We start from the raw sequence: 57,671 nt of genomic DNA, 5'->3' as shown, positions 1-57,671 counted from the left end.
GAGCTTCCCGTGCGAATGCCGGATCCATGTGCCTACCTCCGCGCTCCCGCCCGATCTCCCCTTTCAAGCTAGCAAACACTTGCCAGAGTGGAAACCGTCAATGCTCGAACGGGTCCTACGGGATGTGTCCCTGACGCTGCGCCTCAGACGACAGGACAAGAGGCCTTCCTCGCAGAGGTCTCAGAGGTTCGGTCCATACGCGAGCGCGTCGGGAAGTGCGCCGGCCCCGTCCGCCGTCCGCTGATCTGGTCGCAACCCCGACCTTGAACCGGGCTGTCCACGCCGCCATTCCAACGGATGAAAACCCACTTCAGCACCGGTCCCGCGGCTAACTCACCTGGTTTTTCACCGGGTTAGTCGAGGTTCCCCGTTTGCGGACCGATCAGTGATCGTAGGCACACAACCCGCGACATACCGGTGTCGTGGTGACCCGCCGACGTACCGGGACAGCCCATCCCGGGAGTGCGGCCGGTCCGCCGTCGAGGAGGATTGATGATGCCGCCGCATGCCGACGCGGTCCTGTCCGGGCTGGGGTCCTCGCCGCTGTTTGCCCTCGTACTTGAGGTATATCGCCGCCATCGCGCTGACGTCGGCGGACGCTGCACTTCCTGTGGCGTCTGCCCATGCCGGGTACGGGGTTACGCCGAGCGGGTGATGGCAGCGGCTGGCATCCAGCCTGCCGAAGCCTCCAAACGAGCGTCGTGCGGCGCTCGGCCGGAACAGCTGAACGTGACGCGGGCATTCCCCCGGTCACGGCAGTGTGCCCGAGGCTCCATCCGGACCCGTGGCCGTGAGCCGCAGGGTGGGGCAAACCGCACCGGGCCCGCCGCGCGTATTCGCAATCGACGACCGCGTACGGCGCCGGCGGTCCCGGCAACCCGCCCTGCGCGCCCCTGAGCCGCGCCCGCCGTCACTGCCGACCCGAAAGGCGTGGCGGCGGGTTGCGCACCAACTCGCCCAAAGGACTGTCCCCCCGGCGTGGCTGGGCTCGAGCTGGCCGCCGCGCTGCTCGGCGAAGCTGCCGGCCTTGGCCGAGGCACCCTCGGTTCTTCCCCTTTGCACCGCTCGGATCGGCACCCCATCGGAGGAATCCCGTGCGACCCGCGACCCACCCCTCGTTGGCACCTCTAACCGCAGGCAATCCAGATCCGCTCACCCAGTTCGGCTACCAGCCGACCCTGCCGCGCACCCTGCGGACCCGTGACCTGGCGTTCTACGGGCTGATCTTCATGGTGCCCATCGCGCCATTCGGCATCCTCGGCAGCGTGTTCAGCGCGTCCGGCGGAATGGTCGCACTGGCCTACGCGGTGGGCATGGTGGCGATGCTGTTCACGGCCTCCTCGTACGCGCAGATGGTGAAGGCGTTCCCGATGGCCGGCTCGGTGTATTCCTACGCGGGCCGTGCGATCGCCGCGGCGGTCGGGTTCCTGGCCGGGTGGACCATCCTGCTCGACTACTTCCTTGTGCCGGGCCTGCTCGCGCTGGTCGCGGCGGTGGCCATGAACGCTGTTACACCGGCGGTGCCGGTGTGGGCGTGGATCGCCGTGTTCGTGCTGGGCACCACCGCCGTCAACATGCGCGGGATGAGGTTGACCGCGGCGATGGTCCGAATCTTCCTGATCGGGGAGCTGGTGGTGCTGGCCCTGTTCCTGATGGTCGGCGTGGCCGCGATCGTCGCGGGCAAGGGCAACGGCCTGCCGGCGAACGCGGCGTGGTTCGACAGCGCCACGTTCTCCTGGCCGGTCGTGGCCGCCGCGGTGTCGGTGGCGATGTTGTCCTTCCTGGGCTTTGATGCGATCTCGTTGTTGGCGGAGGACAACAAGGGCGCTCCGAACCAGATCAGCCGGGCCATGATCGCTGCGCTGGTCCTGGCTGGTGCCCTGTTCATCGTCCAGACCTGGGTGGCCGCCCTGCTGATCCCCCATCCGGGCGCGCTGGTGGCCGACGGCGACCCGGCGGGAACGGCGTTCTACGACGCGGCCCGCGTAGCAGCGCCCTGGCTGGGCGCGCTGACCGCCGTGGCGACCGCGCTGGCCTGGGGAGTGGCCAACACCCTGGTCGCGCAGGTCGCCACGACCCGGCTGCTGTTCGCGATGGGCCGGGACAGGCAGCTACCTGCGTTCCTGGCCAAGGTGTCGCTTCGCAGAGCGGTGCCGGTCAATGCCTACCTCGTCGTCGCCGCCTTGTCGCTCGGCCTGGGCCTGTACATGGCCTCCCGGGACGACGGCATCGGCTTGCTTGCCTCGATGGTGAACTTCGGTGCGCTGGTCGCGTTCATTACCCTGCACGTCTCGGTGATCTGGCACTACCTTGTCCGGGGTCGTGACCGCAGCCGCGACCGAAGCCTGTGGTTCCACCTTTTCGTTCCCCTCGTCGGCATCGGCCTGCTGGTGCTGGTAGCGATCAACGCGAACGTCATGGCGCAGCGGGTCGCGTTGATCTGGATGGGCGTCGGCGTGGTGATCCTGGTCGGCCTGTACGCGACGGGCCGCAGGCCCCGCCTGGCCGGGCAGGGCCGCTGACATGGCCGACGTCGTGGAGTACGCGCCGCAGGCCCACCAGCTGGCCTACACGTTCGGCGGCCGTCAGCCGGTGCTGCGGGTGGAGCCTGGCACGGTCATGCGGATCCACACCGAGGACTGCTTCGGCGGCGCCGTCCGAACCATGGGCGACCTGCCCAGCCAGGTGTGCCGGTTCCCTGAGCTCAACCCGGTGTCCGGACCGTTCTACGTGGCAGGGGCGGAACCCGGCGACACCCTGGCCCTGCATCTGGTGTCGCTGACCCCGGCCCGCGACTGGGGCGTCAGCTCCACGTTCCCGCACTTCGGCGCGCTGACCAGCACGGCCCAGACCGCGACGTTGCAGCCGCCGCTGGAGGAACGGGTGTGGCGCTACGACATCGACACCGCGGCGGGTACCGTCCGGTACACGGCCCGCCGCTCGGACTACACGGTGGACCTGCCCCTCGCGCCGATGCTCGGCACCATCGGGGTGGCCCCAGCCGCCGGCGAGACCCGGATGACCATCGTCCCCGATCTGCACGGCGGGAACATGGACACCCCCGAGCTGCGGGCGGGCACCACCCTGTACCTGCCGGTGAACGTGCCTGGGGCGCTGTTCGCGGTCGGTGACGGCCACGCCCGCCAAGGCGACGGCGAGGCGTGCGGCGTCGCGGTGGAGACAGCGATGACCGTGGTGCTGATTCCCGAGGTCATCAAGGGCATAGCCACCCCCGCTCCGCGGCTGGAGTCCGACACGGCGCTGATGTGTGTCGGCTCCGCACGCCCGCTGGAGGACGCCTACCGGACGAGTCACACCGGCCTGGTGCGGTGGACGACCGAACTGACGGGGCTAGAGACCCTGGACGCCTACCAGCTTGTCTCCCAAGCCGGCCGGTCCCCGGTCGGCAACGTCTGCGACCCGAACTACACGATCCTCGCAGTGATCGACAAGGCGTACCTGCACGGTGCTGCCGCGTATGGCGGCGCCCACGACCGGCTGCGGGCGCTCGCCGCCCACCACGATCCGGGCAGGGGGTGAGCAGGGTGCAACGGTTACCGCTACGCGCTGAGTTGTATCTGCTTGCCCACGACGAAGACCGCACCGATCTGCGGCCTTGGACTAACCTGCCGGCGCTCGGAATCGCGCTGGTCGGCGCCTGCCTGATCGACCTGGTCATCACCGGCTGGATCGACGTAGCCGACGACCATGTAAGCCCGCGCACCGCAAGCAACCAGTGGACCGGCGACTACGCCAGTGATCTGGTCCTGCACACCGTGCGGGTTCCGCCGCCAGGGCCGACGGTTGCGGATGTGCTGCACCGGCACAGCCCTGACATGTACCAGCAGACCACGAACCTGCTCCTCCACAGCGGGATCCTGCGCCGTACCCGTCGCCGTCTGCGCGGCTCCCGCTACCAACTGGTCGAACCGATGGTCGTACCCCGTGCACGCGGCGCGCCACGGCAAGCCGTCGAGTATCCCGAGCGCAGCGACCTGCACACCGACGCGCTGTGCGCGCTGATCCGCAGCACCGGCCTGGAGTCGATCCTGTACCTCAGCCTGCCGGCCAGCCAGCTGCGGGCGCGGCTGGATGCCATCACCAACGGCATCCGTACCCGTTTCGGCGACCCACGCCTGCACGCCATCCCCGACATCACCGCCGCCGTGGACACCGCCATCGGCGCCTTGTCCGTGGCGGTCTACCGCTGACCCCCTAACCGCTGGCCGCGCCGCCGTCCCCGTCGGCGGTGCGGCCAGCCCCCAGAAAATGCATCGCCTGCGGGGTCATGACCCCGCAGGCGATGCATCCCGTCGATCGGAAGGAAGGCCGGTGCCACCTCTACCCGCGACATCCCCACCACCGATGCGGATCGGATACAGCTGCTGGGGGTTCCTCGCCAACGGCGTCCTCGACACCCCCGACGGTGGCCGCAGCTACCGCCGGCCGTTCCTGGACGCTCTCCGGCAGTACGGGCACCAGGTGGTGTTGTTGCAGGCCAACCGGGACCTGATCGAGGCGGGCACCGATCTGACCGGCGCCTACTGTTTCGACGACGGGCTGCCCGAGCTGGACGCGGTCGTCTACGAGTGGCGGTGGCCGCTGCCCGGGCGTAACACCACCGAGTGCGCGACGCCGGGGCATACCTGTGACCTGCACCGCCAGCAGCAGTTGTTGGATCACTACACCGACGCGCTCGCCCTGCCCACGATCATCTGGGACCAGGACCGGTGGCTGCCAGCCGACGATCCGCTGCGCAGCAGGCCGAACATGCGGGTGGCCGAGTACGCGCTACACCCCACGCCGGGGGCGGTCACGGTGGCCTGCCCCGTCCCTGACCAGTTGCTCGACGCCGCCGACCCGGACCGGCTCGCCGCGCGTCCTCGCGGCCTGCCGCTGGCGTACGTGGGCAACCAGTACGGCCGCGACGACGCGTTCGCGCGCTACTTCGCGCCGGCCGCCGCGCACCTGGCCCACCAGGTCGCCGGGAAGTGGCACGACACCGAGGCGTGGCCACACGTGCGGTTCACCGGGCGGGCCCGGTTCGACGAGGTCGCCGCCCTGCACGACCGGTCCCTGGCCACGGTCCTGCTGCTGCCCGAGCGGTACCGCACCGTCGGCCACCAGACCTCGCGGCTGTTCGAGGCGGTCACCTCCGGATGCCTGCCGCTGACCCCGGCCGACACGGTCTGCGCCGACCGGTTCACCCCGCAAATCCTGCACGTGCGCGACAGCGGCGAGGTGCTCGACAAGGTCCGCTGGCTTACGCGGATCGCCGGTACCGCCGAGCACGCCGACCTGATCCGGGCGTGCCTGGAGCACCTCGACCCGTTCCGGGCCAGCACCCAGGCCGCCGTCCTGCTGACCGCCGTAACCACCCTCGCCGGCGCCGGCCGGCCCGTCCCTCACTGGAGCCGCTGATGCTCACGCCGGCCGAGTTCGCCACGTTCACCGAGGCCTACACCGCGGTGCTGCGCCACCTCCTGGACCACCCCGAGTACAAGACGGCCGGCCGCGGCAAGGACGCGCTCGAGGTCCCGAACATCAGCTTCCGGCTCACCAACGCCATCCAGCGCACCCCGTACCTGGCCGCGCGCCGGGCGAACATCGCGTTCAACTACGCCGAGCTGCTGTGGTACGTCGCCGGCCGCGACGACATCACCATGATCAGCTACTACGCGCCGCGGCTGGCGAAGCTGTCCACTGACGGCCTGACCCTGACCGGCACGGCGTACGGGCCGCGGCTGTTCCGTCCGGACGGGCCTGATGGGCTGTCGCAGTTCGACCGGTGCGTCAAGGCGCTGGAGCAGGACCGCGACAGCAAACGCGCCGCGATGATCATCATGCGTCCGCACGAGGCGATCGGGCCCGACAATCCCGATGTCGCCTGCACCCTCGGCCTTCAGTTCATGCTGCGCGGTGGCCGGCTGCACGCCACCGGCTACATGCGCGGCAACGACGCGGTGATCGGCCTGCTCTGCGACACGTTCTCGTTCACCATGATCCAGGAGCTGGCGGCGCGCAGGCTTGGTGTCCCGGTCGGCAGCTACACCCACCACGTCGGATCGATGCACATCAACGTCCTCGACCGGGAGAAGGTGGCGGCGATCCTCGCCGAGGCCGACGCCGGTCCGGCGCCGCGGTTCCCGGCGCCGCAGATGCCGGGGCTCAGCTCCGCCGAGCTCGAGCTGCTGTTGCAGTGGGAGGCCGTGCTGCGTGCCGGCGCGGGCGAACTGACCGGCGACACCGTGACCGCCCTGCCGCTGCCGCACTACTGGCAGCAGGCGCTGCTGGTCTTCCAGGCGTACCAGCAAGTCCAGGCCGGTCATCCGGTCACGACGGACATCGCCGCGGCGTTGACGCCCGCGCACCGCTGGCTCCTGGCCGCCCGCTGGCCCGACCGGATCACCGCCGACTACCCGCCCACCACACCGTCATGAGCACGCTGCGCCGTGTCGATTGGCGGTTCTGGACCGTCATCCTGATCAAGCCCGACTGCCTGGCCAGGGACCTGCTCGACCCCGTGCTGGCCATGGTCGAGCAGCACCTGCGGGTGCTGCACGTGACGAAGGTGTACCCGACGCAGGCGCAGATCTTCACCCACTACGCCGACATGCTGCCCCGCTCCGCCGAACTCCGCCGCGACGTGCCGGCCGAGCTGACCCGCATCTACGTCGGCCGGCAGGCCGCCGTCGCGCTCGGCTACGGCCCGGACGCGGCCCGGCGCCTGCGGGCACTGCTCGGGCCGACCGACCCGGCCGCGGCCGGCCCCGACACGATCCGCGGCCGGTACGCCGCCGACAGCCTCGCCAAAGCCACAGCCGAGGGCCGGCTGATCGACAACCTGATCCACAGCTCCGACACCAGCGACGACGCCGCCGCGGACTTCGCCACCTGGTTCGGCCCCGGCAACGAGCACCTGCTCCTCACCCCCACGCCCATCCTCGCGAACGGAGACCCTCAATGACCGAGACCGGAACCGCAGCCCCGCCGCTGCTGCAGATCTCTCCCGGCCCGCGCGAGCTGAGGCTGATGCCCCCGGCCGAGCAGACCGACCTGGACCCCTACATCGCGCAGATCATCGGCAACCGCAAAAGCGGCCTGTCGCTCAACCACATCGTCGGCTGCACCCTCAACTGCGGCTACTGCGTTCGACACTTCTGGGGCAACTTCGACATGAAGATCCCGCAGCTGCTCGTCTCGACCGACGAGGCGATCGAGCTGCTGATCAACCATCCGATGTTCACCCCGCACACCACGCCGCTGCAGATCTTCAACAAGGCCACCGACCCGTTCCTGCCCGGCGTCAAACCGCACCTGTTCCACGTCCTGGCCGCCCTCGACGCACGCGGCTTCACCAACCACATGCTGGTCATCACCCGGTTCAAGGTCACCGCCGACGACATGGCCTTCCTGGAGAGCCTGACGCATCTGCGGGTCACGCTCCTGTTCACCTACTCCGGGATCACCGACGCCCGGATCGAGCCGATCTCCAAGAGCGGCATGACCGTCACGTCGATCCGGACTGCGGCCGAGCACCGCCGCCGGACCGGGGTGATCCTGTACTGGCGGCCGATCACCCCTGGCTGGAACGACACCCCTGAGACTATGGCGCACGTCCTGGACGTCGGCCGCGACGTCGACGCGCTGGTGTTCACCGGCCTGTACCACAAGCAGGAGAACGCCGCCTACCTGGAAAACCTCGGGGTAACCGTCCCGTACAGCGAGCAGGAGTATCACCGCCGCAAGACGATGGCCGCCGACCTTGACCAGCGCGTCGTGGCCGCGTGGCGGGCCTCGGGCATCACCACCCCGCTGTTCCGCAAGACCTCCTGCGGGGTCGCGTGGGCGCACCGCACGTTCGACTACAACGGCCATTGGGGTGTCCGGGAACTGTGCGACATCTGCCCGCTGGAACAGCAGCAGCGGTGCGCGGACGCGCTACGCCGGCCAACCGACAACGACATGCAGCAGGTCTTGGACCACTTCGGGTTCGACACCCCGTGGATCCTGGACGACGGGCACGTGTGGACCAGCGGCCTCGGCGAACAACGCCGCTACGCGATCCAGCACACCGTCAATTACCAGATCTGGGACATCGAGACCCCACACGTGCTCGGCGGTCACGGCCGGTCCAGGACCGGCCACGCCCTGGACCCCACCCAGTCCGCGGACTTCCAACGGGTGAGGCGCACTTTCGCGCTGGCCGCACGCACCGAAGACGACTGACCCGGCCGGTACGGTGATGGCGGTGAGCTCCGGAACCCGGCCCTGGCACACGGCGAACCTCGTGGCGCTCGACCTGGAAGGCAGCGGCGCGCAGGAACGCGACGACGAACAGATCCTCGAGATCGCCGCGATCCGCCTGATCGACGGCCGCCCGGACCTGCCCACCGCCTACACCACCTGCATCGACCCGGGACGGGCCATCCCGGCCCGACCGTGGATCTCGCCCGGCCTGGCCGGGCTCGCCCTGCAAGGCGAGCCGACCCTGGACGACGTCCGCGGTGACCTGATCGCGCGGTTGAGCGGCGTCTGGCTGGTGGGGCACAACATCGGGGTGGACTGGCGGCTGCTGCATCGGCACCTGCCGACCCTGACCGTCGCCGGGCTGATCGACACCCGTCGCCTGGCGAAAGCCGCGGCCGTGGCCGGCAAGCTCGGCCTGTCCAACTTGCTCACCCACCTCGATCTGACCGGCGACGTCGCCGCGGCCGCGCCAGGCAGCCGACCGCACCGCGCGCTGTGGGACACCACCGCCGCGGCGCTGCTGCTCGGCGCACTCATCCGCCGACACTTCACCGCCGAACCCACGCTGCAGCAGCTCGTCGACGTCGCCGGCATTCCCACGGAGACAGCCGCTGCTGCCCGCGCTGCCATCGCGGCGCCGCCACAGCAGAGCCTGTTCGACTAGACGAGTAAGTCCTAACTGAGGTCAGTGGTCGTACGCGATCAAGGACCTGGTGAGCTGCTGGCCGGTTGCGCGGTTGTGCCAGATGGCGGCGGTCATGGCCAGTAGGCGTTGAGCGATGCGGGCGCCGACGCCTTCGATGCTGCGGCCGCCGTGGAGTTCGAGGTCGAGCTGGCCTTTGAGCGTGTCGTTGACCGATTCGATGAGCTGTCGGATCGGTTTGAGTAGGTGTTCGCCTACGCGTGGGGTGCGGTTGCGGTACGACGGTCGCAGCAGCCGCACCCCGCGTTCGGCCAGCCACCGGTCGAGTTCGGCGGAGACGTATCCCTTGTCGCCGATGATGACCAGGCCGCTGCGGCCGGACAGCAGGCTCGGGTCATCCTCCAGGACCGCGGTCAGGACCTGCCGTTCGTCGATGTTCGGGGTGGCCAGGGCCCAGGCGATCGGCAGACCGGCAGGAGTACAGATCAGATGCAGCCGCAGCCCCCAGAACCAGCGCGAATGCGACGGGCAGTAGCCGTATCCGGCCCACCCGGCCAACGCGGAGCGGCGTGCGGTGGGCCGGGACCGGCCGCACTCGACCGGGGTGGAATCGACCACCCACGCCGAGTCGGCCCACAGGTCGGTGTCCGCGGCGACCGCGCGGATCGCCCGTTTCAACAGCGGTAACGCCGCCCGGAGCCGCTTGTTGTAGCCCGACTGGCCGGGCAGGTACGGAAACGCCCCGGGTAGCGCTCGCGGCACGAACCGCAGCCACCGCGCTTCTGAGCGCACCCCCAGCAGTACCTGCGCGACGGCAAGGGTCAGCAGTTCCGCCTCGGACAGCTTCGGTGGCCGCCCCGTCCTGCGGGGCTGTCCCAGCCAGTCATCGATCTTCACGTACAGTGCGGTCAGAAGGGTGTTGATGTCTGTCGTCACAAACGGATCATCGACACCCTTCGTCATGACCGCCACTCAGGGGTACTTCGGACTTACTCGTCTAGGCCCAGCGGCAGCGCCGGCCACCATAGGAGAGGCCACCCCCTGCCATGACCACTGCACCCGCCACCGCCGACACCCTCACCATCGGCGGTGCCCTGCCCGTCCGCCGGCTCGGCTACGGAACGATGCAACTGACCGGGCCCGGCCACTGGGACCTTCCCGCCGATCCGGCCGCCGCCGTCACCGTGCTGCGCACTGCCGTGCACGGCCTCGGCATCAACCACCTCGACACCGCCGACGCGTACGGCCCGCACACCGTGGAGTCCCTGATCCGCGAAGCGTTGCACCCCTACCCAGACTCGCTAGTGATCGCGTCCAAGGGCGGGCTGACCCGGCCCGGACCGAACATCTGGCGGCCCTGCGGCCGACCGGAATACCTGACCCAGAGCGCGGAACTGAGCCTGCGCCGCCTCGGCCTCGACTGCCTCGACCTGTACTACCTGCACCGCGTCGACGCCAACGTGCCACTCGCCGATCAGCTCGGCGCGCTGGTCGAGCTGCGCCAGGCCGGCAAGATCCGGCACATTGGCCTGTCGAAGGTCACCGTCGACCAGGTCGAGCAGGCCCGCACCATCACCGACATCGCCGCCGTGCAGAACCAGCACGGGCTGACCACCACCGACCCCGTCCTCGACTACTGCGAACGCAACGGCCTCGCCTACGTCGCCCACAAACCGTTCGACGCTGGCGCGGACCTTGCCCGGACCGGCGCTGGCGCCGCGGACACGCCCGCGCCAGGGACAATCCTGCGGACGCTGCTGCAGCGCTCGCCGGTGATGCTGGTCATCCCCGGTACTGCTTCCCTTGAGCATCTGCGCAGCAACTGCACCGTCGACGCCAGGACCACCTCGAACGGCGCTACCACGATCGTGATGCCGGAAATTCCCGGTCGGTGAGGCGGGTTAGCCATGGCCGGTCGCGGCCTTCGGCCCCTCGGCGCGGCCGGCAGTTGCAGGTCGCCGGGTGCCCTCAACGGCCGGCCGCAGCCTCACCCTGTTGGCCCCACCCGGGGGTCTCGCCGGGATGTAGCTATGGACTCTCGTCGAGCCGGTGTCCGTTCAACCAACCCCGAACCCAGCCGATTGACTGTGGACGGTCGCCGGTCCCGGTGCGGCAGAACTCCTCCAGAGCCTGACGGACATCGGGTGCCGGGAGAGTGCTTCGCCGGTCGTGGAATCTTGGTTCGCAGGGGTCTGCCAGGACTCGGGGGTCGAGGTTCGGCGGCTGCGGGTTGTCGGACACCCAGATGTGGTCGTAGATGTCGCCGCTCTTGGGGAAGTTCTTCGTTGCGTGCCAGATGAGGGCGCCGTAGCCGGTGGAGCGGTTGACGGCGACGCGTAGGTGGTTGGCCGGCAGGTCATCGTCGGTGAGACGCCGGTCAGCGACCATGAACTGTGCGTCCTCGCCGGGGTCTTGGAACTGCAGCGAGTCGACGGTCACGGCGCCCTCGGAAGCAAGGTTCTCGGTTACCTCGGTGATCAGTGCGTCCATTTGCGGCCAGGTCTCCGCGTATTGCCACTTGTTGTGGATCACCACGTTGAGAATCATGTGTTGCTCCAGAACGTTCGGGCGCCGCGACGCCCGTGATTGTCACGAGCTCTTGGATTCGGTGTCCTTTCGGGAGGATTGCGGCGGTGGCCTGTCCCCAGTGCCAGCGGCGGCGTCGTCTACTTGGCGTCCAGGGTTGCGCCGAGGTAGGTGATGGCGGCGGAGAGATCGGATTCTGTCACGTGCAGGGGGTCGGTTCCCGCGGTGATCAGGACCCCTCCACCGTTGGTCTGCTCAGCTCGGATGCCTGGCGGTGGGGATAGTGCAGGAGCCTGGCTGAGGTAGGTCTGCCATCCGGCGAAGGGGCGGCCAGCCTCGGCCTTCTGATGATCGCGCATGGTGAAACTGGCGAAGGTCGCCCAGTCCGGCTGCCAAAACTCGATCACCGACGCGAGAATCCGGTTCGCGCTCCGGGCGTCGTAGAGATCAGTCGTCGCGTCGGATACCTCCGGCAATTCCAGAAAGAAGTGGTTCATGATCCCTTCGACCGTCGGCGCAGCGCCGCACTTCGTGCTAAATGACGCCGACAAGGAGTTGTTGTTCCACGCGCTGACTCTGAACCCGAGGTCCGCGATGACCTCACCGCCGACGTCAGTGCGGTTGCGGCCGGCCAACAGCAGCGCATCCAGACTCTGCACGTCGGTGTCAATCGGCTGGCGGGCAGCTGCTCGGCTCGATCCCTTGCGATACCAGCGCGACAGGAGCTCGTGAGTATTGCCGAGGCTCGTCAGGCAGGCTTCGAGCCGGGCCGCGCACTGCCCCGACGTCTCGGCACGGGCACCCCAATAGGCACCCACGAAAAACCGGTCTGCCATCCCGACCCCCTACGGCACAACGACGATCTTGATTCCAGAGATCCCCTGGTCGGTGAAGAGGTTAGCAATGGCGGTCGCGGCGTCCGGCTCCGCGACATGCCACTCGATCTTGGCGCCGTGAGCGGCCCTGAGTTGCCTTTCTGCCTGATCGACGAGGGCGTCTGCGCCCTTGTACCAGCCGACGAAACGTCCGTCCTTGACGAAGGTCGCGTAGCCCGGTCCCTTGGCGTCGATGAGTACGCCGGCGCGGAAGCCGTCGAACTTGACGCCGTTGAGGCTGTAGCCGATGCCGTGGGGAACCCCGGTGATTCGTCCCTGGTACGCGGCGGCCCGCGCGGACATGCTCTCGTAGACGCGGCTCCAGGTACCTGGACCGCTGAGGTCGACCCAGCAGCCGGCATTGGCGGCCATGGCCTTCCTGGACGTGGCCGCCGCAGCCTTCGCGGCGGCGGTCAGCCGCGCCGGGGCGGCCGTTCCGAAGCAGCTCGACTGGAGCCCGTGGTAGATGTCGTCTTCAAGCTTGGTGAGGGTGGCCGTGGAAATGTCGGTCGCCCGCATCGCCTCGTAGGCTTCACCGACCCCGGCGCCGGTGCGGGCCGCGATCCGCATGGCCTTGATCCCGCGGGCGGCGCCGCCGACCGCGGCAGGCAGGACAATGTCAGCGGAGACCCAGGCGCAGGAGACAGCCCAGTCCTTGGCCTGGCCGGTATCGAGTCGCCCGTCGGTGATGGTGACGCCCTTGGCACAGGTGACGTAGTCGCTGATCATCGCGTCGACCAGGTGCTGGGCAATGTTCAGCACGTCGCTGCGGTCGAGCTGCGCGGTCTGCTCGTGGTACGTGTCGACCGGCACGGTGGCGATCTGGTCGGTGACGGCACTGCCCGGACAGGTCGTGTCGTTCAGGTCGGGGCAGGTGACCAGGACGAAGTCGATGGTGCCGGTGATGTGGTGCTTGACGGTCGTCTCGCAGTACCGCGATCCACTCAGTGGCGGACACACGATCGGTGTCTGGCTGACGATCTGGTCGGTGACGTGCGGCAGCGCCTGGACACTGCCCTCACCGGTCGGCGAGTTCACCGCCATCGCGGCGCGAGCCTGGTTGTCGGCGTTACGTTCGGCCTGCTCCGCAGCCTGCTGGGCCTGCTGGGCGTCTTCGAGAGCACGGGCCGCGGCGGCCTCGGCGGCCTCGGCGTCGCGTTCGGCGCGGTCGGCGGCGTCGCGGGCGTCGGCGGCGGCCGCTTCTGCGCTGTCGGCGGCGGCGCGCGCGGCGGCGGCGTCGCGTTCGGCCTCGTCGGCGGCGGCCCAGGCGGCACTGGCCTCGTTGGCCGCCTCGGTCGCGTACTGCGCGGCGGCCGCGGCGTCCTGTTGGGCCTGGGCGTTGTACTGGGTGGTCCGGGCATCGGCCGAGGCCGCCGCTGCGGCTTCCCGCGCGGCCTGGGCAGCGGACTTGGCGGCATCCTTGACGCTCTGCCAGGCGGCTTTCGCGTCGTCGGCGGCCTTGGCAGCCGCCTCGGCCGCTGCCTTCGCGTCGGCGGACGCCCGGCCGGCCGCGTCGTGGGCGGCCTGCGCAGCGCGGGTCGCTTCCGCCGACTTGGCGTCGGCGGCGGCGGACTGCTGCTCGGCGGCGGTCTTAGCGTCCTGGCCAACCAGCACGGCCATGCCGGCGGAGGTGTCGGTCTGGACGAACGGACGGCCCATCGCGACCGCGTTGTCGGCAGCCGCGTAGGTCTGCAGCGCGGCGTCGCGGGTCGCGGCGGCCTGGTCAGAAGCTGCGGTGGCCCGGCCCTGCGCCACCGCGGCGTCCTGCAGGGACAGGTTCGCCTGCGTCCGCGCGGCCTGGGCCTCGTCTCGTGCCCGCTGCGCGGCAGCGGCGGCCACCGCTGCTTGCTGCTTGGCCTGCTCGACCGCCTTGGCGGCGGCGTCGGACGCGGCAATCGCGTCGGCAGCAGCGAGGTGCGCCTTCAGCATCTGGGCGTTGGTGGCTGCGGCGTCGGCCTTGGCCTTATCGGCGTCGGCCTTGGCCCGGTCGGCGGCGGCCTGCGCCTCGGTGGCGGCCTTCCGTGCGGCGACCGCCGCCGCGGTGGCCTGGTCGGCGGCGGCACGGGCGTTGCGCGCGGCGGTTGTCGCGGCGTTCGCGGCGGCGCGGGACTCGGTCGCCGCCGCGCGCGCCTCCTGAGCGTCGTCGTCGGAGTCCGCGGCTGCGGCGTAGGACTCCGCCGCTGCGGCCCGTGCCTCGAGCGCGTTCGCGTCGATCGAGGCGTTGACCGCGGTGTTGCGCATGTCGCTGGCGTGCCGCTCGGCCTGCTCGGCGTCCTGCCGTTTACGGGACGCAATGTCGGCCTGGGACTGCGCCTGCTGGTTCTTGCTTGTCGCGACGTCGCGCTGCTGCTCGGCGCGGGTCTGCGCGGCGGCCGCCTTGTCCCGCTGGTTGTCGGCCTCGGCGCGCTTGCTGGCGGCGTTGTCGCGTTCGGTCTTGGCCGCGAGCATCTTGGCGTGCGCGTCCGCGGCCTTGGTCTTCGCGATGTCTTCGGCGGCCTCGGCCTTGACCCGGTCGTCGTGGGCCCGGACCGCCATGTCCGCGGCGATCTGCGCCTGCCCTGACGCGAGCGTCGACGCCTGGTGCGCCTCGTACTGGGCGTACTCGGCTGCCTGCCGGCGGAACTGGGCCTGCACGGCCCGCATCTCTGCCTGCGCCTGCGCCCACAGGGCGTCGCTGTCCGTCCCGGTCGTCTTCGACGCCCGCCACGCGGTGTTCGCCGCGCCCGCGGCGGCCGTGGCCGCGCCGGTCAGGGCTTTGGTGACCTGAACGGACTGGTGGGCGTAGGTCAGACCGCGGCCTGGTGGGACGCCCGCCGCGGCGGCCTTCGTGTTCGCGCTGGCTTGCGCCGCGTCGGCCTTGTTGCCCTCGGCCGTGGCGGCGGTGACGTTCTGATTGGCCTTGCCGACCTGGACGCCGATCCTGTTCTGCGCATCCTTGATCACATTGTTCAGTGCGGTCTGCTCACTGGGGGTGAGCGGGTGCCCCGACGACAGCTTGTTGCGCTGCCAGGCCAGAGCGCGTTCGGCGACCCAGGCCTGACCGATCGACTCGATCATGGCCTCGTTGGCCAGGCGCATCTGGTTCCAGGTGGCGATGTGCGCGTCCACAATCGTCTTGCGGTCGCCGGCCTGGGCACCGCGCTCCGCGTCCCATTCCGACTGTGCGGTCGCGACCACGTCGCTGAGCACGTGGTACGGGTCGGCGGGGTTGGTGATGTCGCACGACGCCCAGCGCGCCTTGATCGACTCCACCTCGACGCGGAATTCCGGGGTGCCGCGCTCGGGTGCTACTCGGGGAAAACCGCCGTACTGCAGGAAACGGCGAGCGTCATCGGCCGAAACGTCCTTCAGCGCCTCCGGGGTGTAGGCCTTGCCGCTTCCCGGCGGGGCGCCCATCAGAACGAACACATCATCGAAGTAGGCGGCGAGCGCCTGCAGGAACGGATCGCTGTTCAGCTTCGCGGCAATGAGGTCGTGGGTCTTGGTCGCCGTCTCCGCGCTGGCTATCGGGACGATGTCGTAGGCACGGTCGAAGTTGATGTGTTCCCAAAGGAACGTGTCCGACGGATAGCCCAGACCGGGTGGGATCACGTCTGCCCCAGGCAGCGGCGCCAACTGCGCCTTCCACGCGGTCTCCTGCGGAACACGCTTGTCCGTCAGCGGGTACTCGGCCACATCGGCGCGGCGCGCGGCGTCGAAGTCGCCGTCCAGGTCCTTCGGATCCCTGGCTGCCTGCAGCAACGACGACGCCGCGAGTGCCTGCGAACGCGGTCCGCCGTGGTGCAACTCCGCGCCCATCTGGCATTGCCACTGACGCTCTTGCTCGCCGCCCACCTCCCGCGGGATCAGCGACCAGTTCGTCATGGTGAACCGGCCCCGGTCGGGACGGTTATTCACGTCCCATTGCGGCCACAGCGACCAGTGCAGCTGTGGAAGCGCGTTACCGGACGTCCGCGTCATCGGTGGCGGCTGCGCCGCGGACACGGTCAACGCCATCACCAGCGTTCCGACCAGCAGCACCACCGACGCCAGCGGACGCCGGCCACCGTTCTTGCGCAGGACGAAGCGCCAGACCCTATGCACGTTGCTTACCCCCGTGAGGAACGCAGACAGCCACCGCGACGCCACCGGTCCATCCATGGACGTCGAATGAGTCCTGAGTAGATCACTCCGCGCCACGAGTCGTCAACGGATCGTCAGCCTTCATCCGCACATGCACGACATTGGACGACACCTACCAACCGGACGACAATGCCGACCGCCGACGCGCGCTACGGTTCGGCTCGTATCGCCAGCGTGCGTGGCAGCGCCGTGCCTGCGATCAAGCCAGCCACAATCACTTGGAGTCGCACCTTCCCCGTTTCGGCGCTCCTGAGCCGCCTCACCGCTGGTCATCCCAAGTTCGCCAGTTGTGCGCCCAGGCTTCCAGCACCAGCCAGGACGCCGATACCCGTCCCAGCCACGATCGCTGACAACGGCATCGGCGAACATCCTCCCCGATCGCGGCGGCAACATCGAGAAAAAGCCTGCTCCGCTCTGACTTGGCCGATGCCAGCACGTAATTGCCACCTTCCCGCGTCCAGGACGGACCGCGCCAGCTGTGGCAGCGGCTACCAATCCGGCCTGCCGGGCCATCGGCAGCCGCCGGGAGGGCGATGCGTCAGTCGGCGCCGGTGGCCCGCCGGGCGGTCTTCAAGCTCACGCGGTAGCTACAGGTGCCTGCTCGGCGCGGATCAGCGTGCCAAGATGTTCACCGGCCTCGGCGAGGTCGACGGGTGCCCCGGCGAGGTCGGCGGCGAGGACGTCGACCGGGTAGCGGGCCATGACGTGGTAGCGAGCAAGGTAGATCACGACCGCGGTGACGGGGTGTCCACTGGGCGGTGCCAGCAACGCATAGGTGAGGACCTGGTCGACGAGGTCGTGGAACTGTTTCGTGTCGTCGAGGTGTCCAGTCTTGAGTTCAACGACTGTCGTTCCGGCGATCAGGTCTGCGACCCGTAGGCCGTCGAGCAGCACGGGGGCGGCGACCACCGGGCCATAGCTGTTCAGCGCGTCCCGAAATCCGGCGAGGTAGCTGGTCCAGAATTCCTTGAACGCAGGTCGGGCGGCCCGCGTTGCGCCAGCCAGGATGGCGAGGGTCTCGCGGTGCCGCAGTGGGGCCCGCAGCTTCCGGTGGGCGTCGTCGGGCGAAGCCACCTGGAGTTGCCGCAGAACGTGGTCGAGGTCGGTGAGCAGGCTACCGACCGTGAACAGTCGGCCCGCCAGCACGCCACCGCAAGTTCTGATCCATGGCTGGTCCGCCTCCACCGGGTGAGGCCGGTATCCGGCGGTGGTCAACAGTATGCGGCGAGCATCTGCGGGAAGGCGGGCGAACAGGTCGGGGTACGGCGGCGTGACGCACAGGTCGAGGGCGAGAGTCCTTTCGACCGCAAGCCCGAAATGCCGTGGGTCGGGCGGGCTAGCGGTGATCGGATTCGGCGCGCGCTGGATGCGCTGGCGCAAGTCGGTAACCAGCTTGGTGCGGTGCGGGAATCGGTGGGCCAGCCACTGCCTCGACGCCGGGGGTTCGGGAGCCGAGCGGAACACGTACGAAACCATCGGGCGCTCCTCGCAGGTTCGGTGTCGTGCCCCTGCTGCCTCGGACTTGTACGCGGGGCAGCACCGGGCAACGCCCACCGGAGATAGGGACGGCGGGACGGACGGCCGACGTGCCGGGGCCACGGGAAATGAAGAAGGTGAGGAGTGCCGCTGGCGGGGTTTCAGCCTCTCGGCATCGATGGCCGACTCGTCAGGCTCCGCAGTCTCACGCGGCGAATCATTATCAGAGCGGTCGTTCGGGCAAGCCGACGTCCGTCTCCGACGCTACGCGGCCGGCGCACCTCCGGGCAAGCATCGACCTGCTTGATATCGCACTGGGGAGGGACGCGTCACGAGTCCGTTGCCCGGACGGCACGAGGACGACGTCGGCTTGTCGCGCAGATCCCGTGGATGGCGTACGGCCGCGCCGGGCGACAGTCAGACCCTAATGGGGCGAGGCCTCGGGCTGTCCCCATGGGTCACGCCGACCACATCTCGTCGCGAAACCGGATGAGAGCCCACCGAGTGGACGGTCCACCTCGAGCATCTTGATCACCGTCAGCCGCACGGATGAGCGCCGCAGCGAAGCCGTTTGACTCCGCTGACCGCGACCGTCCCAGGCATGTGCACCAATGAGGGCCTCACGTGGGAGACTGCCCATGTGGTAAGCGTCCTGGAACGTGAGGTTTTCTCGGAGTCGGAGGCGGCCCGACTGTTACGGGTGCCCCAGTCGACGCTGCACTACTGGCTGGAGGGCGGCGAGCGTCGGGGTCGCAGCTACAAGCCGGTGCTGCGGGCGGAGTCGCGTAGTGGCCGGTCGGTGACTTGGGCAGAGTTCGTCGAGGCGGGACTGCTGCGGGAGTATCGGCGTACGCACGGTGTGCCGATGGTGGAGCTGCGGGCCTTCATCGATCTTCTTCGGGAGAAATTCGACGTGCCGTATCCGCTGGCCGACCGCCGTCCCTACGTCGCGGGCCGCAAGCTGGTCCTGGAGGCTCAGGCCGTGGCCGGGCTCGATCCGGACTACTGTCTTGTCGCTGTCGTCGGTGACCAGTTGCTGTTGACGCCGCCGTCGGCGGCGTTCGTGGAGCGGGTCACCTGGGATGGTGACGTGGCGGCCGGGTGGCGGCCAGCGTCGGATCCGCAGTCCCCGGTGCGGATTCTGCCCGATGTGCGGTTCGGTAAGCCGTCGGTGAAGGGCATCAGTACAGAGGTGGTGTGGGAGCAGGACGACGCGGGCCTGGACGTCGAGGAGATCGCCGGGATGTACCAGCTCGACGTGCCCGACGTGCGGTGGGCGTTGGCGTACGAACTCTCCCAGCGCGCGAATGCCTCGCGCGCGGCGTGAGCAGGATCAAGCCCGCCGAGGTCCGGTTCTACGTTGACGCGGATCTTCTCGGTCTCGCCAGGGTGCTTGCCAATCTTCGTTCCGATGTCACATATCCGGGCGACCCTGGGGCTGTGATCCACAAGCGGTCCCGACCGGCCTGCCCGATCACCTCGCCGGCTGTCAAGGACACGCAGTGGATTCCGGAGGTAGCCGCCCGGGGTTGGCTGATCATCACCCGCGATCGGCATATCCAGGAGCACCGGTTGGAGATTGCCGCGGTCCGGGAACACCGGGCCAGGATGGTCGCGTTGACGGGCGCGGATGCGGGAAGCGTGTTCGCTCAGCTCGAGGTTGTCCTGTGCCGTTGGCGAGACATCGAGCGATGCTGGTCCGAAACACCGCCGTTCATCTACGCCGCGACCCGCACCACCATCAGGGCGATCCCGCTCACCTGATCAAGACAGCTGCGGGCCCAGCAGACTTCGAGGAAGAGCACAAACGTGCGCCTCCAGTTCGAAACCGCTTGCCGGGCCCGACCGAAATGGTCGCCTGCGCGTCGGATCGGAACTGCCCCTCAAGAGGTCTCTATCCGGGTGCACTCAAGCATCCAGACCTGCCACCTCCAAGCGTCCTAGCAGACGCTCCCCGGCATAGACCCTCATCATCCGCAGGCATAAGCCTTCGGTCGATGTCAAAGTGGTGCTGCGTACGCGAGTCACGCTTCGGGCTACTTTGGCGAGGGTCAGTCCGACAGCCTGAGAACCGCCTGTGACACGAACGCACGGCCGTCGCCGCCCTTTCCCGATCTGTGGACGTCGATCGGAAGGCACCTTCCACCGCAGCGGTTCCCGTCCGTTGTCAGCTGGAGGGCTTCGAAGGGGTAGGTGGCGCGCCCTAGCAGACCTCCACCATCCTGTCGCCGCCCCCGGTACGATCGTTCGGAACCACTCAACTGTTGCCGCAGTATGGGGAGCGCGGGGCTATGGCGAAGCAGTGGGAATACCTGGAGCGGCAACCCGGCAGCAAGCTGCGTGAGCCTGTTCCCGACGAGTTCTTCAACGACGCGTCGATTCGTGACGCGCTCGCTGCTTTCGTGCGGGAGGCGGTCCAGAACATCCTGGATGCAACGTGGGACAAGGGAGAGCCCGCCTGGGTGCGCTTCTACGTTTCAGGGGACGAGCATGCAGTTCCACCTGGAAGTGCGGCTCGCTACTTTGAAGGTATCTGGCCACACCTCCAGGAAGCGATGCCTGAAGCGGCTGAGCACGAAGGCGAACCGTGCCGGTACCTCGTAGTGGAGGACTTCAATACCGGCGGGCTGCGAGGTGATCCCGCGGCTTGGGTGCCAGACCTCGATGACCGGAACGACTTTTTCTACTTTTTCAGGGCGGAAGGGAAGTCGGGGAAATCAGGATCGGACCGCGGACGTTGGGGTATCGGCAAGCTGGTATTTCCTCGCGCAAGTGGTATTCGCGCTTTCTTCGGCCTCACTGTGCGAGCAGAGGATCATCCGCCTGGCCCCCTGCTGATGGGGCAGGCCATCGCGCCGAACCACACCATCGACGGAACGCCATACGAGCCGGACGGATGGTGGGGGAAGTACCTCGGCGGGGTGCACGTTCCGGTCAGCGACCGGAGAACCATCAATGCTTTCAAGAATACATGGAATGTAGTAAGGGCCGATGATGACCCGGGACTGAGCATCGTAATTCCCTTTGTGGTTGCGAACTTCGATGCCGAAAGCTTGATCGAAGCCATTATTCAGGACTATTTCATCGCGATCCTAACGGGCGAGTTGGTGGCCAGCGTCGAGGACGGCGACTACGAACCGGTCCAGATCGATCATGAGAGCCTGCCGGAGCTGTCCGCCGATTTGGATGACGAAATTCGGGCCAATGTGACGTTCATCAACGCGGCGCTCGATATCCCGGAAAGTCACTACGTGCAGGTGAAGGAACAGGACGGCGCCCCCGCATGGGAACCGGACCTCGTCAAGCTCGATGACCAGCACGCGGCAAAGGCAGCACTCGCCGCTGGTGAGTTAGTCGCATTCCGGGTGCCGGTGCGGGTGGAGATGAAGAACCCGCGGCAGGTCTCAGATTCGTACTTCGACGTCTTCCTGCAGCCAGAGCCCGGCCGCCGCGGGCACGCTCTCTTCGCTCGTGAAGGCCTGATCGTCCCCAGAGTCATGTGTCCTATCTCGGGTGTGCGTGCCGCTGTCTTGATCCGGGAAGAAAGCCTTGCCCGAATGCTCGGCGATGCGGAAGGTCCCGCACACGTCGACTGGTCGGCCAGGAGCGCGAAGTTCACTGGCAACTACGCGCATGGGCGGGACTGGATCTCCTTCGTCAAGAAGGCACCCGCCGAACTTCTCCGGATTGTGCAGGGCGAGGAGGACGAGGAGGATCCCACACTTGCCGCCGACCTCTTCTCAGTTCCGGCCGAACTGCTGGGTCCGGAGCCTAAACCCGATGGTGACGGTGAGGACGGAAGCGACGAAGAGCCCACACGATCCGGTCACGGTCAACCTTCGGAAGGGGGCGCAGGATCCGGACGTCGGGAGGGGGTCCCGCCCGAGCGAGGTAGGCAGCCCCGAGGTGACGGCCGACGCAGCCCCGGGGGACCCAGTCGACGCCGCATTCAAGTATCCCGGATCGACGGCGGATTCGCCGTCGAGATCGTCGGGGAGGGAGCTGGCGTCGAGACCATGGAGGTAGCAGCCGCCTACGATGTTCGGCGCGGCGACCCCTTCCAAAAATGGAGCGCCGAGGACTTCAAGCTGTCCGCTCTACAGATCGAGGCATCTGGCGGCCAGGTCATAGACCAGTATGGCAACACGCTTACCGTTCGGGTCGACGACCAAGGCGACTTCCGCCTCCAAGTCAGGGGTTTCGATGCGAACCGCGACCTGAAGGTACGTGCACGGCGAGGCGGTGCCGTATGACCGCCAGATTGAACTACACGGGACGTCTCCGCTTGGACGGGAACCGTGTCGCGTTGAGCACGAGCGGATCGCCGCAAGACCTCCGTCTCAGCACAAGCCGCCTTAACGTCGACGACATGGGCCTGCCGTCGGACGCGCGGGTGATCGTTGAGGCCCAGAATCAGACGAACTACATGCGCTTCCAGTGTGGCCGCGTGGGAGACATCGTCCACCTCGATAACGTTGCATTAACGGAGTTCGACTCGCATCAAGGAATCGGCTTCCGAGTCAAGGTCATCGGAGACAGTGAGGCAGACCTCGGGAAGCTGCTCGCGGTCGCCGATCGGCTGCGCGTCCCACATGACGCAGGCGAGGGAGAGTCACCGACGACGGGGGCGGCCGCACGGGAATCGATCCTTCCATTTAAGGCCCAGGATCTCGAGCAGTTGACGTGGAAGCTCGATACCAGCGACGACAGGCCCATCGTGTACGTCAACCGAAATCTGCCCAACTGGAGAGACTTCGTCGGCTCGGCGGAGTTCAGGGCGCTCGTTCTGCCTGCTGTGCTTCGCGAGATTGCAATCTGGATGCTGCGCCAGCAGGACGTCGACGAAGCCGAACCGGGGGATCCGGTGTGGCCCTGGAAACGCTTCGTCGAAGGGTTGGGATGGCCGACTCCGCAGGCGCATGAGGAGGACAAGTTCGAAACCTGGGTAGACGAGGTGGTTTTCGCCTTCACGCGCCGCGCGCACCTGTTCGATGATCTCTTGGCGGTTATCGATACGGAGGCGGAGCAATGATCCACTTGCGAACATTCCGGCCGGCAGGCATCAAACAATTCGGTGACGCACTGGACGAAATTCGTAGCGGGCATTCCGTCGACGTGGCCGCCCTTCGTGATGATCCAGGGTTGACGGATATCGTCCCTGGCCGGCCGGTGTTGGAGATTACTCCATTGATGAACCGTCGGGAATCCGCCGAGTACTTCTTCGAGGCACTGCGCCCGTACGCCGAACAGCTCGGTGACATCGAGCGGAACGAGGGGCTGTGGAGCTGGCTGGCGCTGGCTTGGATCGACATCCTCGCGCCCGAGGGAGAAAAGGGTAGAAGCCTGGGTGAGCAGGCTCGGTGGATCCTTTCCGCGGACGACTACCGACGGTACTACCGCCACCTATTGGCCGGCCCGTACCGGATCTACAAAGCGCATCGAGAGAATCCCGACTTGGCCATGGCCGTGCTGGCGACGCCGGTGAACGCACCCGGCGACGTGGTCGAGCAGTTCGCCTCGCGCCAAGAGTTCATCGTCAACCGGAACTTGTTACAGGCCATCACCGAGCTCTACTACGACCCAGCCACCCAGAAGATCAAGCGCGGCGCGGCGACGAAGGGCGGAGGCTCAGCCCGCCGTCTCGCAGCCGTGCTCAACCAATTCGACCTCACATGGGATATCCACGGAATGCCCAGTAGTCGGATGCTCGAACTGTTACCTGCCGAGTTCGCACGATTCCGGGCAGCGTAGTCGCGACTGGGTGAATGCGAATCGCTCCGCGCTGCGGGAGAGAAATGCTTGAGACCTGCGGATCGGTCGGGAAGGGCGTACCTTCCCCGATGATCGGATTGGATCTCCAGCAAGGCCGACGTTGGCGCGTCGGTCGGGAAGGTACGCCCGGTGCTGACGGTAGTCGCCGAGGACGGGGCGCAGCGTGGGGACGTCTCGCTGCTGGATAACGTGGTGCGGGAGGGTGCGCGGCGGATGTTGGCCGCTGCGTTGGAGGCGGAGGTGGACGCTTACCTCAGCGAGCTGACTGGTAAGCGGGACGACGGCGCTGCGGTTGGTGGTCCGCAACGGGTACGCGCAGCCGCGGGAGGTGATGACTGCTGCCGGCGCGGTGGAGGTGCGGGCACCGCGGGTCAACGACAAGCGCGTCGATGAGCAGACGGGGCAGCGGCAACGGTTCCGGTCGGTGCCCCGCTGAACCCCCACTGGCGGCGTCTGGTCCTTCCTAGCTTCGGTCCTCCTGCCGCATGTTGCAGTCTGGAGATTTCCTAAACGCGCTCGTGACCGGTTGATCGGGTGGGAGCGACCTTCTAATCAGCAGTGCCAATCGACACCTATTCGGGCGGTTGTGGGCGCGGGCGCACGTATTAGGCAAGAATGCCAGAAGCAAGTTGAATGAGAACGAGGTCGTCGACTTGGTTAAATTCGACAATCGGTGGAGATGCACGTCTCGCACAGGGTATTGCCAATGCCCTCCTCCGTGTTATCGGGCTTAATCAGGGATTCTCCCAGCGGCAGTAAATGGTGCGTGCCGCCACGAAGAGTATCCTCCGTCTGGCGGTGCTCATCCGCTTTTCCGCACCCAACCCGAATCAGCTCGAAACGTTATTGGAAGAAGTCTTCATGTCCATCCTTCCGCTCTGGAGGAGTGTAGGAGCGGGCCTCCGAAGTAGGTGTGGTGGTGCGGCTCGCCTGTCGGCGATGAGTTTCCGACCCGAACCGCGGTTCGACTGGGCGCAAAGGCCAACACGCTACATTGTCGACCTCATGCCAATCTGTCCGCTGCCCCACATCACTGCTTTGTCGCGCGCGCCGTGACGTTCACGACCCGCCCCCCGAATGCGACGCACGCTGACAACGGTGTGAATCCGCTCGCAGCACCGACTGGTCGGTCGAAGCACGCCGCGGTAGTGATGCGGTCGCCGCAGATCGAAAGAGGTCTCCGTGGTCCGTTGCCGCAACGAACAGCCCCCGTCGCCGACAGCTCCATCAGCCCTGTAGCCACTACAGTTGAGAAGTGGCTGGACGACCCATGAGCCGTACCCCAGCGGCGCTGAATGAGGCCGTCTCGGCCCAGATGCAGCGGATGCCGCGGGAACGCACCAAGCCGGAGATGCTCCTGCGACGTGAGCTGCATCGACGCGGCATGCGTTTCAGGGTGAACTACGGTCGGCTACCCGGTCGACCGGACATCGTCTTCACCAGGGTCAAGCTGGGGATCTTCGTTGACGGCTGCTTCTGGCACGTGTGTCCCTCACACTCGACCATGCCGAAGAACAATGCGGAGTGGTGGAGGGCGAAGCTCTCCAGAAACGTTGAGCGCGACAGAGAAAAGGACGAACTCCTCATTTCGTGCGGTTGGCGGGTGCTTCATGTATGGGAGCACGAGGACACGCACGCGGCCGCCGACAGGATCGAGGCACTGTATCTGTCGCTGCGACATGCTTTCTTTGCCCCACCGGAGGGTCTGTCTTAGTGATCTTGGATTGCCTGTGGCATCCTGGTCCTCAGTGACGACGTGACGGAGGATCTGGTGGCCGCAGGAGCGTGGTACGACGTGTCGCCGTCTGCGGCGCGGTTAAGTGGCTCGCTGCGGGACATCGGCTATGACTTCCCGACGGCCGTGGCCGATGTGGTGGACAACAGCGTTGCTGCAGGGGCAACCCGCGTCGAGATTCTGGTCGAGTACGACGGCACCGATTCACGGGTTTTCGTCGCCGACGACGGCTTGGGGATGTCCCCGTCAGCCCTGCTGGAAGCGCTGCGTTTCGGTACGCGACGCGGTTATAGCCGCGGCGAGCTGGGACGCTACGGGCTCGGCCTGAAGACCGCGTCCCTCTCCCAGTGCCGTCTGCTGACCGTGGTCAGCCGCAGTTCCAAGGCGGTGGTTCGTACCTGCGCCAGAGCGCTGGACCTCGACCTCATCGAGGAATGGGACCAGTGGATCATCGTCGATCCCTCAAACGCCGATCCAGCGGTCGCGCGTGCCCGGCAGTGGCTCGCCGAAGGTACCGGAACGGTTGTGATCTGGCAGCTGCTGGACAGAGTGCTGCCCGAGAAGCGGCCGGAGGGTGGATGGGCTCGTCGACGGCTGGACGCGCTCGCCGTCCGCACCGCTGAGCATCTCGGCATGGTGTTCCACCGTTTCATCGAAGGTACCGCTGCACGACCGCAACTGGTGATCACCGTCAACGGGCAGAAGGTCACGCCGTGGGATCCGTTCGCCAGCCAGGAGCCGGCCACGGTCGAGCTGCCGCCGCAGCGGTTCGAGATCGAGTCGGCAGGCTCCGTCGGGAAGGTGGCGCTCCGGCGATTTGTCCTCCCTTCTCGTGACCGGTTCAAGGATCCGGCAGGATTTGACCGGTTGTCCGGGCCGTTGAACTGGAACCGTCAGCAGGGCCTCTACGTGTACCGGGCTGACCGGCTGGTCCAGTGGGGAGGCTGGGGCGGCATCCGCGGGATCGACGAGCACACCAAGCTGGCGCGCGCCGCCGTTGAGTTCGATACCGATCTGGATGCGGCATTCAACATCAACGTAGCGAAGATGCGTGTCACGCTGCCGGCCCAGTTGCGTCAGTTCATCGAGCCGTCAGTGAACGAACTGTGCGTGCTGGCTGATGACGCCTACCGGAAGACGTCGCGCGGGAAGAGCTCGTCCGTGCCTGCCGACCTCGGTGCGCCGGCGGAGGTGCGTGCCGTCTCGCAGGCAGCAGCCAACGCCGGGCTGGCGTTGCGGATGGCGGCGATGCAGGTGGACCAGTGGAGCGCGTGGGAACAGATTGAGGCCGTGGTGCGGCGGCAGTCGCCCGAAGTCGCGGAACTATTGGGCCTCGGCGCGGTGTAGGCAGGGCCGTCAGAACAGTGGCTCGGAGTGGGTCGCCTCGATGCACTTCTTGGCCAGAGGGCACTCGTGGCACACCGGCTCCTGAGGTCGGCACAGTGTATTTGCCAGGTCGATGAGGCCCAAGTGGGCACTGCGCGCGTCGGTGTCGATGCCGATCATGCGGGCGACCTCGAGTCGTCCATCCGTGAGGCGGTTGCGGCTGCCCACGGGATTGCCGCTGAACCGGGCGGCGACGCGAAGGACGCCCTTGGTGACCAGCACCGGTTCCTCCGAATCGTCTTCCTCGCCGACCGGGGCGACGAGGATGGCCAGATCGGCGAGCGACTCGTGGAGTCCAGACACCTTGCGTAGGGCGTCGTCGTCGCGCAGCAGCGCGGGGTTGTCGGCGAGGGTGCGTGCCAGCTGGGCGACAGTGTCGGCGCGGGCTTCCCGGGAGATGAATTGACCGATGCGCCGCAGGTCGTCCTCACGGGCGACGGTGTCCTGGGGCTGCCGCCAGGTCTCCAGCGTGCGCCAGACCTGGCGGATGACGTCGGGATGGGCGCGGTCGAGCAGGATTTCGCCCTGGATGACCTGCCAGCGGGTCTGTGCGCGCAGCCAGGGGATGCCGTTGACGTGGTCGCCCTCGAACCATGCGGCGAGGGTGGCGGCGACCTCACGGGTGCTGACGTGGGCGGGCGTGCCTAGGCCCAGCGACTGGCGCACGGCCCGCGCCAGATGTTCGCCGAGCATCGGGGGTACGGCGTTGCCGATCTGCTTGAACGCCGCCGAGGGCGGTCCGGCGAACCGGAAGTCGTCGGGGAACGTTTGCAGCCTTGCTGCTTCGCGGACCGTGATGGTGCGGTGCTGCTCAGGATGGATGTACCAGTAGCCATCCTTGGCAATGTGCGCCGTGATGGTGCGCGACAGGCCGTGCATGTCGAGACGTTTGTACTTGTCGTCGAAGATGTCGTCTCGGTAGCGCTTCATTTCGGCCGGCAGGTCGGAGTAGCGGGTGCTGGCGTCCATGAGCTGGAACGCCTCCAGGTCATCCTCACGGACGGGCCGGGTGATGTGGTCGAACACCTTGGTTTCGTCCCGGGCGGCGACGTTACGGCGCATCCGCCGCTGGAAGTCGGTCTTCGGACCTGCGTACTCGGCCCAGCCCTCGGCGCCGCCGGGCGGACGCCATCCTCCCTCGACCTCAGGGAGGTCGCTGATGGCGTTCCAGACGGTCGGCCGCTCGGGCGACTCCGTGGGCCATTGGAAGGCGACGCCGTCCTGCAGGGCCACGAGGATGAGTCGTTGACGGAACTGGGGAACGCCGTAGCGCCACGTGTCGACAGCGCGCTCTTCGACCGCGTAGCCCAGTGACTCGAGTTCATGGACCATCGTGCGGAGAATGAACATCTCCTTGTCGAGGGCCATGTCGGGGACGTTCTCCATGAGCACGGCGGGAGGGCGCGCCAGGTTGATGACTTCAAGGAACGAGCGCCACAGGTCGCGGCGTTCGTCGTACGGGTCGCGCAGGCCGTGACGGACCTTGTGCCGGATTATGGAGCGGCCTGCCTTGGAGAACGGCTGGCACGGCGGCCCGCCGGCAAGCAGTTCGACACCGGCCTGCGTGACTAGGTCGGCGACCTGACGGATTCGCTCGGGGTCTCCGAGGTCCCAGTCGACGCTCAGCCCGGCGTGGTGGTGCCGGTGCGTCTCGACGGCTTCGGGGTAGTGGTCGACGGCGAGCACGACCCGGTAGCCGGCCTCCTCCATGCCGAGGCTGAGTCCACCCGCGCCACTGAACAGGTCGGCCGCCAGCTTTTCGCCGCGTCCGCGGGCCTGTTCGGCGTAGCGCAGCATCCCGGCTGGATCTTCGCAGGCGTCAACGTGCTGCGGGAGTTGCACGAACGGTCCGCGAACGAGTCTCACGCCGTAGGCGCCCCGCCGGGCAGAGGGGTCACGCGCCGGACGGGAGGGATCGTCGTCAGCCGCGGTCACGGCAACGCACGTTACCGGCAGGTCGCTAGTGCGCCCAAGCACCCGGCCGGTTACGAACGGGTCGCGTCACTCACAGTTGCGATCTGTTGCACTGGTTCCCCCTATTGCACAACGCAGCGTGATGATCTGAGTTGAGAGGTGCGCTCGGTCAGCCGTCCACATCCAGCTCGGCCAGCCGGACGACTCGCCGTGTCCGATAAGGCGAAGTCGGTCATCGAGAGTAACCTTGCCATTCCGGTGGGCGAGTGGTGTCGGACGTCTTCCCTATGCTGGAGTCTTCCGGCGCGGTCGACCACGTCGATGACGTGACGAACCGCCTGTCCCTTCGGAGTGCCCCATGCCCACGGTCAACCCTTCCCCGGACGTGCCGCCCGGGTGGGCACCCGCCTGTCCGGCCCTGACGGAGGTGTGCGGTGCATGAGTCGGACCTCGACTTCCACGCGTACAGCCTCCTGGAGGAGGTCAGGACGTTCGCGGAGATCAACGACTGCGATCCGCAGGAAGCCTTCGCTGGCCTCGTGCTCGAGCAGCTGGCAAGCGACGGGCTGACCGAGGACGCCACCGTGGTCCGGTTCAAGGACCACGGCGTCGAGGTGAGTGGCTTCGGTCTCTCGACGGACGACCAGAGCCTGGACCTCTTCGTCACCAGCTACAGCCCCCGGGCCGACGACGCCTTCAAGATCAACAGGGTGGAGATCGAGGCCGCGTTCCGCCGCCTGGAGAACTTCCTCTCGCGCAGCCTGTCCGGCGCGCTGGCGAGGAAGGACCCATCGTCCGAGGTCAACGGTCTGATCCAGACCGTCGTCGACAGCTATCCGCATGTCGACCGGATCCGGTTCGTCTTCATCACCAACGCCCGCAGCGTGATGCGTGAACCGGTGCCCCCTCTGCAGTTCGAGAACCGTGTGATCACGCGTGACGTGTGGGACCTGCGCCGCCTGGCGAACTGGACGGCCTCCGGCAGCCACGCCGAGCCCATCGTCGCTGAGTTCCCCGCCGGGTTGCCCTGCCTCGGCACGCCCGACACCACCGAGGACTACTCCGTCCTTCTGGCCATCGTGTCCGGCACGGATCTGGCCGACCTCTACTCCCGGCACGGTGCCCGCCTGCTGGAACGCAACGTCCGGTCCTTCCTCCAGGTGCGTGGTGCGGTCAACGCCGGCATGCAGCGGACGCTGCGAGACCATCCCGAGCGCTTCCTGGCCTACAACAATGGCATCGCCGCGACAGCCTCGGCGGTGGACTTCGACGTGGACCCGTCGGGCCAGCGCAGGATCACCCGCATCCACGAGCTGCAGATCGTCAACGGCGGCCAGACCACCGCTTCCATCCACCACGCCCGCCGCACCACCGACATCGGTGCCGTGCTGGTGCAGATGAAGCTGACAGTGGTCTCGCCCGAGCGCCTGGACGAGATCGTTCCGAAGATCTCGGCGTACTCCAACACCCAGAACCGTGTCACCGCCTCGGACCTCAAGGCCAACGCAAGCTTCCACGTCGATGTGGAACGCATCATGCGGACGCTGTGGGCGCCGCCGGGGCCGGTCCACGACTGCGACACCCACTGGTTCTACGAACGTGCCCGCGGCCAGTACGCCAACGCCCTTGCCGCCGAGGTGACCCGGTCCCGGCAGAAGATCTTCAAGACCATCAACCCGGCGGACCAGAAGTTCACCAAGTCCGAGCTTGCCAAGTTTGAGGTCTCCTGGGCGATGCGTCCACAGCAGGTCAGCCTGGGAGCGGAGAAGAACTTCACCCTGTTCTCCGAGTGGCTCGACCAGCAGGACATCACGGTCGACAAGGACTACTGCCGGCACCTGGTTGCAAAGGCGATCCTGTTCCGGCGCACCGACAAGCTCGTCGCCCGACAGAGTTTTGGCGGGTACAAGGCCAACATCGTCACCTACACAGTCGCGAAGATCGCCCACGCCACGGGCGCCCGCATCGACCTGGACCGCATCTGGCGCGAGCAGACCCTCTCCCCCGCGCTAGCCGAGGCCCTGACCGAACTGTGCGTCCTGGTGCAGAAGGTGATCATCTCACCGCCGGACGGCCGCACCCACGTCGGGGAGTGGGCGAAGAAGGACGAGTGCTGGGACGCGGTGCGCGACATCGACTGGACGCCGCCGCCCGCGCTCGATACGGAGCTCACCACGCTCGACAGCTACACCGCCGACATCGAGGCGCTGCACCACTCTCAGACCGGTGACTGGCAGGACCTCGCGGCGTGGGGCGCCGCCACCGGCACATTCGACAACCACCAACGCGCCACGGTCCGCGACGTCGCCCACGCCCTCTCGCAGGGCAACATCCCCGCCGGCAAGCAACTGCGCGCGGCCTCGCTGCTGATGGAACTAGCCCGCGAACGCGGGTTCCGCCCCACCCGGTTCGGAACCCCGGACGACGACACTCCGGGGACGGGCCGATGACCACCTGGATCGCCGATGTACCCACCGACGGCACCGTCGAGCTGCGGCCTGACCCTCGCGCGTTGGACTCGCTGGGGCGTAATCACTCGCTGGAAACGGCCCTCGCAGATCTCGTCGACAACAGCATCGATGCCGGCGCCCGCAACGTTCTCATCCGCTTCATCCGGGTCGGGACACGTCTGACCGGTCTCTACGTCGTCGACGACGGACGCGGGATGACGCCGGACAGCATCGACACCGCCATGACGCTGGGCGGACGCCGCCGTTACAGCGGCACAGACCTGGGCCGCTTCGGTGTCGGGCTCAAGGCCGCCTCCTTCAGCCAGGCCGCGAGTCTGACCGTGCTCACCCGCGCGGCAGGCCATTCCGCCGTCGGGCGACGGTGGGTACACGGCGACGACCGCGCCAGCTTCCACTGCGACCTCGTACCCACAGCCTTCGCCGACGCCGAACTCGACCGCCCGTGGGCGGTGAGCACCTCACCGTCAGGCACTGTCATCCGCTGGGACCAGGTGGCAGGCTTCCCCGCCACCGACGACCCCCTGCAGGTGAGGACGTTCCTCTCCCGCGCCATCGACCACCTCCGAGGGCACCTCGGGCTCATGTTCCACCGCATCCTCGCCGCGGGAGACACGAGGATCGTGATTGACGTCGAAGACGTCGACGGCGGCGTCGGCATCCCCACGGAAGTTGGACCGCTCGACCCGTTCGGCTACCCGAAACCCCCACCGGGATGGCCGCGGACCCTCACAGCGGACGTCGGCGACACACGACTGTCGATCACCTGTCACATCTGGCCACGCAGATCCAACACCGATGAGTACCGGCTGCCGGGCGGAGCCGAGAACCGGCAGGGCCTGTACTTCTACCGGCGCAACCGACTCCTGCACGCCGGCGGCTGGGAGGGCATCCACGCGCCCGACAAGAAGCTGCAGCTCGCTCGTGCCAGCATCGACATCGACGGTGACGTGGCCGGCATCTTCACCATGAACCCGGAAAAGTCCCGGGTCACCGCTGGGCCGGACTTTGCCCGTGCGGTCACCACGGCCCGCGCGGACGACGGAACCACCATCGCCGACTACCTGCAGGCCGCCGAATCGACCTGGGTGGTCAGCAACCGACGTGCCACCGGTCAACGTCGTCCCGTCGTCCCGCCGGGCAAGGGCCTCAATCCCAAGGTCGTCCGTGAGATCGTCGACGAACTCCCACAGATCAACGACCAGCCGCTGAACATCCTCTGGGCCAAGTTCGACAACGACGACTTCTTCGAGGTCGACCGCACCACGACGACCCTGCGCCTGAACAACAGGTACCGGGCCGCCGTGCTGGGCGGACGCCGAGGCGGCCTGAACGACGCACCCCTGCTCAAGGCGGTGATCTTCCTGCTCATGGAGAACGTCTTCCAAGGGGCGATCCTCGGCGCCCGCGACAAGGACAACATCGAACTCTGGCAGCAGATCCTTACCGTCGCCGCCCGCACCGAACTCGCCTCCTACGCGGGGCGGTCATGACCGGTCACGAAAGGCACCTCAGCAACGACAGCTTCGCCGGCTACCTCGCCACCGGTCTGCTGCTGGAACACCCCATCGAGGGCGACCCCCGCGTCGTCCTGTTCTTCGACCCCGACAACCGCCGAATCGGCCTACGTGCGCCGGCCCGCAGCAACGAGACCCCCGGCAACACAGGTCTGGAACATCTGAGCATGTCGGTGGTCCACCATGACGGCCACCGCATGATCGAGATAGCGGTGGACGAACCACGGCTGTTTGCCGACGCCTACCCGGTCCTCTGCGGAATCGCCGACCGGACGCAGCTGGACCACATGCCGGTCAGCCGGGCACTGCACGAGACCCTGCGCCACCTGGGTCACCTCATCAAAGCCGAGCAGACCCTCACGCGTGAGGTGGAGACCGGTCTGCTCGGCGAGCTGAGCTTGCTCGCCGGACTGGTCGCCACGACCACACCCGAAGCGGCCCTGCAGGCCTGGCGCGGCGGCACCGAGGAACACGACTTCGGCCTCCCACACCTCGACGTCGAGGTCAAGACCACTACCTCCGAGAACCGATGCCACCGGATCTCGTCACTCACCCAGCTGCAGCCGACGACCCACAGGCCCCTGTGGTTGCTGTCCCTGCAGCTGACCAAGGCTGGATCCGGCGGTATCACGGTCGCAGAGATGGTGACCCGGGTCCGTGGGCTGCTCACCACCGTGCCGCTGCGCGACGAGTTCGATGTCCGCCTCCAGGCGGCCGGCTGGCGGCACCGGTACGCCGATGACACATTGCAGCACTGGCGTCTGCGCAGCGACCCGGCTCTGTTCCAGGTCACCGCAGGCTTTCCCCGGCTCACCGCCGCCATGCTCACCGCCGCAGGTGCGGACCTGAACTCCGTCAGCGACGTTCGCTACCGCATCGACCTCACCGGCCGATCCCCCGACCAGCCACCGGGTCCGCTGCACGACGCCGTAGATGCCGGACGACAGGAGCTCCGATGAGCGACACCCTCATCACCGCCTACAGCGCCGCGCTCAATGCGATGGACCGCACCGGTCCCAGGACCCTGCACCCCTTGGCCGCGATGCTCGGCGACGACAGTCTGGCCGACGGCACCGCCCTGCTCGCCCACCTCCGCGCCGCAGGCCCTGAGGACGCCCTGCGTCAGCAGTTCGCCCACGCCCTGGCCGGATGGGACCAGGTCGCCACGGACGCTGCCTGGGCGGCCGGAACTGCGAGCAACACAGCGGAACGACGCAATGCAGTCATCGAGGCGCTCACCCTGGACCCTGCCACGCAGGACCTGTTCGCCGACCGGTTCCCCTACGCCGCCGCAGCGACGCCCATCGTCATCGCCGACGACTGGGAGGAATGGCGCACCCAGCAACGCCGCCACGACCGCGACTTCTACTGGACCCACTACCGCAAGTTCCTGCTCGACAAGGGCTGGGACCCCGACGCCGTCGCCGGACTCGACCTAGCCACCGAAGAGGTGGTCCGACGCCTCTCCGACCCCACCCGCGTGAAGGCATACCAGGCCAAGGGACTGGTCGTCGGCTACGTCCAGAGCGGCAAGACCGCCAACTTCACCGGTGTGATCGCCAAGGCCGTCGACGCCGGTTACCGCCTGGTCATTGTCCTCACCGGGACGACCAACATGCTGCGCGCCCAGACGCAACGGCGCCTCGACATGGAACTGCTCGGCCGCGAGAACCTCGAACTCGAAATCTCCCCTCACGACACGAAAGGTCACGAGTACCAGGACGACCCCGACTGGGACGCCGACCGTTTCATCCGCCACGGCGGCCGCCCGTCCGATGCCGGCTACCCCGACGTCCGCAGGCTGAGTACCCACGCCTGGGACTACCGCCGCCTACGCACGGGATTCTCCGCACTCGAGTACCAACGCCACGACCGCACCAAAAGGCTGTTCGAACCGGTCAACCTGTTCACAAGCGACGCCCGCCTGGTTGTGGCGAAGAAGAACAAGACCGTCCTGCAGGACCTCGTCGCTGACCTTGGCCGCATCAGCGACCGTCTGGGCGAGGTTCCAGTCCTGATCATCGACGACGAGTCCGACCAAGCCTCCGTGAATACCACCAGTCCGAAGAAGTGGAAGGACGACAGCCGGGAACGCACCGCCATCAACCGGCTCATCGGGCAGCTGCTGACCATGATGCCGCGCGCACAGTACGTCGGCTACACCGCCACGCCCTACGCCAACGTCTTCGTCGATCCAGCCGATGTCGAGGACATCTTCCCCCGCGATTTCCTCATCTCGCTGCCGCGGCCGGTTGGATACATGGGAGCCGAGGACTTCCACGACTTCGACACCGACATCCCGCTGGATCAGCGCAGCTACGCCGAGTCCCAGGAACGCCGACACGTATGCCTGCTCAGCGAGGAACCGCAGGACGACGAACTACGCACGGCGCTGGACATGTACGTGCTCACCGGTGCCGTCAAACTGCACCGACAGCGGCTCGGGCACGCCAGCTACCGCCACCACACCATGCTGGTGCACGAGGCCATGGGCCGCGAGTCACACCGCGAGGCGGCCGCCGCCATCAACCGCATGTGGGAAACCAGCGACTACCACAGTCCGGCCGGTCTTCGACGCCTACGCCACGTGTACGAGAACGACATCCTGCCCGTGAGTCAGACAACAGCCCCCGATCTGCCCACCCCAGCAAACTTCGACGACCTACGCCCAGACATCGGCGCCGCTATCAGCAGGATCAGCCCCCCGGACCGCGACGCCGGACCGGTCATCGTGGTCAATAGTGACCCCGACCTGGAACGCCAGCAGGAGAGCCTGGACTTCGACCGTCGCTCGATCTGGCGCATCCTTGTCGGTGGCAACAAACTCGCCCGCGGTTTCACCGTAGAAGGACTCACCGTCACCTACTACCGCCGCGCCACGTCCCAGGTCGACACACTCATGCAGATGGGCCGCTGGTTCGGGTTCCGGCCCAAGTACCGCGACCTCGTCCGCATCTACACCACCAAAGAGCTGCACAGCATGTTCGCCGCTGCCTGCCGCGACGAGGAGTTCCTCCGCGCTGAACTGCGTCGCTATGCGCAACCAGTCGACGGCGTACCGCAGATCACACCGAAACAGATACCCCCGCTGATCGCCCAGCACCGCCCAGATCTCCGCCCCACCGGCCGAAACAAGATGTGGAACGCCCGACTCGTCGAACGCAGCTCACCCGGCGAACCCATGGAGCCGGTGGCCTACCCATACCCGGACACCGCCCCGAATCTGACGATGGCGAACAACGAACTTTGGGAACCCGTTCTCGCCGCGGCCGACCAGGTCGTGAAGTTCAAGACCGTCCGGATTACCAGAGTCAACGAAACTTCCGTCACCCAGGCAGCCGGAACCGACTACGACGCCCGCATCGCCACACTCGGACATCCGCAGATGCTTCGTATCCTCGACAAGCTCTCCTGGAACGGAGACGACACCTTCAAGCCGGAGCTTGCCTGGCTGCGCAGCCTGCGAGCCGACCAGCTGAACCGCTGGGTGGTCATCTTCCCGTTCCAAAGCTCGGGCAAGAGCACCGCCCAGAAAATCCTCGGACACGGACCCTTCAGCATCTTCCAGCGTGCCTGGACATCCTCCAAGGGGTCCTTGCGAGCGGTCAGCGAATCACGTCACCGCAACGCAGCGAACCGGATAGCCGGCCTGTCCACGCCGGTTCCCGACCCCACCGCCGACGGACTCCACGGACCCGCCACTGGCGCCCTGATCATGTACCCCGCTGTCAGAGACAAGGACGAGTTCGACGGCGGGCCCGTCCCGGACAACCGCATCACCATGGCGTTCCACCTCGTGACACCGATGAGCACGATGCCGCTCAACGGAAAACTGATCAAATGGCAGACGCGCAACAGCAGCGACCCCACCGCCGTCGTCGTGGACGTGCCGCAGTAGAGGTTGTCGCGGCAGTACCTGAACAGCCGTCCGGCCGCGGCGCGCTGCGGTACCGGCAGTAGCACCGGTGGGGAACTGGGCAGCGCACCGGCAGGCTGTCGCCCCTGGCGACCGCATCCCGACCGAGTCAGACATGCACCGAGAATTCTGAGTGGCCCGCACCACCGTCCGCCGGGCGGTGGCCCGAATTTCGCGATCACAGGCTCGTTGAGACGGTGCCGCAGCGCGGCACGTTCGTGGGCGACCCAGAGGCGCCACACGCCTCATGAATGAGCCGGTGCTCTCCCCGAATCCCACGGCAAGGCAGGATTTGGGAAATGACCTCGACGGGGCACTGGCGACACCGAGCGAAGATCCGACGGCTGCCCAATTCGGTCGCCACGATCGGATCTGTCAGCACCTCACATACAAGACTAAAAGTGTAATGACGCCTTCCGCACGTGATCCCCTCGCTGGTCGGTGGTTTGTCGGAGGGGTAGCTCATGATCGGCCAGTTGATCGACAGAGCTTGGAGGAACACGACATGGCGACGCACTACGGCGGGCGTGAATTGCTCGCCACCTTGACACCGTGCGGCGAATTGAGGAAGGCCGTCGCGCACGATGACGACTGGGGCCGAGTCACCTGCCGGGGCTGCTGGCGTTGGGTCAACGCGGCTTGGCGCAACGCGCCAGCTTCTACAGTGGAAGATGCCCAGGACTTGCCATCGGACCGCAGTGGGGCTTCGGAGGACGCCGAACAGCGCCCGAACCTCGCCGCTCTGACGGTGGAGCTTGCGGCCTCGGTCACCGCCGCGCGGAACGCCCGCCAGGTTGGCGAGTTCGAGGCCGTGCCGGTGGCGACGGGACATGCCGACGGCGGGGACGGCACGATGTCCATGGTTTGCCTCGTGTGTAATCGCAGCCTTCAGGACAACGGCATGTCGGCTCGGCCAGCCCAGCCGAGGGATGGCGTGATTGTCACGGTTCGCGGCAACTACGGTTCTACGGTCTACGACTCCATGGGTGGTTCCTATCTCGTCAGCTATCTCTGCGACCCCTGCATTCTGTCCAAGGGCGGAGACCAGATGATCAGCGAGGTGGAGGAGCTTCCGGCGGCAGAGGCTGCGGTCAAGCAGCGGCGGTGGCTGCCATGATCCCGGCGAGCACCGTTATTCTGCACGCTACGGTGCGGGCCGCGTGCCGGTAGAGCGACCCCGAGAGTGCGGCGCCGCTCACCTGCGGTCGGCGGTGTCGGCCTCGTTCAGGTCGTCGAGTACCTTGCGGCACTGGTCCGCGTGCGCGGCCCGCTCGGACTCGCTGAGCTGTTGATACCACCCGGCGAAGCCGTCGAGCCCCGGATAGAGCGCGTCGGCGTAGTACGACGCGCGCAGCGACTCGGCCGCGCTAGCGTTGCCCTGGCGGATGCCGGAGGCCATTTCGCGCAGCCGTTCGTCGTCGCTGTGGCGTTCGAGGTGCGCGAGCAGCCGGTCGACGAGCCGTTCGTGTCCGAGGTCGCTCACTTCGGCCCGGCCCCCGGGTGCCTGTACCCGGCGCCGGGAAGCGGGTACTGCCCGACGGCTCCGATGTCGGCGGACAACGTCTCGATTTCGCCGACTGCGGCGTTGATGATGGTGTAGGCGTTGTCGATCAGCTTTGTCACCCGGTCCGCCAACTCGATGATCTTGTACCCCTCGTAGGCGGCGACACCCCACCCGCCTACGAAGCCGACGCCGGTTTCGATCGTGGCTGTGCCGGCGCCCGCGGCGAGCGCTCCGACGATGGCGAAGTCGGTGATGTCCTTCAGGAGACCGGAGACGGTTTCACCGATCCGGAAGGTGCCTTCGGCGGCTTTCTCGTAGGAGGCGGCGAGGCTGTTCAGGGCGAGCTGCTGCGAGCTGATTTTGCCGCTGAGGTCGGCGAAGTACGTGTAGGCGGCGTCGCCCGCGTTGCCGTCCCAGGAGGTGTCCAGCTCGACGTTGCCGTGCGAGACGTTGATGCCGACGCTTTGCAACGCGTTGGCTAGGCTGCGGAACGCGCCGGCGGCCTGCCACACCAGTTCCCAGTCGCCGCTGAACACCTTCGCGGCTTCGCCGTAGACGTCGTACCCGACGACCTGCTTGACGAACTCGTTGACGATGTGGCTCGGGCTGGCCCAGTCCAGGATGGACCCGGGGTCGGAGAACGGCTGCCCGAGGATCTCTTCGGTACGCTCGGCGGGCGGTTTGAGCTGGCCGACCGGGTCGTCGACGTCATTGAACGCCACTATCGGTCCCTCCACCCTTGGACGCGCTTGACCTCGGGGTAGGTGTTATCGATCCGAGCGGCCGATTTGTGGTCGGTCCTGCGGTATTCGGTCGCCGCCTCGGTCATCTGTTCGCAGGAGGAATCCAGCAACGTCACGAGATGATCCAGCATGGCGCCGAGCTTCTGTTGCACGGTGACGTGCTTGTAGACGATCGGGTTGATGAGCCCGTCGCCGCCCGGCGACAGGTCAACGACATTCGCGGCGAAGTACGCCTTGCACTGCTGCGCGTCGTCGCGCGCACGCCCGAGCAGCGCGGCGTAGCCGTCGAGCGCGTGCGGATCGACCGAGAAGGTCATGTGGTACCCCCGTGGTGCGTACGGCCTTCGGACTGTTCAGGCGGTGGTGGATCGCGCGCCGAGAATCAGCACGACGACGGCAACGAGAACGAACGCCGCAGCGACCGCGAGGAAGCGTGACGAACGGCTGGCATCCTTCGCGCGCACGCTGCGCACCACGAACACCAGACCGACCAGGTTCAGCGGAGTCCCGATGAACGCCGCGGTCGCGGCCCACCCGGGGGCGTCGCGGTCGGCGGCAAGGCCCGCCGTCATCAGGGTGGAGCAGATCGCGAGCACGACGAGCCCCATGCCCAACTTCTCGCGCAACCCTCGCGTCGCGTCGATCACCCGGTATTCCCCCTGCTCCTGAGCTTGAGAGTCCCGACGAGGATAGCCGCGCCCGGCGGCGTTCGCTGCCCGCCGGAATCACGGCTTGGACCGGGTGGTTTCGTCGATATTCCCCTGCGTGTTCGCCCTGAATACCGATCGTTGCCGCGGAGTCGGTTACCCCGGCGGTCCGTGGGCGAATGCGGACCAATCTCCGCGGCCCCGTCCTGACGACATGGCGGATCAGTGTCCGAATCACGAGCCCTACTGGAGTGCCGTTCATCGCGCTCAACGGCTGGCGCTGGCGATTCTCTGCGTCAGTTCAACCATGGGGAAGTTCACCGCACGAACAGCTGGGAAGTGAGCTACGGGCATCGGCCGCCGCTGTGTCCGGAAACCGTTTCCGGCCTACCGTGCCAGCGACAGAGCAGGGACAGCTCCGTTCGTGGGCCACCGCTTGTGTACCGCGGTGGAACTCTGCACGATCCCGGCCATCAGAAGGACCTACCGGCCTCGACACGGGCCCAAGAGCGCGTACCTAGCACGTCCGCCCGCAGCTAGAGGGAACGACATTCCCCGAACCGAAGCATCCTCGGGCAGCACAGACCATTCCCGAACGCGCGATCACAAACGGATCACCACGGTCCCGATGGGTGGGAATTTCCGCCATTATGCGGAAACAGTTTAGGCCGTGATCCCGAGTCTTCCCAGGTCACGGCCCATCTATTCTGAGCGCCGAATCAACGCCGGCGAACATCTACTTCCGATCCGTAGTCAGATGCTCTATCCATTGAGCTACGGGCGCCCACACAACTACTCTCCGTGATCGCACGTGCTGATGCGTCCAGCGGGTCGCGGTTGTGTATCCGCTGGTCCAGGCGTTTCGTTACTCCCGGACCTGCGGGTAACGACTCTAGCATGTCGCCGAGTGGGGCCTGCGTGCCGGTCCGTGTCGCACAATGCTGCACCGTGCTCCGACGTCCGATCACCATCGGAGTTCCCTTCTGCCCAGCCGGTGATCTTCGGGCATGTTTCTGCAGCCCAGGACATTTGTCGTCACTGGGTTGATCTCGGTGAGGTGGCCCTCGGTTAGGCGGCCGTCACCCGGGTGGCCGTGGGGGTCGGTGTGTACGTCTGGTGGTCGCGGGTGAGGGCCCAGAGGACGTCGACGCGGCGGCGGGCGAGGGCGATGAGGGCTTGGTAGTGGTGTATGCCTTCCGCGCGTTTCCTGTCGCAGTAGGTCCGGGAAGCGGGGCAGGTCCGTAGGGAGGTGCAGGCGGACATCCAGAAGACGTTGCGCAGGACCCGGTGGTAGCGGCGCGGGCTGTGGTGGTTGCCGCAGACGGCGCCGGAGTGCGGGTGATGGGGGCGAGGCCGGCGTGGGCGGCGAGTTTCGCCGGGCTGTCGTATTCGGTCATGCCGTTGGTGTGCACGAGCAGTTCGGCGGTGAGGACGGGTCCCATGCCGGGCAGGCTGATGATGTACGCGGTGAGGGGATGCTCGCCGAGCAGCTGGCTGATCTGCTCGTCGATGTCGGCGGCGCGTTGGGCCAGGGCCCGGATGTCGGCGGTGAGGTGCCGGACGACCAGGGTGGCGGCGCGTTCGCCGGGCATCCGGACGGTTTGGCGGCTGGCGGCGGTGTGCAGCGTGTCGGCGAGGGCGGCGGCGTTCGGGATGCCGGCGCGGTGCAGCAGGGCCGTGATGGTGTCGGTGCCGGCGTGCCGGATCGCGGCGGGGGTCTGCCAATGGGCGAGGGCGAGGATGGGCGGCGTTTGAGGTCGACGGCGTGTTGCAGGGCGGGGCTGATCGAGGTGAGGGTCTGCTGCAGGCGGCAGATTGCGGCGACGCGTTGCCCGATCAGGTCGGCGCGGTGCGCGGTGAGGACCTTGAGCTCTGCGAGGAGCCGGCCGGATGGTTTGAGCTGGGGGGATGTCGGAGCGCAGCCGGACGGTCTGGGCGATGATCACGGCGTCGCGGGCGTCGGTCTTGTGTTCGCCGGTGAAACGCGGCGGCCATGTGGTGGGCGACGGTGCCGGACACGTAGCGGACCGTGAGGTGGCGCTGCCACAGCAGGGTGAGGAGCAGGGCGGACAGGGGTGTGGTGAGGTCCACGGCCCAGCACACGGGCCGGCCGGTCTGGCGTGGACGGACGCCGGGATGTCGTGGCCGGGATGATCAGCGCTTCGTACGCTGACCCAGGTGGGGATGTGATCTCGTTGGGGCCCCGTCGCTGGCTGCCCCGAACGCTGTGGATTCCCCGGCCAGGAATCATCGCCGGGCGGTGGACGCCCGCGGCAGCTCGCACGGGGGGCCCGCGCCTCTCCACTTGTTTCCGCAAGTGAAGCAGGGTTTGGGGCGGTATGGGTGTCCTGTCTCAACCAAGCTGACGTAGGCAGCCCCGCGTGACCTCGGATGCGTCACCTTGAGTGAGACGGCCCCGACGGGACGCAGTCTCATTGATGATGGCGTGGCGCCGCGTGGCTTGCGCTGCGGCGGCCGGATGTTGAGGCTCGGATCAGGCGGTCAGGTCGTGAAGAAGCGTGTCGTCTGGCAGCAGCGGGGCGAGGAGGTCGCGGACGCATTGGCGGCGTGTGGTGACGTTCGCCTCTGCCCAGAATCGGCCGAGGCCGGCAATGTGGTTGCGGACCTTGTCGATCTTTTCGCTGTGGCCTGCGGCGTCTCTCCAAGCGGCCCAGGGCTTGGACGGCTCGGCCGTGGTGAGGGCGTCGGCCAGCCGGTGCTGAACAGCGGCGATGAAGGGACTGCCGAAGAACTCGTCCTCCGTGCCGTCGAACTTGCGCTCGATGAGCATGCGGTGCAGGGCGCGGATTTCGTCGATTGAGTCCAGGACCACGGAGGGTGTCTGGTCAGTGGTCATGGTTCGTCCTTTCCGTGGTCGACGGCGAGGTCACTCTACTCAGCGGTGATCAAACGTCCTCGCGTCGCCGTTACCATTCGACGGCGTGGGGGCTGATCGGCAGTTGCTGTTGCTCGCGGATCCATCGCGCCATCGGTTCCTGGGATCCGCCGGGTTCGTAGTGGTGGCCGATCCGGCGGCTGACCTCAGCGCAGAACAGCGCGAGGGAGGCAGGTTGCCCGGCGAGAGCGCGCCAGTGCGAAGAGGCGAGGAGGCTGGTCAGCGCGACAACGTCGGGATAGATCGCGGCGGCGGCGACAGCCCGGTTGACCCCGCCGGTCGTGTCTCGGTTCAACTGCTGGGCTCGGCGTGTGCGCCGGTCGGGGTAAGCGTTGCGGGTTGCCCAGAGGGCGCAGACTGCCGAGGCTTCGGTGTAGGCGCTGGTGACAGCTGGCCGGCGGTAGCGGCGGTGCAGGTTGAGATGGCGTTTCTGCGCTGCGGCGATCTCGGGTTCCAGGGATATCTCGGGTTGGTGCACATCCTCAAGGTCGTGCTGGGGTGTGCCGATCCAGAGCCCGTGTCGGAGGCAGACGTTGTGTTCCGGCGCCGTCCAGCGGTGAACGCGCTGGAGAATGCCGCGGGCTGCCATGCAGAGGCGGCAGGCGGGGCGGATGTTTGTCTGGATGAGGTCGACGTTGCGGCCGGCCTTGTTCATGACGGCGTGTTCGTAGGCGTTGCGGAGTTCGGGCAGCGCGTAGCGCAGAAACCGTTCGGGCATCTCGACGGCGGCGGCGAGTCGTTCGACGTTGACCGACGCGGTGGGGGCCCAGCGGCCGTGCAGGTGGTGCACGAGCGTGGCCGGGGCGAGGTGGTTGGCTGCGGCCAGCCGTTGGAGGTAAGAGGTCAGCGTTTCGTGGTCGATCGGTCGGGGTCGTGAGGGCAGGCTGCGCAGGTCAGGGATGATCGCCGGCCCGGTGCCGCTGATCCGCGCTCGCCAGGCGCGGGTTCGACATCGGGTCGAGCAGTAGACGGTGTCGGTCCGGACCAGGTCGCTGGTGAAGATGTCTTGGCCGCAGACCGGACATCGCTGCGGTCGGCGGGGCCCTTCGGCCGCGGCCTGGAGACGTCGTTGGGTGCGGCGCCAGGCTCGGGCTCGGCATGCCTCCGTGCAGTATTTGGCGTTCCAGCGTGCCGTTGGGGACAGCCGAGTGGGGCACTCGGCGCAGGTCCGTCGCCGAGTGGTGGGTTCAGCGGCCATCGGGCAGGGTCGTGGTCGTGGCGGCGTAGTCGAGGTCGATGCTTTCCAGCGTCTGTTTGGTGATCTGTTCGGTGCCGTCGAGGATCGCTTCGATGGCGGAGCCGCGAATCAGGTGCGACAGGCTGCCGATCATTCCCTTGGTTCGTTGATGCAGGTAGCGGTCGAGTTTGACGAGGCTGCCGATCGGGTGATGGTGCAGGCGCAGGGCCTGTTCCAGGGTGGCCACCACGGCGGCCCACTCCTGTTGGTAGGGGAACGTGACGGTGGGGATCATGCTGAATCGTCCGGCGATCTGCTGGCCTCGGGTGCCGGAGAACAGCCCTTCCCGCTGGACGTTGATGCCGGCGTAGACGAACGTTGCGGTGATCCGCTCGGAGAAGTATTTGAGCTGGTCGGAGACCTCGGCCCCGCTGCGGGTGGCCAAGTTGAGATTGTGGATCTCATCGACGATGACCAGGCCGGTGCGTGCGGCGCAGAGAACGCCGCAGACGGCTTCGGTGACGTCGGTGATGTTCTGGCGAGGCGCGACCGGGATGCCGAGGAACCGGGCGAACTCGACCGCGAGCATGCGTGCCGTCGCGGCTGGTGGGACGGTGACGAAGACGGTGGGGATCCGCGTCTGTCCGGGATGCCGCTGCCGATCGATCAGTTCGTGTGTCTTGCCGAGCTGGGTGATGGCCGTGGTTTTGCCGGTGCCGGCGGCGCCGGAGACGACCAGGCCGCGGCGGGCGCTGATCGCGTGCCTGTTTAGCATGGTCAACCGCCGTCCAGCGGTGACGATCCGGCGGACGGCAGAGGTGGCGATGACGATCAGCCGGGCGTGGTGATCGATGCGTTCCTCGTCGTAACGCGTCCGCTCGTCTTCGGCAAGACGCCGCCACTGCGGCTCGGTGAGCACGACGAGGTCCGTCGCGGCTTCGTCGGTGAACCGACGCCAGCCCTCCCGGGTGGTCAGTTGCCGATGCCGGTCCTCGTCGTCGAGCGGCGGCCGGGAACCGCCTTGCCCCGGATCGGTGCTGCTGGCCTGCTGGCTGGGTGCGGTCACCACCGGCGGCGTGCCTCCTCGTGAGCGTTGAAGATCCCGAGCGGGATCACGTCGGCGAGCTGTTCCTGCTCGACGGGCGCAACCGCGGAGGGTTCCTCCTCTTGCGGTTGCGCCGGCGGTTGCGGGACCTGTTGCTTCCTGCGGGCGGTGGCTCGGGTTCGGGCGGCCACCTTCCGGCTGGTCTTTGACGGCTGGTCGCGTTCGGGACCTCGTTCGGCCTGGTCGAGCAGGTCGGTGACGGCCTGCGCGATCTCGGCCTCGGTGACGGGGTCCTGGCCGCGGCGGGCAACGGTCTGCCGGGCGTGCTGCCACGCCTGCTCGCCGAAGGGCGCCGGCGTGGTCTTCAGGTGCGTCCAAGGAGCCTGGATCCATCCGCCGTCGTGGTGGTTGCGGATCCAGATCCGGCTCACGTCGTAGGGATCGTGATGGACTTCCCAAAGGCCCTTCTTGGCGGTGACGCCGGAGTGCTGGCGACGGTAGGGATCCAGCGCCCGGCAGTCATACTTCCTGTGGCTGATCTTGACTCCGTAGGAGTTGACGGTGCGCCAGATCGCCGGCAGCAGCTCGATGTAGTCGTGCTCGGACAACGGCACCGGAACGTAGCCGGCCGTCTCGATCAGCGCGGCATACTTCTCGTTCGGTGTCAGCGGATCGCCTGGGGTCAGCGGATCACGGAGTCCGTCGTGCGGCCGGTTCTGCCAGCAGGCGACCAGCCACTCGTCTAGCAGTTCCTGCAGCTCGATCATCGACCAGACGGCACCCTGCTCGGCGTTGCGGCCGCGGTTCTCGACGCTGTTGCCGACGTAGCCGGCCACGTATTGGGCGAACAAGGTGTCGACGGACGAGAAGCTGGTCTCGACGGTGCCCTTCTCCCACGGCGATCCCTCGTGGGTGGGCTGGAAGTTGATGCCCATCGCTCGGCAGGCGTTGCGGAACGTCTCGGACATGTAGACCTTGCCGTGGTCGCAGACCACCGTCTCCGGGACGATCACGGGCCGGGCGGCGGCGTGTTCCAGGCGTTCGTCGATCTCGGTGAGCCGGCGGTGTGGCAGCACCGATCGCGCCATCCGCAGTGCGTCCCGCCAGCCCGGCCGCATCGGCTCGGGGACCAGCGAGCGGGCCAGCAGCAGGCTCGCGTCGACCGCCTTGGTGGTGGGGCTGAGAACTGCGGCGGGGATCGTCCTGGTGGCCAGATCGACCAGCCAGGTGAGCTCGACGCGATCGACGATGCCGTTGTCCAGCGCGACACGGACGTTCAAGGGCGTGGAGTCGATCTGCATCCACTCGCCCGGCCGGAACGCGGTCACCGTCCCGAACGGCCGTGCCGGCTGCTTCGCCAAGGACTGGCGGGTTCGCGCCGAACCGAAGGTGTGCTTGCCGGCCGCGACGCGCTCCACCAGCCGGTAGAACGTCGCGCGCGACGGCATGACCACGGGCTCCTGATCCGCGGGCTGGGCGGCGAGGATCTTCTCGACCCGGCGCCGGAGGCGTCCGACCGTGCCGGTCGAAACGTCCGTCTGCTCGCGCACCGCCTGGCGAACTGCTTCCACGACCCGCTCGTCAACCCGGCCGGTCACCGACGGCGGCCGGACGCTGCGCCCGTCAACGAGCCCGAGCAGGCCCTCGGTCTCGTAGCGTCGCCGCATCCGCTGCAGCGTTCTCAACGTGACCTCGTGGCCGGTGGCTCGCAGTTCGTCGACCTTCGCCAGCTCGCGTTGCCGCAACGAGCGCTGCGGGCCGTACTCGATCTTCGCCGGGCGGTGACCTCCGTCCTGCGGCGGTGCCCCGGTGAGCACCTCGATGATGTGCTCCTCCCACCAGCGCACCCGGGCCGCCGCCTCGGCCGGCAAGCCCTGCAGCAGGTCCGGCGGTGGGAGCGGAGCGCGGGCCGTAACGACGGCGAACCCAGGATCGGCGAGCATTCTCGCCCGCGGCAGCGTGACCTCGGTGCCAGTGACGTCAGCAAGCTGCACCTCGTGTGCCGACACGGCGATGACCGTGTGGGCCGCCCCGCCGAGCAGAACCTGATCGCCGACGTGGAGATTCGGCGGCCGCGAGACGCTCACCGCGGTGTCCAGTGCGCGGTGACAGTCGTCGCCGCCGACAGCGGCGCGGTCTCCACGTCGGCGACCAGGGTCCCGGACCACAGCAGGTGAAACAGCGTCGGCAGCACGGCGATCCGGTCGCCGACCTCCTCGGCAGCCGCCAGCAGCGGTACCGGCTGCGCGAACACTCGGCGCAGGTCGTCGGCATGCCGCAGATTCAGGCAGCGCGGATGCCGGTAGCCGGCCAGCCATCGCACGTTGGCCAGCAGCACCGGATCGACTGCGCCCAGTCGCTGATAACGCCAGCCCACCTGCTCGCAGGCGACCGCGGTCATGGCGAACGCCTCAGCGTCCTTCGGTTCGATCCGATCGTCGGGACGCACATCGATCACCAATCCGGTCCCGTTGGAGAGCCGGGCAAAGAGGTCCGGCGCGTGCCTGCGCTGACGGTCGCCGGTCGGCCAGATCAGCCAGAACGGCTGAGACGCGATTCCCGTGACTTGCGGGGAGAAATCCAACAGCATGATCCGGTCACGTTCCAGCCAGGACTCGAATCCGACGAACTCTCGGGTCGTCGCCGCCCACCAACTACCGGAGAAGCTCCGTTGGCCCTGGTAGGACGGGAAGTCGCGCACCGGAGCCACGGTCTCGAACGGGGCTGTCCAGCCCACCGCGAGCGGGACGCGGCACTCGCGTATCCCGCCCTCGCAACCTTCGAGATAGGCGAGGCTGAACTCGGGACCGGGCATCCAACTGGCCGCTCCGGCCGGCGCGCTCATCACCACGCAGACATCAACGACCACCGACATGAACCCGATCTGCGCCAGGACGAGTGAGACGGAGTCGGGAATGCGTCAGATCAAGTGAGACTGCGACTGATCAGATGAGACAGGACAATGGGGTGTGCGGGGTGTCGTTCGGTGTTGTGTCACGGTGACGGTTGCCCGGACGCTCCGGATCAGCCCCGGCCGAACAGGCGTAGGATGGGGGTATTCCGGAATCGACGACATCCGTCCTGCGGTGCCCGCCACGCCGGCCCACCCGCCCAGGGGGATGTCATGGTCAACGACCGGCACCGCACCAGAAACACGCCTGCTGAACCCTACGGCCGCATTGGTGCCGCCACAGGGGGTCGGGCCGGCGTCGCCGACGGGCCGAGTGCCCCGCACTCGCGCCGGCTCGACCTTGTCGGGCATCTGCGCCGCCGCGTTGCTGTCTGTGGCGCTGATCGTCGTCATCGGGCAGAACACCCGTAGCGTGCAGGCCAACGTCCGGGGAATAGGCGGCAGCCTGCCGCTGGCCTTGGCGCTGCTGATCGCTGCCGCGTCCTGATCATGGTGGTCGGCACCGTCCGGATCGCCCAGCTACGACGCCTGTCCCGCTAGCACTGCTAATGGTGCCCAGGATTTGACACCTCTGTTCGGCAGATCGGACCATCGCACACCCGGCCAACCAGCCGCCGGAAGGAGTCCACCATGAAAGGCGCGACTGCCGCACACATGAGCGTCGCCTCGGTGACGCGGCCATCCGTTCCGCGGCTGCGCCTGGAACCCACCGGCTCCCGACGCGTCCTGCTCGACGGCGCCTGGTGGCCACGCAGCACCGATCCCGTCGCCGAACTACCCGGCCTGGTTCTGGCCATCGACAAGGTGCGCGGCCCGGTCACCCGACTCGTGCTGGCAGCCGCGGGCTGGGAGAACCATCCCCGCCGCCTCAGCATGCACGGCAGGGTTCTCCGGCTTGGCTACTTCACCAGTCAACCGCGCGGCCTGTTGACCGCGATCTGCGCCAACAACGAACGCGTCGATCTGCTCGTCGTCGCACCTGAGACCGCAAGCGGCACCTCCGACACGGCGATGATCCTCGCCGCCACCATCACCAACCCCGTCCAGGCCCGGCGCATCCGCCTGGCGGTCAGCACACCAGGGTTTCGAGGAGCCGTCGACACCTCACCCGAGGAGGCATGGGAAACCGACGGCGGCCGGCTTGCTCCGGCAGAGCACCGGGTGCCTGAGCCGGTAGGGCGTGACCGGTGAAGCCGGGTCACGCCCCGTGTCGCCGGCCACGCACGGTGGACGGGCTGGACGGTCGGCCAGAAACGGAGGAGGTGGTCGATGCATCACAGCGCAGACGATAGGCCGCTGGGCCCCGGCCCCCATGGATGGCAACGGAACGCGTGACTGGCGTCCATCCATCCCCATCACGAGGGGACGGGGCTTCGGCGCGCCGGGAGCAACGCCTGGTTGCGTACGCGAGAACGGTTCCCCTACGGCAGGTGTCTTCGCCGGTTCCAGTATCACCCGTCTACTGTGCACCTGGCTGTGGCTCCGGGAGTCCCGGGCAGACCAGGAGGGGTCCAGCACGACGACGTGCCCGGCGGGAATCGCCGCTCCGGCGGCCAGGAACGAGGCCGGGTCGATCTGATGGCTCTTGGCGCAGGTCAGCCGCCGGGTCATGAGGGTGATGTTGGCCCAGGTGATGTACGCCTCGAAGTGTGCGCGGCGCCCCGAACGCGCGTGCACCGCGCGCGAAGGGGGGCGCTCGTCATTCGTTCGTGGTGCCCCTACTGTGCACGTCGATGCTGTCGTAGTGTCTCGGGTGGCGTGAGTCCGTGCTCGCGACTGTCGCTTCAGACCTCGGCGGCGTACGTCCCCACGTCGCCCCCCGGGGAGGTCCCGGTGCCAGCGTTGAACCCTCACGATCCTTTCCGTCGGGCAGCCCGTCCACGCGATTGCGCGTCGTCCGGCCCGTGCGGCAGCCCAGAGCGACTGCGGTGGCTGATCCGGCGGATCGCCGACGACGACCGCGGTGCGTTCGCCGAGTTGTTCGACCGATGCTCGGGCCTGGTGTTGTCCGACCTGCGTGGTCAGGTGTCGGACCGGCATCGGGTCGCGGGCGTGTTCGCGGGCACCTTCGTCGAGGTGTGGTGGCTAGCTGGATGCCACATTGAGCCGGACACCGATGTCATGGCGTGGATCGACGAGATCGTCCAGCGGCGCGTCGTGGATAGCCGGCCCGCCGCGCTCCAGTCGGCGGACCCCGACTCGTCCGGCTTTGGCTCACTTGACGCGCTGTGGGGGCAGCGCGCCGAGGTGGAGCTCGCCGGCCTATTCAGACGGCGGCCGGTGGTGTCCCGATGACGGTTCCGGGCCCGAGGTACTCACTAACCGCCTCGCCTACGAGCAGGCCACGACGGTTCATCGCGGCCTGATCCAGCGCGAACGAACGTTACTGTGACACGGCCTCGGTGGTGTCGCAGGCGGGCGTCAGGCCTTCTTCCGGTAGGTGATCATCGCGAGCACATACGCGATCACCAGGATGCCCGTGCACCAGGCCAGTGCGGCCCAGATGTCGTTGCCGATCGGTTGGTCCTCGAACAGTGCCCGGATCGAGTTGAAGTGACCGGCTGGTTCTCGGCGAAGGCGCGTGCCGGTCCGGGCATCGTCGTGGTGGGCACGAATGCTGAGCTTACGAACGGCAGGAAGACATCGCCCGCCTGGTACAGACCATCCGGCACAACACCGCCGCCGCGGACGCGGCGATCACCCGGGTCGACGACATCATCAACAAGATCAACGGCTACTCGGTCACCATCGCCGGGGCGGTGGAAGAACAGACCGCCACCACCCAGGAGATGGGCCGCGGGATCAGCGAACCCGCGCACGGCACCGCGCAGATCACCCAGAACATCGCCGGGGTGGCCAGCAACGCCCAAACCACCTCGACCGGTTCCCAGCAAGCGCACCAGAGCGCCGACGAACTCACCCAGGTAGCGGACCGGCTCCGCGGCGAGGTCGCCCAGTTCCGTACCTGACAGCATCGGCGGGACCGGCCTCGCGCCCGCACCAGCGGCGAACGCCAGCCCGCGCCAGCGGGCCGATGGCCTGCAGACGCGGGCCCCTGCCCGGACCGTGTTTGCCGTTTGGCCCGCGACAGGCACACGCAGTGATGACTATGGAGATTGGGGCCCGCCCTCGCAGCACGCCGTTCTGCGTTCGCCGGCCCCCGCGCGGAAACGTCTGACGTGGTCCGGTTCGGTCCAGTGGCAGGACGGGCCGTTCCCGTACGGGGTCGCGGGCGCGCTGCTGGGGAACATGAACTCGGACGGGGTGCCCTCGGCGCTACGGGGGGACACTGACCGGCGCGGACTTGTATGCCTCGGTCACCTCGACCCGGATCCGGTTCCAGGTGCTGGGCGAGCCCGTGTGGTGCTGCAGGCCGTGAACCCAGTCGGCGCGGAGGAGGCGCTGCGCTGATCGTTGCGGCCCGCGGGGCCTGCACCCGGGCCGGCCGGACACATCTCTTTGGGGCGACTGGTCGCACGTTCGTGAGCAACGCCCCTACACACCGGGTCGCCGCGTGCCGATGAGAAAGATGCCGGACACGGCACCGTGTTGGGGCACTGGGAACGACTTGCCGACGCAGGCGAGTCCACACCCGTGCTGCCGACCGGAATCCGGTGCTGGCTGTTCGCCCGGCGCTCGCCTCCTTCCCCCTCTGGTGGCGGACGCCGGGCGGACGGCGTCGCACCGGGGCCACGCGCCGCGGCCAGCGACGGCAAGCCACCGCCACACCGTCTGCTGCGAAACCCCCAGCCCTGCGCGTGCAGCGCCGCGATCTGTGAGACGAACGGGTCTCCAGGTGAAGCGGCCGCTGGCGTGTCCGCGCGCCTCCTCGATGCGGCGGGTCGACGGCTAGGCTGCAGCCATGGCGGAGATCAAGTCCCCGACGCCCCCGGAAGCCTTCGAACTGCTCTAGCTCCGCTGTCAGGATCGCCGTGGCCGTGATCCGAGTCCAGTGACCGCCTTCGGATGACGGTCTTCGCCGAACTTGTCACGCTGAGGCCGGCTTCGCACGGTGTTGATCTCCTGCCTCGGCATTGTCGCGACTCGGGGGGCCGTTAATCCACTGATCGGCCCCGTTGGATGACAGTCATCGTGACACCGTCGCGATTCGCCGATCACGCTGATGCAGGCGTGACGGGCCGCCCTCGGTGGGTTGCAGAGCGGGCCGATTCGGTGGCGTGGTGGCCCAGTCGCATCATCAGGTACGCGGAGCCGTGCTCGGGTATCGCGCGTCGTAGGGTCTCGCGGGCGTCGACATGCTCGATCGGTGCGCTGAAGGGCAAGATGGACACCTTTAGCCCGGGGGCGACCAGTGCACCGGCGGGCAGCGCTTCGCCGGCATGAAGCCAGTCCAGGTCCTCATCCCGGGCACCGTGCAGCACGGCGAAGGTCGTGGCCCGGTCGTGCTCGCCGTGAGCGATGGGCAGTCTCAGGTCGTCGCGGGCGCCGACGATACGGTCGCGGCCCGCCCACGGGGCCAGTTCCGCGTGCCACTGTGCATCGGCAGGTTCGATGTTGTCCGCGCGAGCGGTCGCCACGGTGAGTCCGAGAATCTGGTCCGGGCGCAGCACCGCGAGGCAGACGTGTTGAGCCGGCAAATGTGGCAGCGCAGGTGTCTTCGCCGCGCAGGGCTGACCACGACGTCGGGCGGTCCCCCGTCGTGACATACCCGCACGAGGAGCTCATACTCCGCGCCCGCACGCCGCTGAACGGCTTCGATCTGGGTAACGAGCAGGCGCGGGTAGCGTGGGTGAACTCACTTGCTCGATTCGTCCCACATGGGGGCAAGCCGCAAATCCTGTGCTACGTTGGAGTCAGTTGCAGTTTGATTTCCTTAGACGTTTCCGGCGCCTGATGGGTCATCCAAGTCCCGTCCAGGCGCTTTTTCGTTTCGTGTCGATTCCGGCGCGGGTGATCAACGCGGCGGCACGAGAGGCCGCACCGTGCGGCCTCCGACAGCCTGCGAAGGAGCAGACATGACTACAGGTACCGTGAAATGGTTCAACGGCGAAAAGGGATTCGGCTTCATCACCCCGGATGGCGGCGGTGCCGACGTCTTCGCCCACTTCTCCTCGATCTCGACGAGCGGCTACCGCAGCCTCGATGAGAACCAGAAGGTGGAGTTCGACATCACTCAGGGAAACAAGGGTCCGCAGGCGGAGAACATCCGCCCGCTCTGATCCACACGCACTGCCAACGGCGGCCCGACTGATTCAGCGGACCGCCGTTCGGCGTTTCAGTGGGCACTACACATCCCGAAGATCATCCCCAACGGCTTCCCTCGGCCAGGACACGACCACGCTTGAACACGGCTTCGCTCTTCAGCGCTCGGTGCTATCCCGCACGTTCGTTGGAGTGGCCCGTCGCGGCATTGGCCGTGAGGATGGACGTATGCTGCCGATCTGGTGTGCCTTCCTTCACCTGGGCAGAGTCCTGCTTGCCCGGCTGTCCGGGTCATTGTCGGTAGCCACCGCCCCGCACCTGCGGACAGAGTTCGTCGCGGCCGTAGCGTCGGGGAGAACCAGAGCGTCGAGTTCGAGGTCACCCAGGGTCCGAGGAGACCCCAAGCCGCGAGCATCCGTCCATTCTGAATGGACTTGATGGTCCATTGGCCTACTGGTTCAGCGGGCCGCTGGGCCGACCGATGAAGAATTCGACCGGTGTTACCCACGATGACCGGGTTCCAGGCAGCCGCCGGCTGCGGTGGCCCCGCCTACCCCCGACCAACCAAATTGTGAGGATGTTGATTGAAACCCCACCACGAGCACGCGATCCTGTTCCGGGCGCCGTCCGAGGCACGTGCCATCGGAAACGCCGACAAGCCCAAACTGGCTGTCGACGACGGCGTCGCGGCGATGCGCCGACTTCGCTACCCGTTCATGGTCCGGCCGGTCCCGTCCACCGCGGGCACCGAGTCCGCGCGCGTCGCATAACGAGACCGGCGTCGCGACAGCACCGTTCCCGTTCGGCGCCCTGGGTGGCGCAACGGGCGAAGCGCACCGACGGCGGGGCTGCCGCCTGCTCGTTCTCACCTTGCGTTCGCACGTGACCCGGTCAATTCGGCGTTCGCGCGGTGTGGACCGCCACCTTTCCGGGGGGGGGCCCGCTGGCAGGCCCAGGCGTACGCTGCACCGTGTGGATCACGAAGAGCGCATCGCCCTGTTCCTCGACTACGAGAATCTTGCCTTGGGAGCGCGGGACCACCTCGGCGGCATGACCTTCGAGTTACGGCCCATCGCCGATGCGCTCGCCGAGCGGGGGCGAGTGGTCGTGCGCCGGGCATACGCCGACTGGTCGTACTTCGACGAGGATCGCCGGATGCTTACCCGCGGGCACGTCGAGCTGATCGACATCCCGCAGCGCATGGGGGCTTCGCGCAAGAACGCCGCCGACATCAAGATGGCCGTGGACGCGCTGGAGCTCGCCTTCGAGCGCGACTACATCTCCACGTTCGTGTTCGGCACCGGCGACAGTGACTTCACTCCGCTGGTCCACAAACTTCGCGAGCTGAACAAGCGGGTCATCGGCGTGGGCGTCGAGCGGACGACGTCGGCGCTGCTACCGCCGGCCTGCGACGAGTTTCTCTTCTACGACCGTCTGGAAGGTGTCGAGATCCCGCCCACGCGTCCCCGGCGTGCTCGTCCGGCCAGGACCCCGGAGGCAGAGCCGCAGCCGAGGGAGCGGGAGCCCGAACCGCAGCCGGTCGCCGAGGCACCGGCACGCGACGTGGACGCGCTCGCCGTCCTCGTCGCGCAGACGGTGGCCGGCCTGCAGCGCAGCGCCAGCGGGGCGGTAGCGGCCTCCATGATCAAGCGCACTCTGCTCCGTAAAGACCCCACCTTCAACGAGGCGGACTACGGGTTCCGCGCCTTCGGTGAACTGCTGCGCCACCTCGCCGAGCAGAACGTGGTGGAGCTGTCGGAAGGCCCCGCTAAGGGCGACCCCGATGTGACGCTGCCCGAGCATGGGGACCGGGAGGAGGCGTTCGGCCTGCTGCGCTCGGTGGTCCTCGATCTGGCGGGCAGCGGCAGCCCGGTGGCGCTGTCCGGCCTGAAGAACCAGCTACGGAAGGTACGGCCCGACTTCAGCGAGAAGAAGCTCGGCTACCGCAGCTTCCTGCAGTTCAGCCGGGCTGCGGCGACCAGCGGAGCCGTCGACCTGACGTGGAACGCCGACGCCGAGGACTACCTGCTAACCACCAAAGCGGATACCTGAGCGCAGCCGCGACCGGAGGTTGCGGGTGATCAGCCTCTTCCCCACCGATGCCGTCAGCAGGAACCGCGAGCCGACCGAACGTCGACCTTCGCCTGCTCCGCCCGGTGCGGCGGCCTGGCGCCCGCAACGGTCGAACGCGTCACCGGCGAACAGACCACGAAGATCCCGGGGCATGCCGGCTCCCGATCGCACGTCGATCATCGCACCCCCGAGAGCGCACCGCCTCTCACAGGTGAGCTGGTCGCAATAGGAGATGCCTGAACTTTGGTTAACGACAACGGACCTGGGCCCGTGCTCGAGCAGGACCACTGGGCAATCCTGGCGCCTACGACGCCGCTGCCAGGGCTATGCCGCCCGAAGCCGCGGCCATCCTTGCCGCCGCGCAAGCAGCGACGCGTGTACCTCGCTCGCATCGCTCGTCCATATCGGGGCCGGCCAGCTCACACTTGCGCCTAGATCTGCCGCCGGTAGGGCGCGGCATTGACCTGCGCGGTAGCGCGGCACGTTCGGTTTCCGCCAGCCTGGCACGGACCGGGTGGGACTCTGGCGCGTCGGTTGACAGCGCGGCCACCGGCAGATCCGATGGCTTCGTGAAAGCCATCGTCTACACCCGCTATGGAGGGCCGGACGTCCTGCACCTGGCGGACGTGCCGACGCCGGCCGCGGGTGACCGGCAAATCCTGATCAAGGTGCGGGCGGCCGAGGCGACCAAGTCCGACTGCGAGCTCAGGAGCTTCCGCTACGCCGTGAGATGGCTCTGGTTGCCGCTGCGGATCGCATTCGGCATCACCCGGCCGAGACGTCGCATCCTGGGCGGCTACTTCGCCGGTGAGGTCGTGTCGGTGGGCGGGCGGGTCACCTCCTTCGCCCCCGGCGATCGGGTGTACGGTTCCGCCGGCCTGCGTCTGGGCGCCTACGGCGAGTACATCGTCCTTCCCGAGGACGCCGCCATCGCGTGCAAGCCACGGAACATGACGTTCGCCGAGGCCGCCGCCGTCCCGCTCGGTGGGCTCAACGCCCTGCACTTCGTGCAGCGCGCGAGCATCAAGCCTGGGGAGCAGGTGCTGATCAACGGGGCCGGCGGCAGCATCGGCGCCCATGCCATCCAACTCGCACACTCGATGGGCGCACAGGTCACCGCGGTCGACCATGGCATCAAGCAAGACCTCGTCCGCCGCCTCGGGGCAGACGACTTCATCGACTACACCATCGACGATGTCACCACCACCGGCCGCACGTTCGACGTCATCTTCGACATGGTCCCCGGCAGCCCCTACCGCCGTCTCATCGGCATGCTGCAACCGGGCGGACGCTACCTCAACGGCAACCCCCGCCTCTCGGTGCTCCTCCGGTCGGCGCTGACCACCCGGCTCACCGACAAGACCGTCACCGTGGCCTTCGCCCCCGAGACGAAACAGGCCCTGGCAACGATCACCGAGATGATCGAAGCCCAGAAGATCCAATCAATCGTCGACCGGATCTACCCAATGTCGCAGGCGGTCGCCGCCCACCGCCGAGTCGAAACCGAACAGCGACAGGGCGCAGTCGTGATCACCATCGGCGAACCCGACGAGCCAGCCGAACCCTGATCGGTTCAGGCGTAACTAAGCGCCTGCGTAGAACTGTTGCCCGTAATTCTCGGTGGCCCATCCGGACGGCCCGAACTGGCCTCGTTGGTCTTGCGTGCCGGAAACGTCGAGCATGTTGCAGACGTCTCGTACCCCGTGGACCGTTCGTGCGGATGCGGTGAGGGCGTCGCGGGTGTCCGGCGAGTCCACGGTGCCGGTGAGAATCAGCACGCGGTTCTGTACCTCGACGGTGACGTGCTGGTGTCGCCACTGCGGGTGTTCGCCGAGGCGGTCCACGATCTGCCACGCGATGCGGGTATCCGGGTCGCCTGCGGCGTGGGGGGAACTCATCGCCTGGCCAGGCCCACATCATCGACTTACCCTCCCTGTCGGTCGACAGCGTCGAATCTCGGTGTCGGGTGCTCCCAGCGTGCGTGGCGTTCATGGAGGCCAGTCCGCGAGTTCGTGACGGTTGCGTGACGGTCGGACCTGTCAGTCGGTGGGTCAGCCCCCCCCGGCGGGAGGTGCTCACCAACATCATCTCTGTCAGTCGGCGGGCGAGATGTCACAGGATCGTCATGGCTCCGGGTAGCCGTCGCGATAACCGGCCACGACGCTGACCTGCAGGCAAGGGCCGCTGACGCGGGCACGGCGCTCGCGTCGCGCGGCTGCTCATGTCGGCAGGGAGCGTGCGATGACGATCACCAGTATCACTGCGGCGCTGGTCATCGGCGGTGTCCTCGGTGCGGCCGCAGCGTTGGCACTAGGGGATCGTCGTCGCATTCCGGTGTGGGTGCTGATCTCCGTGGGTGTGGCGGCCGCGCTGGCCGCCACGGTGCTGGCCCGGCTCGCCGGGCTGGACGCCTCGCGGTTGCGGCTGGCCGAGCTGCTAGTCCAGATCGTGGCCGCGGCCGTCGCCCTGGTGGTGGCCGGCGCGCCGGGATGGACCGGCGCCGCCGACAAGCACATCCGCCCTCACGGGCGCGGGCACTGGGTGGCACGCCGGCCGCAGTCCGGCGAGCAGAGCAACGGCAGCGATGGGGTGACGACGTGACCACTGTCCCGGCGGCGGACGGTACTGGTGTGCGGGTGAGCTGTGACGGATGCGGTGCCAGCACCGCGGTGGACGGCTGCGGGTTGCACGATGCCGAGGTCGACTCTGTCGCAGTGAGCGCGACCGGGTGGACGGGGTCGCCGTTCGCCCGGGGCCCGCACCGGTGTCCCGGCTGCAGTGACTCCGGCACGGATGTTGCCCGTCAGGCGCCGCGGCTGCCAGCCGGCGACGCCCGGGCGTCCCACGTCTCGCTCGCGGCGAACTCACCAGCGGCCCTGGTCCGGGTGACCGGCGACCTCGACGCGGAACTC

The 57,671-nt window shown here is 67.6% G+C and carries 50 protein-coding genes and 2 pseudogenes (1 of these 52 cut by a window edge); 32 read left to right on the top strand and 20 right to left on the bottom strand.

The genetic code is table 11. From position 1 onward, the window contains the following. Nucleotides 1–28, bottom strand: the 5' end (the start) of a protein-coding gene (locus EV385_RS15040; protein ID WP_130510037.1) for a hypothetical protein. It extends 419 nt beyond the left edge of the window; only the first 28 of its 447 coding nucleotides appear in the window; the start codon lies at nt 26–28; its stop codon lies beyond the left edge, outside the window. 1,066 nt (nt 29–1,094) lie between these two features. Between EV385_RS15040 and EV385_RS15035 the strand changes: the two genes are divergently transcribed. The 8 genes from EV385_RS15035 to EV385_RS34315 all read left to right on the top strand — a co-directional run bounded on the left by EV385_RS15035 (nt 1,095) and on the right by EV385_RS34315 (nt 8,914). After that, complete coding sequence (locus EV385_RS15035; protein ID WP_242624893.1) at nt 1,095–2,522, top strand: APC family permease; 1,428 nt, start codon at nt 1,095–1,097, stop codon at nt 2,520–2,522. 1 nt (nt 2,523) lies between these two features. Continuing rightward, nucleotides 2,524–3,540: an acetamidase/formamidase family protein gene (locus EV385_RS15030; RefSeq protein WP_130510036.1), complete on the top strand. Its 1,017-nt coding sequence runs from the start codon at nt 2,524–2,526 to the stop codon at nt 3,538–3,540. A 5-nt stretch (nt 3,541–3,545) separates the two neighbouring features. Then, nucleotides 3,546–4,211, top strand: a complete 666-nt coding sequence (locus EV385_RS15025; protein ID WP_165449485.1) for a GOLPH3/VPS74 family protein — start codon at nt 3,546–3,548, stop codon at nt 4,209–4,211. A 154-nt stretch (nt 4,212–4,365) separates the two neighbouring features. Then, nucleotides 4,366–5,421, top strand: a complete 1,056-nt coding sequence (locus EV385_RS15020; RefSeq protein WP_130510034.1) for a hypothetical protein — start codon at nt 4,366–4,368, stop codon at nt 5,419–5,421. Beyond that, nucleotides 5,421–6,440 carry a thymidylate synthase gene (locus EV385_RS15015; protein WP_130510033.1) on the top strand — a complete coding sequence of 340 codons (1,020 nt, stop codon included), beginning with the start codon at nt 5,421–5,423 and terminating at the stop codon, nt 6,438–6,440. Before EV385_RS15020 ends, EV385_RS15015 begins: the two co-directional genes overlap by 1 nt. Then, nucleotides 6,437–6,967 (top strand): nucleoside-diphosphate kinase, encoded by a 531-nt coding sequence (locus tag EV385_RS15010; protein ID WP_130510032.1) that lies wholly within the window; start codon nt 6,437–6,439, stop codon nt 6,965–6,967. The genes EV385_RS15015 and EV385_RS15010 overlap by 4 nt, the downstream gene beginning before the upstream one ends. After that, entirely contained in the window at nt 6,964–8,229 is a 1,266-nt protein-coding gene (locus EV385_RS15005) for a radical SAM family protein (RefSeq protein ID WP_130510031.1), read from the top strand. Before EV385_RS15010 ends, EV385_RS15005 begins: the two co-directional genes overlap by 4 nt. 16 nt (nt 8,230–8,245) lie before the next feature. Then, nucleotides 8,246–8,914 carry a 3'-5' exonuclease gene (locus EV385_RS34315; RefSeq protein WP_423203049.1) on the top strand — a complete coding sequence of 223 codons (669 nt, stop codon included), beginning with the start codon at nt 8,246–8,248 and terminating at the stop codon, nt 8,912–8,914. Nucleotides 8,915–8,935: 21 nt separating this feature from the next. Here EV385_RS34315 and EV385_RS14990 read toward each other — a convergent pair whose 3' ends face one another. Continuing rightward, on the bottom strand, nt 8,936–9,829 hold the full coding sequence (locus tag EV385_RS14990) for an IS982 family transposase (protein ID WP_130510030.1): 894 nt from the start codon (nt 9,827–9,829) through the stop codon (nt 8,936–8,938). Nucleotides 9,830–9,939: 110 nt separating this feature from the next. On the opposite strand from EV385_RS14990, the gene EV385_RS14985 reads away from it, so the two are divergent. Then, a complete protein-coding gene (locus tag EV385_RS14985; RefSeq protein ID WP_130510029.1) occupies nt 9,940–10,788 on the top strand; it encodes an aldo/keto reductase in 849 nt (282 codons plus the stop codon). Nucleotides 10,789–10,921: 133 nt separating this feature from the next. Here EV385_RS14985 and EV385_RS14980 read toward each other — a convergent pair whose 3' ends face one another. From EV385_RS14980 to EV385_RS14965, 4 genes are all read right to left on the bottom strand, one after another. Further along, nucleotides 10,922–11,440, bottom strand: coding sequence for an Imm1 family immunity protein (locus tag EV385_RS14980; RefSeq protein ID WP_130510028.1), 519 nt, complete (start codon nt 11,438–11,440; stop codon nt 10,922–10,924). 119 nt (nt 11,441–11,559) lie between these two features. After that, a complete protein-coding gene (locus EV385_RS14975) occupies nt 11,560–12,255 on the bottom strand; it encodes an Imm52 family immunity protein (protein WP_130510027.1) in 696 nt (231 codons plus the stop codon). A gap of 9 nt (nt 12,256–12,264) precedes the next feature. Further along, nucleotides 12,265–16,377 carry a Tox-REase-5 domain-containing protein gene (locus EV385_RS14970; RefSeq protein WP_130510026.1) on the bottom strand — a complete coding sequence of 1,371 codons (4,113 nt, stop codon included), beginning with the start codon at nt 16,375–16,377 and terminating at the stop codon, nt 12,265–12,267. Between the two features lie 615 nt (nt 16,378–16,992). Beyond that, entirely contained in the window at nt 16,993–17,892 is a 900-nt protein-coding gene (locus EV385_RS14965) for a hypothetical protein (RefSeq protein WP_130510025.1), read from the bottom strand. Nucleotides 17,893–18,592: 700 nt separating this feature from the next. Between EV385_RS14965 and EV385_RS14960 the strand changes: the two genes are divergently transcribed. From EV385_RS14960 to EV385_RS14925, 8 genes and pseudogenes are all read left to right on the top strand, one after another. Beyond that, nucleotides 18,593–19,219 carry a DUF433 domain-containing protein gene (locus EV385_RS14960; RefSeq protein WP_130510024.1) on the top strand — a complete coding sequence of 209 codons (627 nt, stop codon included), beginning with the start codon at nt 18,593–18,595 and terminating at the stop codon, nt 19,217–19,219. Next, the gene (locus EV385_RS14955) at nt 19,216–19,656 is read left to right on the top strand and encodes a PIN-like domain-containing protein (protein ID WP_130510023.1); all 441 of its coding nucleotides are present in this window, start codon (nt 19,216–19,218) and stop codon (nt 19,654–19,656) included. Before EV385_RS14960 ends, EV385_RS14955 begins: the two co-directional genes overlap by 4 nt. Nucleotides 19,657–20,183: 527 nt before the next feature. Further along, entirely contained in the window at nt 20,184–22,145 is a 1,962-nt protein-coding gene (locus EV385_RS14950) for a hypothetical protein (RefSeq protein WP_130510022.1), read from the top strand. Between the two features lie 116 nt (nt 22,146–22,261). Beyond that, on the top strand, nt 22,262–22,924 hold the full coding sequence (locus EV385_RS14945; RefSeq protein ID WP_130510021.1) for a hypothetical protein: 663 nt from the start codon (nt 22,262–22,264) through the stop codon (nt 22,922–22,924). After that, on the top strand, nt 22,921–23,643 hold the full coding sequence (locus tag EV385_RS14940; protein WP_130510020.1) for a hypothetical protein: 723 nt from the start codon (nt 22,921–22,923) through the stop codon (nt 23,641–23,643). The genes EV385_RS14945 and EV385_RS14940 overlap by 4 nt, the downstream gene beginning before the upstream one ends. Nucleotides 23,644–23,793: 150 nt before the next feature. Next, nucleotides 23,794–24,088 (top strand): annotated as a pseudogene (locus EV385_RS35095) (transposase); the annotation flags it as partial. A gap of 831 nt (nt 24,089–24,919) precedes the next feature. Further along, nucleotides 24,920–25,378: a very short patch repair endonuclease gene (locus EV385_RS14930; RefSeq protein ID WP_242624892.1), complete on the top strand. Its 459-nt coding sequence runs from the start codon at nt 24,920–24,922 to the stop codon at nt 25,376–25,378. A 42-nt stretch (nt 25,379–25,420) separates the two neighbouring features. Then, on the top strand, nt 25,421–26,746 hold the full coding sequence (locus tag EV385_RS14925; protein ID WP_242624891.1) for an ATP-binding protein: 1,326 nt from the start codon (nt 25,421–25,423) through the stop codon (nt 26,744–26,746). 9 nt (nt 26,747–26,755) lie between these two features. Here EV385_RS14925 and dcm read toward each other — a convergent pair whose 3' ends face one another. Then, nucleotides 26,756–28,582, bottom strand: coding sequence for a DNA cytosine methyltransferase (dcm, locus tag EV385_RS14920; RefSeq protein ID WP_130510019.1), 1,827 nt, complete (start codon nt 28,580–28,582; stop codon nt 26,756–26,758). A 551-nt stretch (nt 28,583–29,133) separates the two neighbouring features. On the opposite strand from dcm, the gene EV385_RS14915 reads away from it, so the two are divergent. The 5 genes from EV385_RS14915 (at nt 29,134) to EV385_RS14895 (ending at nt 37,717) form a co-directional block, all read left to right on the top strand. Beyond that, complete coding sequence (locus EV385_RS14915) at nt 29,134–31,149, top strand: AIPR family protein (protein WP_130510018.1); 2,016 nt, start codon at nt 29,134–29,136, stop codon at nt 31,147–31,149. Continuing rightward, complete coding sequence (locus EV385_RS14910; RefSeq protein ID WP_130510017.1) at nt 31,146–32,660, top strand: ATP-binding protein; 1,515 nt, start codon at nt 31,146–31,148, stop codon at nt 32,658–32,660. Before EV385_RS14915 ends, EV385_RS14910 begins: the two co-directional genes overlap by 4 nt. Continuing rightward, the gene (locus tag EV385_RS14905; RefSeq protein WP_130510016.1) at nt 32,657–33,643 is read left to right on the top strand and encodes a PD-(D/E)XK motif protein; all 987 of its coding nucleotides are present in this window, start codon (nt 32,657–32,659) and stop codon (nt 33,641–33,643) included. Before EV385_RS14910 ends, EV385_RS14905 begins: the two co-directional genes overlap by 4 nt. Further along, on the top strand, nt 33,640–36,582 hold the full coding sequence (locus EV385_RS14900; RefSeq protein WP_130510015.1) for a Z1 domain-containing protein: 2,943 nt from the start codon (nt 33,640–33,642) through the stop codon (nt 36,580–36,582). Before EV385_RS14905 ends, EV385_RS14900 begins: the two co-directional genes overlap by 4 nt. Before the next feature lie 523 nt (nt 36,583–37,105). Next, nucleotides 37,106–37,717 (top strand): hypothetical protein, encoded by a 612-nt coding sequence (locus tag EV385_RS14895; protein ID WP_130510014.1) that lies wholly within the window; start codon nt 37,106–37,108, stop codon nt 37,715–37,717. 78 nt (nt 37,718–37,795) lie between these two features. On the opposite strand, the gene EV385_RS14890 is transcribed toward EV385_RS14895, so the two are convergent. From EV385_RS14890 to EV385_RS35090, 5 genes are all read right to left on the bottom strand, one after another. Further along, nucleotides 37,796–38,083: a hypothetical protein gene (locus tag EV385_RS14890; RefSeq protein WP_130510013.1), complete on the bottom strand. Its 288-nt coding sequence runs from the start codon at nt 38,081–38,083 to the stop codon at nt 37,796–37,798. Continuing rightward, nucleotides 38,080–38,826 carry a hypothetical protein gene (locus EV385_RS14885; RefSeq protein ID WP_130510012.1) on the bottom strand — a complete coding sequence of 249 codons (747 nt, stop codon included), beginning with the start codon at nt 38,824–38,826 and terminating at the stop codon, nt 38,080–38,082. The genes EV385_RS14890 and EV385_RS14885 overlap by 4 nt, the downstream gene beginning before the upstream one ends. Beyond that, on the bottom strand, nt 38,826–39,164 hold the full coding sequence (locus EV385_RS14880) for a hypothetical protein (RefSeq protein WP_130510011.1): 339 nt from the start codon (nt 39,162–39,164) through the stop codon (nt 38,826–38,828). Before EV385_RS14880 ends, EV385_RS14885 begins: the two co-directional genes overlap by 1 nt. Before the next feature lie 36 nt (nt 39,165–39,200). Continuing rightward, on the bottom strand, nt 39,201–39,494 hold the full coding sequence (locus EV385_RS14875; protein ID WP_130510010.1) for a hypothetical protein: 294 nt from the start codon (nt 39,492–39,494) through the stop codon (nt 39,201–39,203). 1,068 nt (nt 39,495–40,562) lie between these two features. Next, nucleotides 40,563–40,757 carry a hypothetical protein gene (locus EV385_RS35090; protein WP_242625386.1) on the bottom strand — a complete coding sequence of 65 codons (195 nt, stop codon included), beginning with the start codon at nt 40,755–40,757 and terminating at the stop codon, nt 40,563–40,565. 143 nt (nt 40,758–40,900) lie between these two features. Here EV385_RS35090 and EV385_RS35675 point away from each other — a divergent pair, with 143 nt between their 5' ends. Continuing rightward, the gene (locus EV385_RS35675) at nt 40,901–41,527 is read left to right on the top strand and encodes a hypothetical protein (RefSeq protein WP_278045040.1); all 627 of its coding nucleotides are present in this window, start codon (nt 40,901–40,903) and stop codon (nt 41,525–41,527) included. A 461-nt stretch (nt 41,528–41,988) separates the two neighbouring features. Here the strand turns inward: EV385_RS35675 and EV385_RS14865 are convergent, their stop codons facing one another. From EV385_RS14865 to EV385_RS14845, 5 genes are all read right to left on the bottom strand, one after another. Further along, nucleotides 41,989–42,351: a hypothetical protein gene (locus EV385_RS14865; protein WP_130510008.1), complete on the bottom strand. Its 363-nt coding sequence runs from the start codon at nt 42,349–42,351 to the stop codon at nt 41,989–41,991. A gap of 70 nt (nt 42,352–42,421) precedes the next feature. After that, nucleotides 42,422–43,588 (bottom strand): TniQ family protein, encoded by a 1,167-nt coding sequence (locus EV385_RS14860; protein ID WP_130510007.1) that lies wholly within the window; start codon nt 43,586–43,588, stop codon nt 42,422–42,424. Next, entirely contained in the window at nt 43,578–44,636 is a 1,059-nt protein-coding gene (locus EV385_RS14855; protein ID WP_242624890.1) for a TniB family NTP-binding protein, read from the bottom strand. The genes EV385_RS14860 and EV385_RS14855 overlap by 11 nt, the downstream gene beginning before the upstream one ends. Continuing rightward, complete coding sequence (locus EV385_RS14850; protein WP_242624889.1) at nt 44,630–46,699, bottom strand: Mu transposase C-terminal domain-containing protein; 2,070 nt, start codon at nt 46,697–46,699, stop codon at nt 44,630–44,632. The genes EV385_RS14855 and EV385_RS14850 overlap by 7 nt, the downstream gene beginning before the upstream one ends. After that, nucleotides 46,696–47,487, bottom strand: a complete 792-nt coding sequence (locus EV385_RS14845) for a TnsA-like heteromeric transposase endonuclease subunit (protein ID WP_242624888.1) — start codon at nt 47,485–47,487, stop codon at nt 46,696–46,698. The genes EV385_RS14850 and EV385_RS14845 overlap by 4 nt, the downstream gene beginning before the upstream one ends. 349 nt (nt 47,488–47,836) lie before the next feature. Here EV385_RS14845 and EV385_RS33925 point away from each other — a divergent pair, with 349 nt between their 5' ends. The 3 genes from EV385_RS33925 to EV385_RS14835 all read left to right on the top strand — a co-directional run bounded on the left by EV385_RS33925 (nt 47,837) and on the right by EV385_RS14835 (nt 49,818). Next, the gene (locus EV385_RS33925) at nt 47,837–48,010 is read left to right on the top strand and encodes a hypothetical protein (RefSeq protein WP_165449484.1); all 174 of its coding nucleotides are present in this window, start codon (nt 47,837–47,839) and stop codon (nt 48,008–48,010) included. A 167-nt stretch (nt 48,011–48,177) separates the two neighbouring features. Next, nucleotides 48,178–48,714, top strand: coding sequence for a DUF5994 family protein (locus EV385_RS14840; RefSeq protein WP_130510006.1), 537 nt, complete (start codon nt 48,178–48,180; stop codon nt 48,712–48,714). Between the two features lie 642 nt (nt 48,715–49,356). After that, nucleotides 49,357–49,818 (top strand): sigma-70 family RNA polymerase sigma factor, encoded by a 462-nt coding sequence (locus EV385_RS14835; RefSeq protein ID WP_130510005.1) that lies wholly within the window; start codon nt 49,357–49,359, stop codon nt 49,816–49,818. 126 nt (nt 49,819–49,944) lie between these two features. Here EV385_RS14835 and EV385_RS35075 read toward each other — a convergent pair. Continuing rightward, nucleotides 49,945–50,165: pseudogene (locus EV385_RS35075) on the bottom strand (ABC transporter permease); the annotation flags it as partial. A gap of 117 nt (nt 50,166–50,282) precedes the next feature. On the opposite strand from EV385_RS35075, the gene EV385_RS33920 reads away from it, so the two are divergent. Continuing rightward, entirely contained in the window at nt 50,283–50,492 is a 210-nt protein-coding gene (locus tag EV385_RS33920) for a hypothetical protein (protein WP_165449331.1), read from the top strand. A 1,146-nt stretch (nt 50,493–51,638) separates the two neighbouring features. Here EV385_RS33920 and EV385_RS14825 read toward each other — a convergent pair. Beyond that, on the bottom strand, nt 51,639–52,094 hold the full coding sequence (locus tag EV385_RS14825) for a hypothetical protein (protein ID WP_130510004.1): 456 nt from the start codon (nt 52,092–52,094) through the stop codon (nt 51,639–51,641). Between the two features lie 405 nt (nt 52,095–52,499). Here EV385_RS14825 and EV385_RS14820 point away from each other — a divergent pair, with 405 nt between their 5' ends. The 4 genes from EV385_RS14820 to EV385_RS14800 all read left to right on the top strand — a co-directional run bounded on the left by EV385_RS14820 (nt 52,500) and on the right by EV385_RS14800 (nt 56,327). Continuing rightward, nucleotides 52,500–52,703: a cold-shock protein gene (locus EV385_RS14820; protein WP_130510003.1), complete on the top strand. Its 204-nt coding sequence runs from the start codon at nt 52,500–52,502 to the stop codon at nt 52,701–52,703. Nucleotides 52,704–53,270: 567 nt separating this feature from the next. Further along, nucleotides 53,271–53,456 carry a hypothetical protein gene (locus EV385_RS14810; RefSeq protein ID WP_130510002.1) on the top strand — a complete coding sequence of 62 codons (186 nt, stop codon included), beginning with the start codon at nt 53,271–53,273 and terminating at the stop codon, nt 53,454–53,456. A 202-nt stretch (nt 53,457–53,658) separates the two neighbouring features. Further along, nucleotides 53,659–54,738 carry a PIN domain-containing protein gene (locus EV385_RS14805; protein ID WP_130510001.1) on the top strand — a complete coding sequence of 360 codons (1,080 nt, stop codon included), beginning with the start codon at nt 53,659–53,661 and terminating at the stop codon, nt 54,736–54,738. Between the two features lie 446 nt (nt 54,739–55,184). Next, nucleotides 55,185–56,327, top strand: a complete 1,143-nt coding sequence (locus EV385_RS14800) for an NAD(P)-dependent alcohol dehydrogenase (protein WP_242624886.1) — start codon at nt 55,185–55,187, stop codon at nt 56,325–56,327. 15 nt (nt 56,328–56,342) lie between these two features. On the opposite strand, the gene EV385_RS14795 is transcribed toward EV385_RS14800, so the two are convergent. Then, the gene (locus tag EV385_RS14795; RefSeq protein WP_130510000.1) at nt 56,343–56,657 is read right to left on the bottom strand and encodes a BON domain-containing protein; all 315 of its coding nucleotides are present in this window, start codon (nt 56,655–56,657) and stop codon (nt 56,343–56,345) included. Nucleotides 56,658–57,000: 343 nt separating this feature from the next. Here EV385_RS14795 and EV385_RS14790 point away from each other — a divergent pair, with 343 nt between their 5' ends. Beyond that, on the top strand, nt 57,001–57,360 hold the full coding sequence (locus tag EV385_RS14790; protein WP_130509999.1) for a GlsB/YeaQ/YmgE family stress response membrane protein: 360 nt from the start codon (nt 57,001–57,003) through the stop codon (nt 57,358–57,360). Nucleotides 57,361–57,671 lie beyond the last annotated feature (311 nt).

Source organism: Krasilnikovia cinnamomea (assembly GCF_004217545.1).
Classification (GTDB): domain Bacteria; phylum Actinomycetota; class Actinomycetes; order Mycobacteriales; family Micromonosporaceae; genus Actinoplanes; species Actinoplanes cinnamomeus.
Note: the sequence above shows the minus strand (reverse complement) of the source record. Positions and strands in the feature narration are given on the sequence as shown.

What these genes read in the sequence shown, in the direction of transcription:
- EV385_RS15030 (WP_130510036.1), top strand. Translation starts at nt 2,524, where the DNA reads ATGGCCGACGTCGTGGAGTACGCGCCGCAGGCCCACCAGCTGGCCTAC.
- EV385_RS15020 (WP_130510034.1), top strand. Translation starts at nt 4,366, where the DNA reads ATGCGGATCGGATACAGCTGCTGGGGGTTCCTCGCCAACGGCGTCCTC.
- EV385_RS15015 (WP_130510033.1), top strand. Translation starts at nt 5,421, where the DNA reads ATGCTCACGCCGGCCGAGTTCGCCACGTTCACCGAGGCCTACACCGCG.
- EV385_RS15010 (WP_130510032.1), top strand. Translation starts at nt 6,437, where the DNA reads ATGAGCACGCTGCGCCGTGTCGATTGGCGGTTCTGGACCGTCATCCTG.
- EV385_RS15005 (WP_130510031.1), top strand. Translation starts at nt 6,964, where the DNA reads ATGACCGAGACCGGAACCGCAGCCCCGCCGCTGCTGCAGATCTCTCCC.
- EV385_RS34315 (WP_423203049.1), top strand. Translation starts at nt 8,246, where the DNA reads ATGGCGGTGAGCTCCGGAACCCGGCCCTGGCACACGGCGAACCTCGTG.
- EV385_RS14985 (WP_130510029.1), top strand. Translation starts at nt 9,940, where the DNA reads ATGACCACTGCACCCGCCACCGCCGACACCCTCACCATCGGCGGTGCC.
- EV385_RS14980 (WP_130510028.1), bottom strand. Translation starts at nt 11,440, where the DNA reads ATGATTCTCAACGTGGTGATCCACAACAAGTGGCAATACGCGGAGACC.
- EV385_RS14975 (WP_130510027.1), bottom strand. Translation starts at nt 12,255, where the DNA reads ATGGCAGACCGGTTTTTCGTGGGTGCCTATTGGGGTGCCCGTGCCGAG.
- EV385_RS14965 (WP_130510025.1), bottom strand. Translation starts at nt 17,892, where the DNA reads ATGGTTTCGTACGTGTTCCGCTCGGCTCCCGAACCCCCGGCGTCGAGG.
- EV385_RS14950 (WP_130510022.1), top strand. Translation starts at nt 20,184, where the DNA reads ATGGCGAAGCAGTGGGAATACCTGGAGCGGCAACCCGGCAGCAAGCTG.
- EV385_RS14945 (WP_130510021.1), top strand. Translation starts at nt 22,262, where the DNA reads ATGGGCCTGCCGTCGGACGCGCGGGTGATCGTTGAGGCCCAGAATCAG.
- EV385_RS14940 (WP_130510020.1), top strand. Translation starts at nt 22,921, where the DNA reads ATGATCCACTTGCGAACATTCCGGCCGGCAGGCATCAAACAATTCGGT.
- dcm (WP_130510019.1), bottom strand. Translation starts at nt 28,582, where the DNA reads ATGCTGCGCTACGCCGAACAGGCCCGCGGACGCGGCGAAAAGCTGGCG.
- EV385_RS14910 (WP_130510017.1), top strand. Translation starts at nt 31,146, where the DNA reads ATGACCACCTGGATCGCCGATGTACCCACCGACGGCACCGTCGAGCTG.
- EV385_RS14905 (WP_130510016.1), top strand. Translation starts at nt 32,657, where the DNA reads ATGACCGGTCACGAAAGGCACCTCAGCAACGACAGCTTCGCCGGCTAC.
- EV385_RS14900 (WP_130510015.1), top strand. Translation starts at nt 33,640, where the DNA reads ATGAGCGACACCCTCATCACCGCCTACAGCGCCGCGCTCAATGCGATG.
- EV385_RS14895 (WP_130510014.1), top strand. Translation starts at nt 37,106, where the DNA reads ATGGCGACGCACTACGGCGGGCGTGAATTGCTCGCCACCTTGACACCG.
- EV385_RS14880 (WP_130510011.1), bottom strand. Translation starts at nt 39,164, where the DNA reads ATGACCTTCTCGGTCGATCCGCACGCGCTCGACGGCTACGCCGCGCTG.
- EV385_RS35090 (WP_242625386.1), bottom strand. Translation starts at nt 40,757, where the DNA reads ATGTCCGCCTGCACCTCCCTACGGACCTGCCCCGCTTCCCGGACCTAC.
- EV385_RS14865 (WP_130510008.1), bottom strand. Translation starts at nt 42,351, where the DNA reads ATGACCACTGACCAGACACCCTCCGTGGTCCTGGACTCAATCGACGAA.
- EV385_RS14860 (WP_130510007.1), bottom strand. Translation starts at nt 43,588, where the DNA reads ATGGCCGCTGAACCCACCACTCGGCGACGGACCTGCGCCGAGTGCCCC.
- EV385_RS14845 (WP_242624888.1), bottom strand. Translation starts at nt 47,487, where the DNA reads ATGTCGGTGGTCGTTGATGTCTGCGTGGTGATGAGCGCGCCGGCCGGA.
- EV385_RS14840 (WP_130510006.1), top strand. Translation starts at nt 48,178, where the DNA reads ATGAGCGTCGCCTCGGTGACGCGGCCATCCGTTCCGCGGCTGCGCCTG.
- EV385_RS14820 (WP_130510003.1), top strand. Translation starts at nt 52,500, where the DNA reads ATGACTACAGGTACCGTGAAATGGTTCAACGGCGAAAAGGGATTCGGC.
- EV385_RS14795 (WP_130510000.1), bottom strand. Translation starts at nt 56,657, where the DNA reads ATGAGTTCCCCCCACGCCGCAGGCGACCCGGATACCCGCATCGCGTGG.
- EV385_RS14790 (WP_130509999.1), top strand. Translation starts at nt 57,001, where the DNA reads ATGACGATCACCAGTATCACTGCGGCGCTGGTCATCGGCGGTGTCCTC.